We start from the raw sequence: 57,671 nt of genomic DNA, 5'->3' as shown, positions 1-57,671 counted from the left end.
CGGAGGTAAAAATCACATAGGCCAGGGATTCCGGGTCCGCCTGTTCCTCCAGCGGGCTCGGTTCGCCATCGGTGGGAAACTGTGACAGCGGCAGCACCACGGCGAGACTGTGGATATGTTCCGGCAACCGGTCGAGCAGGGCGTCCTCGGCCAGGATGACCCGGGGCGCGCCGTCTTCGATCAGGGTCGCCAGATGCTCGCGCGGGTAGGCCGGGTCCAGGGGCAGATAGGCGCCGCCCGCCTTCAAGGTGGCGAGCACCGCGACGCCCATTTCCGGCGACCGTTTGAGAAAGATTCCCACCGCCACGTCACGGCCGACACCCCGTTGCCGCAGCAGGTTGGCCAGCCGACCGGCGCGCCGTTCCAGTTCACCGTAGGTCAGGGACTCGGCTTTCGATCCGTTGACTTTCTGCAAGGCGACGGCCTCGGGCGTGCGGGCCGCCTGACGGGCGATCAACCGATGCACCAGGGTCTCCTCCGGATCGGCCACCAGCGGACTGGTCGACCAGGCATTCAGTTGCCACTGGGCAGAATCGGGGATCATGTTCAATTGGGCAACCGGCGTAGTCGGGCGGGCCACTGCATCGGCGAGCAATTGCAGATAATGGTCGGCCATATGGGCGACGGTGGCGGTATCGAACAGATCGGTGGCGAAATTGAAGGTGCCGCGCAGTTGATCGCCGGTGCGGAAGAATTCCAGGTTAAGGTCGAACTGTCCTTCCTGTTGCGGCAGGATCAGGGGCGTAAACTGCAAGTCGTCCGGGGCGGCGGATTCCGACTCTGCCCCGATTTCGGTCAGACCGAAGGCGATCTGGAACAGCGGGGCGGCACTGGGGTCGCGGACCGGATTGATCTGTTCGACCAGGGCGGAAAAGGGCAATTCCTGATGATCCAGGGCGGCCAGCAGGGTCTTGCGCACCTGGGCGGCGAACTGGGCAAACGGCAGGTCGTCCGCCACCTCGGCCTTGAGCACCAGGGGATTGGCGAAATAGCCCATGGTGTCCTCGAAGCCCGGATGGAGGCGTCCGGAACTGATGGTGCCCAGGGCGAAGGTCGTTGTGCGGCTGTAGCGCCGCAGCAAAATCTGGAAGGCGGCGAGCAGCAGGACAAAGGGGGTGACTCCCAAATGGGTCGCCGCGTCGCGCAGATCCTCGGCCAGTTCCGGCGACAGAGTCAACGGGATCGAGTCCCCGGCAAAACTCTGCCGTGGCGGGCGCGGACGGGCCACCGGCAGAGTCAGCATGGGCGGCAGGTCGCTCAATTGCCGTCGCCAGTAGGCGAGATCCAGGGTGCCGCGTACTCCGGCCAGTTGGCCTTCCTGGCGGCGCAAGTAATCCATATAGGGTTTGGGCGTCGTCCCGGGGGCGGGCCGACCGTCCCTGGCGGCGGCATAAAAAGTGCGCAGGTCGTCGAACAGCACATTCATCGACCAGCCGTCGCAGATCAGGTGATGCAGGCACAGCAACAATAGATGCCGCTCCCCGTGCCGGAACAAGGTGGCCCGGGCCAGCGGCGAGCCACTCAGGGCGAAAGGTCGATGGGCGTCGTCGATGATCCGTGGCAGCGGATCGGTTGCCGGGTCCAACGCGCTTTCCATTAGGCCCAACGGCGGTCCGTCCGCGTCCAGGATCGCCGGTTCCCAGGCCGGTTCACCGTGGCGATGGGTCAGGGCAAGGCGCAGCACCTGATGGCGTTGCACCAGTTCGGCCAGGGCTTGGCGTAGCACCGCCTTGTCCAGCGGCCCGCGCAGTTCAATGGTCAGGTTGACGTTGTAGGCACTGCTGTCGGGTACCAGATATTGCTGGAACCACAAGGCCCGCTGACCCCGGGTGAGAGGCAGCCAAGGCGGCGTGCCGGGAGTCTGGTCGGGGGGGGCGAGCAGCGCCGGGCGACGCGCGCCGGCCTGCCGCTGGCGCTCCAGATCGTCGCTCAACTCGGACAGACTGCGGTCCTGCATGAAGGTGGTCAGCGGGACATCGAAGCCCAAATGTTCCTCAATGCGATGGGCCAAGGCGGCGGCGGCCAGGGAATCAAGCCCGAAAGCTTGCACCGGGCAATGGATGTCGATGGTCTCCTGGGGCTGACCCAGGGTGGCCGCCAACTGACGTTGCAACAGGCTACGCAAGTCGTCGGGATCACTCGACGGCGGGGTCGCAGCGATGGGGGCCTTATCGGTGGTCGGGATGTCGGCCCAGACTTCGTCCAGGGTGCCGTCCAACAAACTTTCCCGCACCCGATGGCGCATGATCTTGCCGCTGGAGGTCTTCGGCGCGCGGCCCGGTCGGGTCAGGTACAACTGGGCGATGGGCACCTCGAATTCGGCCAGGATGGCGGCGCGGGCGGCGGCGGCCACCTCGGCCAGATCGTGATTGCGGTATTGGCGGGTCAGTTCATGGACCAGCACCAGCCGTTCCTCGCCGTCCAAGTCGAGGGCGAAGGCGGCCCCTCCGGCGGCAGCCAGAACCGGATGGCTGCGTTCGGCCATCAGTTCCACATCCTGGGGATAGATGTTGCGGCCGTGGATAATGATCAGATCCTTGTGCCGTCCGGTGACGAACAGTTCCCGGTCGTCGAGGAAGCCCAGGTCGCCGGTGCGCAGGAACGGTCCGGCCTCGGGCTCTTCGGCCAGCCGGGCCCCGAAGGCGGCCTCGGTTTCCTCGGCGCGATTCCAATATCCCCGCGCCACGTTGGGACCGGTGACCCAGATTTCCCCGACCTGCCGGTCGGGCAGCCGTTGGCGGCCCTGCGGATCGACGATGACAATTTGTTGGTCCTGGATGGTACGGCCGCTGCTGACCAACAGGGTCGCCTGCGGATCGTCCATGGCCACCGGCGTCGCCCGGTGACTTTCCAGATCGGCGATGGCATAGGGCCGGACCACCGGCAATTCGGTCTTGCGTCCGCCGCCGACGATCAACGTGCCTTCGGCCAGGCCGTAATTGGGGTAATGGGTCTCGGCCCGGAATCCCTGTTCGGCAAAGGTGGCGGCGAAACTGCCGAGGGTCCCTGCGCGCACCGGCTCGGCCCCGTTGAAGGCGACCTTCCAGCTGGACAGGTCCAGCCCCTGACGTTCTTCCGGGGTCGTTCGATCGACGCAGAGGTCATAGGCGAAGTTGGGGCCGCCGCTGGTATGGGGGCGGTATTTGGAAATCGCCCGCAGCCAACGGACGGGTTTCTGAATGAAGCGGATCGGCGGCATCAGCACCGACTGGGTGCCCAGGTACAGGGGTTGCAGCAGACAGCCAATCAGCCCCATGTCGTGATACATGGGCAGCCAGGACAGCATGGGCGTGTCCTCGGCATGGCCGGTGGCTTCCTCGATCATGCGCATGTTGGCCATCAGGTTGCCATGGGTGACCATCACCCCCTTGGGCGACGAGGTGGAGCCGGAGGTATATTGCAAAAAGGCCAGATCGCCCGACTTGACCGACGTCGGCAGGGGCGCGGCCGACGGGGCGGCATCCTCGATTTGCAGCCAGTCGGGTTGACACAGCAACGGATTGGCATCCCGTGCCTCGCCGGTCTTTTCCATCACCTCGCGGTTGGTCAGCACGACACTGGGACGGCAATCCTCGATCATCGCCTCGATGCGCGACAGGGCGCGGCTCGACATGGGGGCGGGCGACGGCACGGCCACCGCTCCTGCATAAAGGCAGCCGATGAAGGCGGTGACGAAGTCCAGGCTCGGCGGCACCAGCAGCAGCACCCGGTCGCCGGGGGTATGATGCATCCGCAGCAGCGCTGCGACGGCCCGGGCCTGTTCGTCCAGTTCCCCGTAGCGGAGCCGTGCGCTTTCCGTTTCCCCGTCGGCCAGAAAGGTCAGGGCCAGACGCTCCGGATGCTGTTGGGCGCGCCGTTGCAGCGTATCGACCAGGGTCTGGGTCTCGGAGGCCCGCCGGAGGGTGAAAGTCATACGGAACAGATCCGTTTTGCTGCGCGAACGTCTAGCGTCTTCCGATGTCCTTCGGCAGGGACTTGAAGGGTCGAACCGTTCTCTCGGTTAACAGGGGTATCCCCTTCTACCATAAACGAAAGTGGTTGATTCCCACCGGTCGAGCGTGGATGATGGCGATGCTAGGCGAGAGCTTCTGCATTGGCAAGAAGTTCGTGGGGCGTCATTGCAGGGGAGTCAGGCGTGTTGGCGGGGGTGAGGACGCTCGAAAGGACTCTTCGCCGCCGGGCCGGACCGGGGCGGACCTGTTTTGATTCCCATGCCGCGCCGCTCCCCGCCCATATGACCGTGGCCCCCGGAGAGGTCCATCTGTGGGCCACCGCCTTGGATGCCATGGATAATTCCGATATCAATCTGGAAATTCTCTCCCCTTCCGAGCGGGCGCGCGGTGCCGCTCTCCACCAGCCCCTGCACCGGCGGCGCTACTGGGCGGCCCATTGTTTGTTGCGTCGGGTGCTGGCCGCCTATACGGCACGGCGTCCGGGCGATTTGACCTTTGTCCACGGACCGCAGGGCAAACCCGCCCTGTCCGAGGCATCGGAGTCGGCCTCGATCACCTTCAATCTGAGCCATGGCGGTGATGAATTTTTGATGGCGGTGGCGCGGGATCGCGAAGTGGGGGTGGATGTGGAGCCGTTGGCGGACCTGCCCGAATCCTCCTCGGCCCTGGCCCGCGCCTGGTTCACCGAACGGGAAAACCGCGAACTGGCGGCGCTGCCCGTCAATGTCCGAGACCAAGCCTTCCTCAGTGCCTGGACCCGCAAGGAAGCGGTGGGCAAGGCCCTGGGGCTCGGGCTGGGCTTGTCACCGGAGGCGGTCGAAGTCAGTCTGCGCCCGGACCATCCGGCCCGCCTGCGACGTCTCAACGGAGATCGCGGCGCCGCCGACACCTGGCACCTTTATCATTTGGAACCGAGTCACGGGCACCTGGGTGCCCTGGCCTTAACCGGGCGGGCTCCGCGCATTATTGCGCGTCGTCTGATCCCGCCCCTGGCGTCTGGGGACGCGTCAACCGGAGGAAATATCCCATGAGCAGCGAGCCGTTTTTCAAAGATGTCCGTAAATTTATGGCGGCGGAGGATGTCATTTCCGATGCCGACGGCATTGCCAGCTATACGCAAAACACCAGCGGTCTGGTGCGCAGCGTGCCGGGCATCGTCAAGCCCAAGAGCACCGAACAGGTGCAACAGGTGGTGCAGGCGGCCAACAGCCACAAGATGCCGCTCTACAGCTTCAGCCGGGGCCGCAACTGGGGCATGGGCTCCAAACTGCCGGTCAAGGACGGCTGCGTGTTGGTGGACCTGTCGGGCATGGACAAGATCCACGAGGTCAACGACACCTTCGGCTATGCGGTCATCGAGCCCGGCGTGACCCAGCGCCAGCTCTCCGAACACCTGAAGGCGATGAAGTCGCGGTTTTTCCTCGACGTCACCGGCTCCGGGGCCGAGACCAGCATCCTCGGCAACATGATGGAACGGGGCGTTGCCTACAACACCCTGCGCATTGAGCTGTTGCAGCAGATGCAGGTGGTGCTGGGCACCGGCGAGGTATTGGAGACCGGGTTCGGTCACTATGCCGGAAACAAGGTGCAGAATATTTGCAAGTTCGGCATCGGCCCGGGCCTCGAAAGCCTGTTCGTGCAGTCCAACTTCGGCATCGTCACCCGCATCTCCTTCAAGCTGGTGCCCATCCCCGACTTCCAGGCGACCTTCGTGGTCAGCCTGAAGCGCAAGGAAGACCTGGGCGATCTGGCCGATGCCATGCGCGAGCTGACCCAGCAGGGGCTGATGGAAAGCGTCGTCCATGTGGGCAACGCCCGGCGCAGTCAGGTGACGGTGACGCCGATCATCTACAACTACATGAAACAGCAGGGCATGAACCCGACCCGCGAGGATGCGGAAAAGGTGGTCAACAGCCAGCTTTCCGGCGACTGGAGCGCGCTCGGCTGCGTCATGGGCACCCGTGGCCATGTGTTCCATTGCGTGCGCAAGATCCGCAGCAAGCTGAAACGGTTCGGCAAGTTCCAGGTGATGACCCCGGGCATTCGCGAGTTCGCCAAGGCGGCGCTGAATTTTGTGCCGCTGAAGAATCCGCGCATCTTCCTCAATGCCATGGACCCGCTGCTCAAACTGCCGCACGGCGAGCCCAGCAACGCCGCCCTGCACAGCACCTACTGGACGACGGCCGATTCATCGCCCGATCCGACCGATCCCGACAAGGGACCGGGCGGCATCATGTTCTGTTGCCCCATCGTGCCGATGGAAAGGGACATGGTGAATCTCGCCATGCAGAAGACCGAGCAGATTGGCAAGGAACTGGGCTTCGACATCGCCGTGACCCTGAACAACATGCATGGCATGACCATGGAAGGGGTGGTCAGCATCGACTACGACAAGCGCGATCCGGAACAGGCCAAACGGGCCGTCGCCTGCATGCGCGCCCTCAATCAGGCCTACATGGACATGGGGGCCACGCCCTACCGCATGGATATCGAGAACATGGACCTGATCCTCGATCCCGAGGACAGCTTCTGGAAAACGGCCCGCGCCCTCAAGAGCGTGCTCGATCCCAACGGCATCCTGTCGCCGGGGCGGTTCAGCCTGGATTGATCCAGGCCCCCTTCGACAGGCTCAGGGTGAGGACTAAACACAAACCCTCATGCCGAGGAGCGCGCACCCACCCTCATGCTGAGGAACGCACACCCCCCCTCATGCTGAGCTTGTCGAAGCATGAGGGTGTCGAAGCGTGGTTTAATAAATGCACTGTCACCGTAACTCTGTCACCGTAACTCAAAACCGGTCACGCCCGGTCGTATCGGGATTCGTACGGTGGCATCACCGAAGCATTTTGAGCTGGTCCCGGAAAATCGGACAGTGAGTTAAGGTGTATTCCCCGAGTTACGGAGGAATACGAGATGACGAAGCGACGGACGTTCACGTCGGAATTCAAGGCCAAGGTAGCGCTGGAAGCGCTACGGGGCGACAAGACGATCCAGGAGATTGCGTCGCGGCACAAGGTCCACCCGAACCAGGTCAGCACCTGGAAGCGCCAAGCAGTGGAAGGTTTGGGCGAGGTGTTTTCGAATGGATCGGAGCGTGACAAGCGGGACCATGAGGAAGAGGTCCGCGACCTTCATGCCAAGATCGGCCAACTGACGGTGGAGCGGGATTTTTTGGCCAGAGGGCTCAAGCGATGAGCCGGGAGGAGCGCAAGGCGATGGTGCGCCGCGACGTTCCCGGACCGAGCTTGAGCCGCCAATGCGAGATCCTGTCGATCAGCCGGTCCTCGTTCTATTACCGGACCAAGGGCGAGAGCCCTGAGAATCTGGCTCTGATGCGGCGCATCGACGCGTTGTTCCTGAAGTATCCCTTCTTCGGCAGCCGCCAGATGGCTCGGCAACTGCGGCGCGACGGGATCGTCGTCGGGCGTCACCGGGTGCGCCGCCTGATGCGCAAGATGGGCCTGTCGGCCATCTACCAGGCCCCCAGGACCAGCATTCCGCATCCGGAGCACCGGGTCTATCCGTACCTGCTGAAAGGCTTGGCCATCGAGCGTCCGAACCAGGTCTGGTGCGCCGACATCACCTACATTCCGGTTCAACGGGGCTTCTTGTACCTGGTCGCCATCATGGACTGGGCAAGCCGCCACGTCTTGGCTTGGCGGCTGTCCAACACCATGGATGCCGCCTTCTGCGTCAAAACCCTCAAGGAGGCCATGGCCCGCTACGGCGCCCCGGAGATCTTCAATACCGATCAGGGCAGCCAGTTCACCAGTGTCGCCTTCACAAGCATTCTGAAGGACGCCGGCGTGAGAATCTCCATGGACGGCCGGGGTCGCTGCATGGACAACGTCTTCATCGAGCGCCTGTGGCGTTCCCTGAAGTACGAGGCGGTCTACCTGCAAGAGCTGGCCGACGGCTTCGAGGCGCAGCGTATCATCGGCGACTGGTTCGGCTTCTACAACACCGAGCGCCCCCACTCGGCGCTGGGTGGCCTCACCCCCGCCGAAGCCTACCAAATCGGCGGCGACGGCGGGCCTGTGGATATGATGGATACGCCTCGCGGCTTACCCACATCCCCACAGGCTCAACAGCAACAAGGAAATATGATAAATAGGGAATTGGCGGCATGATCAGAATGCGGAATACACCTTAACCGAGCCGCCAAACTGTCCAACATTGTGGGACCAGCTCATTTGAAGTTACGAAGTGATAAGGATTCAATATGCATTTGGTGTAACCTTCATTTCCGCCGAGTTCATTTATTTCCCGGAGGGTGCCTCTGGAATTGTTGCATGGATGCACGCTCTTAGTTCGTCGGAAGCCTCGCTAAGATCAGCAGCATCCCAAAGAATATGAAGGTGGTGATTAGTGTCGAAATGCGTCCCTCTGCCTTGGCTTGCCCGCCGTTGGAACTCACTTTTTTCACATGTGTAGATGACGGGTTTACCAAGACAGAGGTGGCCTGGGAAATTCAGACAGGGGGTTAATTGGATTTTCTGCCTGAGAGCGGCGATGATGCCGTTGATCGGGAGGAACCATGACGAAGCGTACACGGCGGAACCACACAGCGGCTTTCAAGGCGAAGGTGGCTTTGGCGGCGATCAAGGGAGACAAGACGCTGGCCGAGTTGGCGCAGCAGTTTGATGTGCATCCGAACCAGATCACGACCTGGCGAGGGCAATTGCTGGAGGGGGCATCGGGGGTTTTCGGCGCGAGCCGATCCCAGGCGACGGTGCCGGTTGATCTGAAGGAGTTGCATGCCAAGATCGGCCAATTGACGTTGGAGAATGATTTTTTGGCCGGTGCGCTCGACAAGGCCGGCATGTTGAGCGTAAAGCGATGATCGACCGTGACCATGCCCTGCCGCTGAAACGGCAGGCGGAGGTGCTGCGGCTTAGTCGCGCCAGCCTCTATTACCAGCCCCGACCGGTGTCTGCCGCCGATCTGGCCATCATGCGTCGGATCGACGCATTGCACCTGGACTTTCCGTTCGCAGGCAGCCGGATGCTGCGCGATTTCCTGCGCAACGAGGGCGTTGAGATCGGCCGCGATCATGTCATCACGCTGATGCGGCGCATGGGGATCGAGGCCTTGTACCGGCGACCAAACACGTCAAAACCAGCAGCGGGACACAAGATCTATCCGTACCTGCTGCGCGGCCTACCCATCCTGCGTCCCAATCAGGTATGGGCGATGGACATTACCTACATCCCCATGGCGCGGGGGTTCGTCTATCTCTGTGTGGTGCTCGACTGGTGCAGCCGCCGGGTTCTGTCTTGGCGGGTGTCGATCACCATGACCGTGGATTTCTGTCTGGAAGCGGTCGAAGACGCGCTGGCCAAGTATGGCAAGCCGGAGATCTTCAACACCGACCAAGGCAGCCAGTTCACCAGTGCCCCATTCACCGGCCTGCTGCTGGACAACGGCATCGCCCTCAGCATGGATGGCAAAGGAGCTTGGCGGGATAACGTCTTTGTCGAACGGCTGTGGCGCTCGGTGAAGTACGAGGAGGTCTATCTTCGGGCCTACGACAGCGTTGGCGAGGCGCGGACCTCGCTCGGCCGCTATTTTGACTTCTACAATGGCAAGAGGCCACATTCGAGCCTCGGTCGGGTGCCGCCGGATAGGATCTACTTTGACAACCAGCCCCAGGCGGTGGCAGCATGACGTTCACTGCCGATGCGGGGCCCCACTCCAGTCGGGCTACGCCCTCCCTGCGTGAGGCCCCGCATCGGCGATACAACACGGCAACCGGCAGAGGCTCCACTTATCCAACGCCAAAAACTGTCTGAACAATCCCGGCCAGCTCTCTTCCACTAGCGACACCCTTTTTCAGTGCTTCGAACCGATCCCAGCCTGTAAAGGTTAGCGTCAGGCTGTAACCCCCACCAATGTAACCTTCTCCCTTGGCAAGTTTTGCCTCCAACAGGTACTCGATAACGAATTCAAATGCATCTGGCGTCGGGGAGCCAATTTCTGATCCCAATCTCTCAAACGTGACTTCAATCTCCTCTGCGGGTGCATTGGCGACATAGCCGAGAATCAGCACCATAGTATCGGCTTGTTCACGAGGAGATGGTTTGGGCGGGTCTTTGAAAATCCTTGTCAGGTCTTTGGAGTCAAACACCGGCACACGCCCATTACCTGAATTTCGTCTGATGGCATGGGGTACATAGGGAGCGTTTAGTTTATTCTTTGAACGGAGGCTGCCTGCGAGTTTGTTGTAAGCGGTGTCCCGCTTACATTCAAGCGCACTCTTTCCCCAAAATCAAAGTGAAGACCGGATTACGGTGACAGTGCACTCTTTCGGATTACGGTGACAGGATTACGGTAACAGCGCACTCCTTCCCCAAAATCAAGGTGAAGACTGCATAGCTGTCACCATCCTCTTGGCAGGTCATACGTTCGTTCAAGAAGCAGAAGGGGCCTGCCCCGTCTCGTTGCCCTTCCGCCAGTCGTCGATGGCTTTCATGGCGTAGTCGTAGGCCATGTCGGCGATCTTCGGGCCGTCCTTGTAGGCCATGATGGCGAAGTCGCCGGTCGGCGGCGACAGGTACAGGTCGGCCAGTCCGCTCATGGATTGCTTGTATTGGGCGATGCCGCCGATGGCGGTGGCGCGGGCGACGATGGACATGATGCCGGGCACGTTCATCGTTTGGGAGAAGGGATTGAGCTTGGACCTCAGGACCTGCCATCCCGACAGGCCGCCGTCGTAGGGTTCGTTGGCGGTCATGTCGTTTTGCGGGTCCACGTCGACGGCGATGATTTTGCCACCTTCGTTGTAGCGCAGCATGATGTCTACCGGCAGATTGTTGAGCAGCGCCCCATCCACATGCAGGTCGCCATCTTCGATGAACGGCGGGAACAGGGCGGGCGGCGTGTTGCTGGCCAGCACGGCGCGATAGAGCGGCCCCCGATCGTGCACCCGCACCCTGGCCCGGCTGATGTTGCAGGACACACTGTAATAGCGGTGCCACAGGTCTTCCACCGTATGGTCGCCACAGATGCGGCGGACACCGGACGAAAACTTCTTGCCCGAGAACAAGGAGACCATGGGCACCGTCATCTCGTCCCCGGCCAGGCACAGGTCGACGGTCTCCTTGAGAATCTGGCCCGGGTCGTGCTGCATGGCCACCTGGGAGCCGATCAGCGCCCCCATGGAGGTGCCGCCGACCAGATCAATGGGAATGCCGTGTTGGCGCAGGGCGCGAATCACCCCCACATGGGCAAAGCCGCGCGCCCCACCGCCGCCGAACACCAGGGAGACGGCGCGCCCGGTGAGGAAGCGGGCGAGGCGGGCATAGTCTTCTTCCCGGCCCAGATGGACGTGATGGTGCAGGCCGACTGCGCGCGCCTGTAACCAGGCCAGCGTGCCCTTGGGGACCGAGGTGTCCGGGTCGTGGACCAGCAACAGTGTCTTGCGCACGCCGCGCAAGGGTGTTTCGAGCAGTTTGGCCTCGATTTCACCAATCTCCGGGGAGTCCTTTCCGTGGCCGACAAACAACACATGATCAGCCTGACGCAGGCAGCGCTGGGTCCAGTTGCCAGTGTCTGAATCGGCCAGATAGATGGCGAAGTCCGTCCCGAGTTCCTGTTCGTTGAGCCAGCCGAGGAAGGCCCCATTGCGGGTGTCGTTGAACGGCAACTGAGAGATGCCCGGCTTGCCCAACAGGTTGTCGCAATAGGCGCTGTCCATGACGATGGTCTTGCCATGGGATGACAGGGCCGCGCTTAGATGAGTCGCGATTTCCCGCATCGGCATGCCGCCGCGTATGGGAATCAGGGCAAAGGTACCGGCGGTGTTCTGGGCCTTGCCGCCGCCCGGTGCCTGCCGCATGAAGTGGCCGACGATGATGCCGACGAACAGCTTGTTGATCTCTTCGGGATAGCGCCCCAAAAGTTCGTGCAGGTCTTTTGCCGGCAGCCGGGCCAGGGTGGTGTCGCGCACCGCCAACACATCGGCGGCGCGGGGATTGCCGGTGATCACGCCCATTTCACCGATGCTGGCACCGGCTCCGACTTCGTTGAGAAAAGTCCCGCCCGAGCCTTTTTCCGGAATCCAGATGCGCAGCCGCCCGGTGACGACGATATACAGGGAGTCGCTAGGGTCGCCAGCGGCACAAACCGTTTCGCCGCTGGCCACGTTCACCATTTCGACCCGCTTTTCCAGATCGGTAAGGATGTTTTCCGGGAGATTTCCGAACTTCTCGCTGTGACGCAGAACGACACCCGTGTGCCGACGCATGAGGCGCTCGGACAGCGCCTGAAGCACCGGGGTCATGTCGTCCCCCAGGCTGTCGGTGAGGGTTTCCAGGACCTTGGAGTCGATTTTCAAAATGCGACTGTCGCTGGTGGCGATGGCCGAGGCGAACCGGGTGCTTTCTCCCAACAAGGGAACGACGCCGACCGTCCGGCCTTCCCCCGGGTGTCCGATGACCCGGGTTCCCGTTTCCGTGGCGACCTCCAGCTTCACCCCCCCCGAGAGGATCAGGAACACGGCGTCGGCCGGTTCGCCTGCGCGGAACAGATAGTCGCCCTTGGGGAGGCTGAGTTCCCGGGAAGCATCGGCAATGGCCTTCTGAGTTGCCTTGGAGGCGCTGGAGAAGAATGGGGACTTGCTCAGAAATTCAGATCTATCCATGGAATCACTTGCCTGTCGAAGGGTCGGGCTGCGGGCCGTCACTATGCCAGAAACACCCCACCGAGGCGAGACCGGATGCGGGTTCCGCTTTTTCCGGTTGCGGGCGGCGTGCGGGCCGCCTACATCAAGGGCGAACGGACCGAAAGGAGAGGCCGGGGTGGATGGCCTTTGGTGAATTTTTAACGTCGCTTTGGCGCGCCGACTCTGCTGCCCCGCGCGAGGCCAGGGTTCTGGACGGGGTGCGGGCCTATGCCATCGGCGATATTCATGGACGCTCCGACCTTCTGGCCGCCCTGCATCGGCAGATTGCCGAGGATCTGGCGGCGCATGAACATGATCGCTCAGTGCTGATCTATCTGGGGGATTATGTGGACCGGGGACCGGACAGCCGGGGCGTGTTGGAGATGCTGCGTGCCGCGCCGCCCACCGACGCGGCGGTCTATCTCAAGGGCAATCACGAGGCGATGATGCTGGAATTCGTCGAGCATGACCGGTTCGGGCCGTCCTGGTTCCAATACGGCGGCCGCGAAACCGCCGAAAGCTACGGCGTCGAGCTGATGTCGGAGGCCCCGGTGGATCAACGGTTCAGCCTGCTGTCCAAGGCGTTGCGGGCGGCGGTGCCGGACCCGCACATGGCGTTCTTACGGGCCTTGGTGCCGTCCTATCGGCTGGGGGATTACTTCTTCGCCCATGCGGGGGTGCATCCGCAAGTGTCCCTGGACGATCAGTCGGAGCAGGACCTGTTGTGGATACGCGAGCCGTTTTTGAACTGGCGCGGCGATCTCGGGGCCGTGGTGGTGCATGGACATACCATTGCCACCGAACCTGAGCTGCGGGCCCACAGGATCGGCATTGATACCGGGGCCTATGCCAGCGATCATCTGACCTGCCTGGTGCTCGACGGCGCGGAGCGTCAATTTCTCAGCACCTGACGGCGGGTTACTCAACGGAGACCTTGGTCCGGGAGCGTTTGTTCATTAGGATGACCTGTCTCATAACGAGGATGTTGCTTCGATGACCGACCCTTTCCGCTTTTTCTGCCCGCCCCTGCGTCCGATGCTGTTCGCCGCGGTGGTTGCGGGGCTTCTGTTTCCCGGTACGACAGGGCTGGCGGTGACCAGCGTCGCCCTGGAGCCGTCGGGCAAGTACGAGGACGCGCAAAAAAGCTTCCAGGCGGGGGATCTGCGCACGGCGGTAATTCATCTGAAGAACATCCTGAGCAACGATCCCGACCACCTGTCGGCGCGGCTGTTGCTCGGGCGGATTCATCTGGTGGTGGGCGACGGGGAATCGGCGGAAAAGGAATTGCGCAAGGCATTGGAGATCGGCGCCAAACCCGTCCTGGTCGTCGAGGACCTGGGCGAGGCCTTGCTGTTGCAAGGCAAATACCAGGAACTGCTGGATGACCTGCGGGTGGCGGGTTGGCCACAACAGATCGAAGCGGCGGTGCGGACCTTGCGTGGGCGTGCCTATTTCAGTCTGCGCCAGCTGAACTCTGCGGATCAGGAATTCAAGGCCGCCCTGGAGTTGCAGCCAGAGCGCGGCTCGGCGTCCCTGGGTCTGGCCCGGGTTCTGCAGGCTCGTGGACAATGGGACGAGGCGGAGGCCCTGCTCCGGGAGACGGCGAATCGCTATCCGACCATGGCGCAGGCCTGGTTTCTGCGCGGCGAGCTGTCCCGCGCCCGGGGCGAATTGGAAACGGCCCTGGGCTTTTATAACAAGGCCGTCATCAACCAACCCCGACATCTGGCGGCGCGCACCTATCGGGCGGCGGTGTTGATTGATCTGGGGGCGGCGTCGCAGGCCGAGGACGACCTGTCCTACGTTCGAAAATACGATCCCAACGATCCGCATCTGGCCTATTGGTATGCCCGCTTTCTGGCCGCCACCGGCAGGCCCGACGAAGCCCGGATCGCGGTCAAGGAAGCGGCCGACATCCTGCGCGTTTTGGGGGAAGAAATTCTCGATCGGGACCCGGATACACTGGTCATAGCCGGGTTGATCTTCATTGCCGACGAAGACACCAAACTGGCCCATACCTATCTGGCGCATGCCATCCGCTTTGATCCCTACAACGTGTTCGCCCGCAAGGCGTTGGGCGAGATGTTGAGCCGTGAAAAGCGCTATGCCGAAGCCGTCGAGGTTCTTCGTCCGGCCTCCAAGTTGCGCCCCCATGACGCGGATCTGATCTCGTCCCTGGCCCGTGGCCTGCTGCGTGAGAAAAAGTATACCGAGGCCAACGAACTGCTGCAAAGAGCCATCGTGTTGGCCCCGGACCGGGCCGATCTGCGGGCTCGTCTGGGGTTGAGTCAGATCGGCAGTGGTGACCGGGAGGCCGGGCTCGAAGTGCTGCGCGAAGCGGTCGGTTCACAGGCCGACAGTCTGGGGCCGGGGGTGTTGCTGACGATGGTTCACTTGCGCTCGGGCGAATTCAAGGAGGCCATCGAGGCGGCCAAGGCGGCGCTGGAGCAGACTCCGGACAATCCGGAGCTGTATAACCTGATGGGCGCGGCCCAGATCGGCGATGGGGATCGGGAGGCCGCCCGGCAGAGTTTCACCCGGGCGCTGGAATTGAATCCCGAGCACCGGGTGTCGCGGATCAATCTGGCGCGGATCAATATGCTGCAAGGTAAGCTGGACGAAGCCGAGGCGGACTTTCAGCGACTGGTCAACAAAAACCCCTTTGATGTGAATGCCCTGCTGGCGTTGGCCGAGATTGCCGACAAGCGAAAGAATCCGGAACAGCGGATCAAGTGGCTGGAAAAGGCGGTCGATGTGGCCCCCGGCGTTCTGGGGTCGAAGCTTTACCTCATCCGGGCCTTGCTGGAAAATGGCGAGGCCAACAAGGCGGTGCTGATTGCCCGCGAGGCGCGCACCCGGCATACGGCCGGATTCCAGTTGCTGGAAACCCTGGGGCTGGCGGAACTGGCCGCCGGGAATCCGGAGCGCGCGGCCAATGCGATCAACGGCATGAGCGACTTCGCCCGTGATTCGGCCGCCGCCATGCGGCGGGTGTCTCAGTTGCAGGTGCGTGTGGGCGACCCGGAGGGCGCGTTGCGTACCCTGAGCAGTGCCGTGGTCACCTTTCCCAATCATCACGAGCTGTTGATTGACATCATCAAGCTTGAAAACCAGATGGGGAAGCAGGATCGGGCGCGGAGCCGAATCGAGGAAATGGTCCGGGATCAACCGGAACGGTCCATCGGCTGGGCCTTGCTCGGCGATTCCAGGCTGCGCGAAAACGACACCCAGGGGGCCTTGGAGGCCTACGAGGAAGCCTTCAGCCGGACCCCCAACTCCTCCATGTTGGTGCGCATTTTCCTGGCCGGGGAAAAGCTGGGACAGCGCGAGGCGATGCTGCCGCGGCTCTCGAAATGGTTGGTCGAGAATCCCAAGGATCGGCTGGTGCGCCGCACCCTTGTGCTGGGGTATATCAATGCGAAACGGCTGCGAGACGCGATCCCCGAGGTGCAATTGTTGTTGGCGGATAAGCCCGACAGCGTGGAGGCCCTAAACAATCTGGCTTGGCTGTATCATGAGACCGATGATCCGCGCAGTCTGGAAATCGCCGAAAAAGCCTATGCCCTGGCCCCGCAGAGCGCCTCGGTCATTGATACGCTGGCCTGGATTCTGGTCGAGCGGGGCGACCTGCAGCGCGGGCTGGCACTGTTGCGGGATGCCTATGCCCGCGGCGGGGATATTCCGGCCATCCGCTACCATCTGGCGGCCACTCTGGCCAAGTTGGGGCGTCTGGACGAAGCGCGGCAGGAGTTGCAGGGGGTGATCGCGGACGCCAGGGGAGCCCCGCTGGGGTCGGAAGTGGAAGCCCTGCGCAAGACCCTGTCGCTGCCTTGAGGGACTCCCGGAAAGCCGACTGTCAGCTTTTTTGACATTCGGAAGCTGAGAAATAAGCGTTGGTAAACAAAGGATATTTCGGCTCTGGATTGGGGATTTCTCTTGGATGCGTCCGCCACTTGAAAGGAAGTGTCGAAATGCTTTACAAACCAGTCTCCCGGGCGCCGGGATCATTTCACAGGCGGAGGATCAATCCCTTGTAATGTCAGTATTAATTTGTTATGGCATGGGGATTGCTAGAGTAGTGGCATGTCGGGGCCATCAGGTGTTTTTTTGAGACCCGGGTTTATGAAATTTGTTCGAAAGGGACAGGGCAATGTCTAAATTTGGTACCATCGTGGCGGGTTGTGCGCTCTCCCTGTTGATGGCGGGCGGTGCGCAGGCGTGCCACAGCACCGATTACAGCAGCCCCACCGAGCTCCCGGATTCCGGCGACGGCTCCTTCGCCATTGGCTTCGAGGATGATGCCTATGTGGGCAATCTTCGCCATGGTCAGATCATCGACAACGAATATTCTTTGGCTGGCGGCTACAACGGCCTGCCCGGTCTGTCCGGCGACGTGGGGGTGACAGTCACCACCCATAACTACAATCAGAGCTTCGGCTATGGTGTGATCTTCGACACCACGGTGGACTCCCCGGATCGGGATCGGTGCAATCCCCGCGACCGGGATCTGTGGGCCGGTTTCGATGGGAATTCGTACGACACCAATCCGAACCACGGCTACAATCCGGGTAACGTGCTGATCATCCAGGAAAATAATTATTATTGCGGCGACGGCGTCTGCAACTATCCTGATGACGAGGGTGGTCGCGCGGCGGGCTATTTTGAATTCGAATTCTCCGAACTGGTCGATATCACCAGCATTGATTTCTTCGACATCGAGAATGCCGAAAACAATCAAAACGCCGAGATCTATTTCTGGACCGACTCTGCGGGCACAACCGGCGGCGAGGACACCACCGGCGGCGGTCAGTATGCCATCGACAATCCGGATACGGACGAAGATCATTGGCAGATGGTCAGCACCGGCGACAATGGCTGGAACCGGATGACCTTCAATGTGGAAGGCGTCAAGAAGCTGCGCATCGAAATGGGCGGCTCCGGGGCCATCGACAACATCACCGGTCACCGTCATGTGGACAATACCCCCGGTCAGGTTCCCGAGCCCGGCACCCTGGCCCTGTTCGGCTTCGGTCTGGGTCTGCTGCTGGTCCTGCGCCGCCGCGCCCTGATCTGAAGCCGGATCTTCCGGTTTGAATTGCAACCTGTCGCGACAGGTTCCCAATGCCGCCACCCGTTGGCGGCATTTGCTTTTGGTGCTTTTCGTCGTTGGAGCAATGGGGGACGCAGCGGCAGCGGAACCGCGCGGCCTGCCGGAGAGCGGTGCGGTCTTTTTGCCCGCCGCGCCCACATTCAAGCCGGATACGCGACTGACCCGGCCCCGGTTGCTGGAGGTGGGACCGTCGCGACGCTACAAGACCCCCAGTGACGCAGCGAAAATTGCCCGGGATGGCGATACGGTGGCCATCGACGCCGGGACCTATGTGGGGGATGTGGCGGTCTGGAAAGCCGACAATCTGACCCTGGTGGGGGTCGGCGGCATGGCGCGCCTGGAGGCGGACGGCAAATCGGCCCAGGGCAAGGCCATTTGGGTCATTCGAGGCAACAATACCACCGTCGAGCATATCGGTTTTTTCAAGGCCACGGTGAGGGACCGCAACGGGGCGGGAATCCGTCAGGAAGGGGCCAACCTGACGGTCCGCCACTGTCTGTTTCGGGATAACGAAAACGGTATCCTGGCCGGCGACAATCCAGACAGCGACATCCTGGTCGAGTTCAGCGAGTTCGACCACAACGGCTTCGGCCGGGGCTATACCCACAACATCTATATCAACAAGGTGCGGCGGTTCACCCTGCGCGGCAGTTACAGTCATCGCGCCAGGGTCGGTCATGCGGTCAAAAGCCGGGCCTTGACCACTGTGATCGCCTACAACCGTCTGGCCGATGGGGCCGACGGCAATTCCAGCTATCTGCTCGACCTGCCCAACGGCGGCACGGCGCTGGTGATGGGCAATGAATTTCAGCAGGGGCCAAAGGCGGTGAACCAGACCGCCGTGAGCTTTGCCGCCGAACGCCGCCCCAACCCGGAACAGAATCTGATGATGGTCAATAATACCCTGGTGAATCAGCGGACCAGGGGCGTCTTTATCCAGAATCACGGCACCCAGGCGGCCTATCTGGCCAATAATCTGTTTCTCGGGTCGGGAAAAATTCTGATCGGTCCCGGCGAGAGCCGCAATAACCTTCAACTGGCCGGGCCGGGCGACGGGGTCGGCTTGGACGATCCGACATTTTTCACGCCTGCCGAGGGACGCAACGGGGGAGTCTTGTTGGGGCAGCGGGCAGGGTGGTCGCTGGACCCGATAGAGGAATATGCGCATCCCCTTCATATTCAGACGCGACCCCGGCGGGGGCGTCTGGATGTGGGAGCCCATGAAATAGAATGAATTTTTCCCGTGGAAGGGGCTGCGAACCCTGGGAGAAGCAGAATCACCATGCTAGGATGACCCACCCTTAGCTTGGTCAGAGAGAGTCCATGTTGAATTCCCAGGAACGGATTGCCGCCGTTCTACCCCCGGATACGCCGCCGTTATTGGCGGTGGTTGTGGATACGGAGGAGGAGTTCGATTGGACCCGGCCCTTTGACCGCGAAAATACCGGGGTCACGGCCATGCGTCACCAGGAACGGGCGATCCGGATTTTTGAGAAATACGGGTTGCGACCGACTTTCGTGGTCGATTATCCGGTGGCCAGCCAACCCGAAGGGGCGGCCCCCCTCAAGGAATTTTATCAGTCCGGCCTGTGTGAGATCGGGGCTCATCTGCAACCCTGGGTCAATCCGCCCCATGATGAAAAAGTCAATGAATTCACCTCATTTCCAGGCAATCTGGCACCGCACTTGGAGCGCGAAAAGCTGAGGCATCTGACCGAGGCCCTCGACCGGGCCTTCGGCTTCAAGCCGGTTGTTTACAAGGCGGGGCGTTACGGGGTCGGCCCCGCGACGCCGGGCATTCTGGCCGAGTTGGGCTATCAGATTGATGCCAGCGTCGTCCCGTTGACCAACTTCAAGCCCAAGGGCGGACCTGATTTTTCGGCCTGTCCGATCAATCCCTACTGGTTCGGACCGCAGGGCGCGCTGTTCGAGGTGCCGTTGACCGTGGGCTATGCAGGGCTGCTCGGGGAGCGCGGGCACAATCTGTATCAACGGGCCGCGACACCGCTGGGCATGGGCTTCCGACTGCCCGGAATTCTGGCCCGGAGCGGTCTGGTCGAACGGATTCGTCTGTCGCCGGAGGGCTATCCGGCGGCGGCGCTCTGCCGATTGCTGCGCGCCATGCTGGCCCAGGGGCATCGGGTGTTCAGTTTTACCTATCATAGCCCATCGTTGGAGCCGGGGCACACGCCATACGTGCGGACAGCCGCCGACCTGACGGTTTTTCTCGATCGCTTCCGGCAGGTATTCGAACTGTTTTTCGGCGAAATGGGGGGGCGGCCCGCAACCTTGACGGAAATCCGCGCCCTGGCCGCCAGCCCGCGCCAGGGGCCAGACGGTAAAGTGTAAAATCGCCTCGAATAGGGGGCTGCAAACTGTCGGGATTCTTGTCACTATGGCCTGCGGCTGGCCTGAGACGGTGGTAATTTATCCATGTTTTATAAATGGTTGATAAAAGTGGTGTGATTTTTGCTTGGTTGTGTGCTAGAGATACTTTGATCTGAATTTTAGTGAGCGGCCCAGATATGAAAACCAAAGATACATCACAGACGCCGAATCCCGAAATTGGGACCGAACTGACGGATGCGGAGGGTCTTCCTCGGATGGACGCTGGTTCGAAACTGAACCTGCGCCGCCGCTTTCTGACCGGGGGCGGGGCCTTGATCTCCGCGCCGGTGGTGATGAGTCTGGCCAGCCGGTCGGCGTTTGCCGAGGTTTGTACCCCGTCGGCCTATGCCTCGACCCTGGCCGATGTGACTCGGTCGGGCACGCGGAATGAGAGCTGCTCCGGGCTGTCGCCGGGCGGCTGGAAGAATCCGCAGTGCAAGGCCAGAAACGCGGCCACCCAGACCTGGGGCAAATGGTCCTTCTCGGCCACCTTTGGGGGCGTGTGGAAGGGCGGGAATGGTTCCTGGAATGCCGACAAAACCTTCTGTGAAGTTCTGCCGCTGCAAGGCTACGATGACCGCTATCAGTTCGGCGCGCATATTGTCGCGGCCTATCTGAATGCCAGCGGTCTGGAAGCCGGTGTGGAATACGTGATGACCCAGGCCCAGGTGGCCGACATGGGACGGCAGATCGTGCTCAACGGACGCTACGTCAATCCGTCGGCGGGCATCAATTGGGACCCGCAGACCGTGGTTTCCTTCATTCAGATGACCTTCCATTGATCTTTTCAATCGGGGCGGCGGGTTGACGGTCGCCCCGTTCCTTTGCCTGTGGGATGCCGACGATGCCAGGCCCGGACACGCCGTCACAAGTTGCCGTGCGGCTGATGGGCCGGTTATCCTGGAAACGCTGGGAGGATGAAGTGGTCGTCTATGACGACGCCTCCGGCCATACCCATCTTCTCGAAGCCAATGCCGCCGAAGCGCTGACCTGTCTCGAACAGATGGGGGGTCTGTGTCGGCGCGCCGATTTTGCCCGTCAACTGGCGGAAAGACTGGCCGTCCAGGACGACGAGCAGGAAGACTTCGAGGGCTGGCTGGAGGCCGTGCTGGCCCGCTTCCGGCGCATGGATCTGCTGGTGCTGGAGCTCAATCCATGAGGCTGTCCGATCTTTCCCATGCGGAGCTGGTGCGCCGGATGGCAGGCGACGGTCTGCCCCTACGGACCGGGCCATTCATCATGCGCCTGCGCTCCTCCCTGTCGTTGATCCACGACGGGGTGGCGACCCTCTATGCGGATTATCCGGTGGAGGACGACGACGGATTTGCCGATTTCCATATCACCGTGCAACCCGTGCCGGGCATCCGCCACTGGATTCGGCCCCAGGTGGCCTTTTCCTTCGACGGCTGGTCGCCCTTCAATACCCTGCCTCAGGCGCAGGCCCTGCCATTGCTGGAATGGGGGCTGAACTGGTGCGCCAACCTGCAAGGCAATCATTTCCTGATTCTGCATGCCGCCGCCATTGAGCGCAACGGCCGGGTGGCCATCCTGCCCGCCCCGCCCGGCTCGGGAAAGAGCACCCTCTGTGCCGCCCTGGTGCATCGGGGCTGGCGGCTGTTTTCCGATGAACTGGCGTTGATTTCGCTACAGGATGGGTCCCTGAGCCCCCTGGTGCGGCCGGTCAGCCTGAAAAACAAGTCCATCGACATCATCCGCGCCTTCGCCCCGCAAAGCGTATTTTCCGATCCGGTCCACGACACCGGCAAGGGCACGGTGGCCTTGATGAAAGCGCCCACCGACAGCGTGATGCGCAAGCAGGATCGGGCCATGCCAGCCTGGGTGATCTTTCCGCGCTACGAAGCGGGGGCCACGGCCCAACTGAGCCCGCGCTCCAAAGGACAGACCTGCATCGAGGTGGGGACCAACGCGATCAATTACAGTACCTTGGGTCAGCAAGGCTTTACGGCGTTAACCCAACTCATCGACCGTGCCGATTGCTACGATTTCGTCTATGGTGACCTGGACGACGCCGAACGCACTTTCGCCGCCCTGGCATCATGACCTTGGGGATCAGATGACGACTGCGGACAATCCGCTTTTCGCGCTCATGCGCCAGCCCGAACGGGCCGCCGACCTGTCCCTGGCGGCGTGGGACCCGGTGATCCGTCTGGCCCGCCGCGCCGATGTGCTGGCCCGGCTTTGTGCGCTGATCGAGGCGGCGGGTGTGCTCGACCGGGTGCCGGAACGGCCGCGATTGCATCTGACCAATGACCGGGTGATGGCGGAAAAACAGGCCCGCGACGTGCGTTTCGAATTGCGCAAGATCATGGAGGCCCTGGACGACGAGCAGATTCCGCCGATTCTGCTGAAGGGAGCGGCCTATGTGGCGGCCGGGTTGCCGGCGGCGCGGGGCCGGAAATTCACCGATATCGACTTTCTGGTCCGCAAGGAACTGCTGGGTACGACGGAATCCGCCCTGTTCAAGGCCGGGTGGGTGCATGGCAAGCTGCACCCCTATGACGAGAAATATTACCGCACCTGGATGCACCAGATTCCGCCGGTGACCCATCTTCGACGCAAATCCATGCTCGATGTGCATCACACCATTCTGCCGGAAACGGCACGGGTCGATATTGTCGCCCGCAAGCTGCGCGATCAGGCGGTGCCGGTTGCCGATTGGCCGGGGGTATGGATGCTGGCTCCCAAGGACATGCTGCTGCACAGCGCCGTGCACCTGTTTTCCGAGGGCGACTTCGAACGGGCGGTGCGCGATCTGTCCGACATGGATCTGCTGCTGCGCCACTTTGGGACGGAGCCGGGATTCTGGGAGGGATTGGTGCCACGGGCCGAGGAACTGGACCTGCGCCGACCCCTTTACTACGCCTTGACCCACCTGATTCGGCTGCTGCATACACCGGTGCCCGAGGCGGTGCTTGAACAGGCCCAGGCGGGGCGACCGGGGCCGGTGTTGCGTCCGCTGATGGCGGTGCTGTTCGATCAGGCCCTGCGGCCGCCCCACGAGTTGTGTCGCGGCCCCTGGACTGGCCTCGCCCTGAGCGCTCTTTACGTGCGGGCTCATCATCTCAGGATGCCGCCGCATTTGCTGATTCCACATTTGCTGCGCAAGACCCTGCGCTGGGTCTTCCCACCCTCGGAGGAGCCGGGCGGCATACTTTGAGGTCGAACGGACGGGCGACATCTGGCATTGTGACGCTGATAAGCAATGGCGGGAGAGCAGGGCGTGCACCTTCAAGAGACCCTTGGCGCGGTCTACGGTGGTTTGGGCACCGTTGGATATCTTCTCAGTGCCATTGCCTTTCTGGGACTCATGGTGCTGGTCGGGGTCAGCCGCGCCGAGTGGCGGCGCAAGGGACTGCTGGCTCTGGCCTGTGGAGTCACCGCCGGTTGGGCGGCCATGGTCGCCTACGGGCTGTTCAACAGTTCCTCGTCGTTATTGCCCTTCACCACCGAGATTCTGCGCGACCTGGGGTGGCTGTTCTTTCTCGGCCAGTTGCTGCGGGTCCACAAGCATGGAGATCGGGGACATCGGTTCACGCTGATGGTGTTTTTCATCGCCGGGGTGGCCGCAGTGGTGCCCATATTCCTGTATCATGCCATGGTGCTGACGGAGATGTTTCCGGCGCTGCAACAGCATTATGCCCTGGTTTCCCGGGTGGCCCACGTGGCGCTGCCGGTGTTGGGGCTGCTGCTGGTGGAAAATCTCTATCGCAACGCCGACGAGGAGGGGCGCTGGGCGGTCAAGCATCTGTGCTTCGGTCTGGCCACCTTGTTCGGCTACGATTTCTTTCTATACGCCGATGCGACCCTGTTCCAGCGCCTCGACAGCAATCTGTACCTGGCGCGCGGGTTTGTAGATGCGTTCGCGGTGCCGCTGATTGGTATTTCGGTGGGGCGGATCAAGGACTGGAAGGTGGAAATTCACCTGTCCCGGCGGGTGGTCTTTCATTCGGCGGCGCTGGTCGGCTCCGGTCTTTATTTGCTGCTGATGGCGGGCGTCGGCTATCTGGTGCGCTATGTGGAACAGAGCTGGGGGCCGATGCTCCAGATCGTGTTTCTCATCGGAGCGCTGCTGATCACCCTGCTGCTGTTTTCCTCCGGTGCTGTCCGGGCTCGGGTGCGGGTCTGGATCAGCAAGCATTTTTTCCAATATACCCACGACTACCGGGAAGTCTGGCTGCGCTTTACCCATACGGTGTCGGACGATACGGAGGGCAGCAATCTGCATGGGCGGATCATCCGCGCTGTGGCCGATATCGTCGATTGCACGGCCAGCGGCATCTGGGTGTATCGGGAAAACGACAATGCCTTCCTGCCCACGGCCCGTTGGCACATGAAGGGGCCGCTGGCCGGAGAGGAATTCCCCGGGCTGTCCGCCGATGCGCCGATGATCGACTATTTGCGGGAAACCAAGTGGGTGGTGGACCTCTCAGACTATCGCGCCGATCCGGGCAGTTATGACGGTCTGGAGCCCCCCGACTGGCTGTTGCAGCATCCGCGCGCCCAGATTGTCCTGCCGCTGTTCCATCGCGAGGCGCTGTGGGCCTTCCTGGTTCTTGGGGTGCCGCGGGCCGAACTGAAGCTGGACTGGGAAACCTTGGATCTGTTGAAGACCGTGGGACGGCAGGCGGCGGGATATCTGGCCGAGGAGCATGCGATCAGCGCCCTGTCCGACGCCCGGCGGCTGGAGGCTTTCAACCGGCGTTCGGCGTTCATCGTTCACGATATCAAGAATCTGGTCAGCCAGATGTCGCTGATGCTACAGAATGCCGAAAAACACGGGCATGATCCGGAATTCCAGAAGGACATGCAGATGACCGTGCGCAATTCGGTGGTCCGTATGAAGGAATTGCTGGCCCAGTTCAAGGCGGGCAACGCGGCGGAAGAGGCCGACGAGGGAACAACGGCGGTGAGGGAGTTGGCCGCCCCGGAGGCCGACCGACTGCCGCTCAACGATGTGCTGAACCGGGTCGCCTGCCATTGGCGGAAGCAGAAGCCGGACCTTCATCTGGATCTGGATTTATCGGTGGATCGTTTGATCCCGGTGGAAAAAATGACGGCGGCGCTGAATCATTTGCTGCAAAATGCCCTGGAGGCGGCGGGAGAGACAGGGCATGTGTCCTTGAGTTCGCGCCGGACGGGCGGGCAGGTGGTGGTCGAGGTGGCCGACGATGGACCGGGCATGGACCCGGCATTCGTGCGAGAAAAATTATTTCGACCCCTGGAGACGGCGAAGGATGCAGGGTATGGTTTGGGGGCCTTTCAGACTCGTCAGATGGTGACCGAGATGGGCGGACGTTTGGAAGTGGTGACGGCACCGGGCCACGGCACAAAAATGCAGATGATCCTCCCCGCCTCCTGACCGGGGTGAGAGGAAGGACACGGAGACTTGGGAGATGGCATGGTCGCGAAATACAAGGCGATGATCGTCGAAGACGACGATGGGCTGCGCAGCCAGATGCGCTGGGCCCTGGCCGATGACGAGGATTTTGAAGTTCTGGTGGCCGGCAACCGCAAGGACGCCATGACCACCCTGCGCAAAGAGGAACCTTCCATCGTGGTGCTGGATCTGGGGCTGCCGCCGGACCCCAACGGGGCCAGCGAGGGTTTGGCGACGCTGGAGGAAATCCTCACCTTCCGCCCGTTGACCAAGGTCATCATCGCCAGCGGCAACGAGGACCGCAACAACGCCCTCAAGGCGGTGAGTCTGGGGGCCTACGATTTCTACCCCAAGCCGGTGGATATTGACGAATTGCGCATGATCATGCGGCGTGCCCAGTATCTGTATGACCTGGAACGGGAAAACCAACGCTTTGCCAACGAACGCAAGGACACGCCCCTGGGCGGGGTGATCGCCGGGAGTCCCGAGATGCTCGAAGCCTGTCAGATGGTCGAGCGTCTGGCACCGTCCGATGTATCTGTGCTGATCATGGGCGAGAGCGGGACTGGCAAGGACCTGATGGCCCGCGCCCTGCACGAGTTGAGCCCGCGCCGCAAAGGCCCCTATATCGCCATCAACTGTGCCGCCATTCCCGAGCACCTGTTGGAAAGCGAGCTGTTCGGCTACGAGAAGGGGGCCTTCACGGGGGCGCACAAACAGACCATCGGCAAGGTGGAGGCGGCCAACAAGGGCACCCTGTTTCTCGATGAAATCGGGGATATGCCCCTGAACCTGCAATCCAAGATGCTGCGTTTCCTGCAAAACCGGGTGATCGACCGCATCGGGGGACGCACCGAGATCAAGGTCGACGTGCGGGTTGTTTCAGCAACCAACCAGCCCATGCGGGAAATGATCGCCGATGGGCGATTCCGCGAGGACCTCTATTACCGATTGGACGAGGTCAACGTCACCATCCCGGCCCTGCGCGACCGCAGCGGCGACAAGGAGGTGCTGGCCAAATTCTTCCTCGACAAGTTCGCCAAGGAGTTGGACCGTCCGGTCAAGGGGTTCACCAGCGGCGCGCTGGCGGCCATCAGTTCCTACGACTGGCCGGGCAACGTGCGCGAGTTGGAAAACCGGGTCAAGCGGGCGGTGGTGCTGGCCGATGCCAAATTGATCACCGAGCAGGATCTGAACCTGGAAGTGAGCGAGTCCACCACCGGCTTCCCGACCCTCAAGGACGTTCGGGAAAAGGCCGAATACAATCTGGTCATGCAGGCCCTGGAACTGAACGACAACAATGTCTCTGCGGCGGCCAAGCTGCTCGGCGTGAGCCGTCCCACCCTGTATGGCCTGATGAAGACCCTGAACATTAAAACGTAACGTTATTTCCGCCTTTTACCGGCCCCCAACTTTCGGTACCCTGCCGACCAATCAAGGGGCGCTCGATGCGAGGGGCGCTCGACGAAACGGGTACCACACAAGAGGAAGCGCGACCCATGAAGGTTCTTATTACCGGCAGCGCCGGGTTCATCGGCAGTTTTGTGGCCATGCGGCTGCTCGAACGTGGCGATCATGTGGTCGGCATCGACAATCTGAACGACTATTACGACGTGAACCTCAAGAAGGCCCGGGAGGCGCAGTTTGCCGATCACCCCCATTTCACGTCCTCGCGCATCAGCATCGAGGACCGGGAAGCCATGGCCGCCCTTTTCGCGGCGGAAAAGCCGGACCGGGTGATCAATCTGGCGGCCCAGGCCGGGGTGCGCTACAGCATCGAGAATCCGTCGGCCTATGTGGATACCAACATCGTTGGTTTCGCCAACATCCTCGAAGGCTGTCGCGCCGCCAAGGTCGAACATCTGGTTTATGCCTCGTCCAGCTCGGTCTATGGCACCAACACGCGGATGCCGTTTTCGGTGCATGACCGGGTCGATCATCCGATCAGCCTCTATGCGGCGAGCAAGAAGGCCAACGAGGTGATGGCCCATACCTACAGCCACCTGTTCGGCATTCCGTCCACCGGCCTGCGGTTCTTTACGGTTTACGGCCCCTGGGGCCGGCCGGACATGGCGCTGTTCAATTTCGCCCAGGCGATCATCGAGGGTCGTCCGATCAACGTGTTCAACCACGGCCAGATGCAGCGCGATTTCACCTATGTGGACGATATCGTGGACGGGGTGATTCGCGTGCTCGACACCGTGCCGACGGCAGACCCGGCGGCTGGCGGCGACGAGCCGGACCCGTCGCGCAGCGTCACCGCGCCCTTCCGCATTTACAATATCGGCAACAACAAGCCGGTCGAATTGATGAAATATATCGAACTGCTGGAACAGAACCTGGGCCGGGTGGCGGAGAAAAACATGTTGCCCATGCAGCCCGGTGACGTGGCTGCGACCTGGGCCGATGTGGACGATCTGGTGGCCGATGTGGGTTATCGCCCCGATACCTCGGTGGAAGAGGGCGTGGCCCGCTTCGTCGCCTGGTTCAAAGACTATTATGGGGTCAAATAAGTGGGCCATAATCGGCGCATTTCCGTCATCGGCCTGGGCTATGTGGGGCTGCCGGTGGCGGTGGCCTTCGGGCGCTCCGCCGGGCCAGTGGTGGCTTTCGATATCAATCCGCACCGGGTGGCGGAATTGCGCGGCGGTTCCGATTCTACCGGCGAAGTGGAAGCCGAGGACCTGCGCGCCGCCGATCTGTTGCTAACCGACAATCCGGTTGATCTACGGCAGGCCGACTTCCATATCGTCGCCGTGCCGACACCGATCACCGCCGACAAGCGGCCGGATTTGTCGCCGGTGCTCGCCGCCTCGCGGACCATCGGCCAACAGCTCAAGCCGGGTGATGTGGTGGTCTATGAATCCACGGTCTATCCAGGGGTGACCGAGGACGTTTGCGTGCCCATGCTGGAAGCGGAATCAGGCCTGCGTTGTGGGGTCGATTTCACCGTCGGCTATTCCCCCGAGCGCATCAATCCGGGCGACAAGGAGCATCGCTTCGAGACCATCATCAAAGTGGTTTCCGGCCAGGATGCGGCGACCCTGGAAATTGTCGCGGCGGTCTATGGCAGCGTGGTCAAGGCGGGGGTGCATCGCACCGGCAGCATCAAGGCAGCGGAAGCGGCCAAGGTGATCGAGAATACCCAGCGCGATCTCAATATCGCCCTGATGAATGAACTGGCGTTGATCTTTAACCGGCTCGGCATTGATACCCAGGACGTGCTGGCGGCGGCGGGCACCAAATGGAATTTCCTGCCCTTCACCCCCGGCCTGGTGGGCGGGCATTGCATCGGCATCGACCCTTATTACCTGACCTATCGCGCCGAGGCATCGGGCTATATCCCGCAGGTCATCCTGGCCGGGCGGCGGATCAATGACGGCATGGGAGCCTGGATCGCCGATACGACCATCAAGCGCCTGCTGCGGGCTGGGGTCGGATCGGGCGCGGTGGTCACCGTGCTCGGCATGACCTTCAAGCAGGACGTGCCCGATATCCGCAATACCCGGGTGCTGGATATCGTCAAGGACCTCCAGGACGTGGGCTATATGGTGCAGTTGCTCGATCCTCTGGCCGATCCCGAGGAAGTGCGCGAGGAATACGGGCTGACCTTGGCCTCGGAGGCGGATCTGCTGCCTGCCGATGCGGTGATTCTCGCCGTGCCCCATGCCAGCTATGTGGCGCGGGGTTGGGAACTGCTCACCGCGACCCTCAAGAACGGGCGGGGGCTGGTGGTCGATGTGCGGGCCGTTCTGGATCGCAACACACGCCCCGATGGGGTCGATCTCTGGCGCGTATGAGGAAGAGGGCGGGAAGGCGATGACGGATCAGGTGACGGACCTTCTTTTTCTGAGCCAGCGGATTCCCTACCCCCCCGACAAGGGCGATAAGATTCGCTCGTTCAATATCCTGCGCCATCTGGTGGAATGTGGCCGCTATCGGGTGCATCTGGGCTGCTTCATCGACGCCGAGGAGGATTGGGCGCATGTGCCGGTGCTCCGGGAGCTCTGCGCCGACAGCCATTTCGTCCGTCTGGGGTCGAAGCGGGATAAGATTGCCGAATTGCTCCAGGGATTGCTGCGTGGCGAGGCCCTGACCCTGCCCTACTATCGCGATGCGGATATGGCGGGCTGGGTGAACCGTGTGATGGATGAGGTCAAGCCGGCCAACGTGTTCGTCTATTCCTCGGCCATGGCCCAATATGTGCTCGACGCTCCGGCGCGTGGCGCCCGTCTGGTGATGGATTTCGTCGATGTGGATTCCGACAAGTGGCGGCAATATGCCGATACGGTCTCCTGGCCCATGAGCTGGGTCTATCGGCGCGAAAGCCGGACTCTGTTGAGCTTTGACGCCCGGGTAGCCGAGGCCGCCTCGGCCAGTGTCTTTGTTTCGACCCCGGAAGCCGAGTTGTTTCAACAACTGGTTCCCCAGGCGGCGGGAAAGACGTTGGGAATCGCCAATGGCATTGATGCGGCCTATTTTTCACCGGAACATGCCTATCCGGACCCCTATGACGGGATCGGTCCCGCCCTGTGCTTTACCGGGGCCATGGATTACTGGCCCAATGTGGATGCGGTGGGTTGGTTCGCGCAGGAGATTTTCCCGAAAATCCGCAAACGTCATTCCGAGGCGCTGTTCGCCATCGTCGGCGGCAGCCCGACGCCGGAAGTGCGCAAGCTCGGTGAACGGCCCGGTGTCATGGTCACTGGGCGGGTGCCCGACGTGAGGCCCTATATCGCCCATGCGGCGGTGGCCGTGGCCCCCATGCGCATTGCCCGGGGTATCCAGAACAAGGTCCTGGAAGCCATGGCCATGGGCCGCCCGACGGTCACCACGGCCCAGGGGCTGGAAGGAATCGATGCCGGACCCGGACAGCATCTGCTGTTGGCCAATAGCACCCAGGCCATTGCCGAGGCGGTATTGGGGGCCATCCATTCCACCGAGGCTCAGGCCATGGGTGCCGCCGCCCGGGCGCGGGTCATCGAACGCTATAGCTGGTCGGCCAAGCTGGCCCAGTTCGATCAGTTGTTTCAGTAATAGGCCAGTTGATACCAGAGTCGACCCAGCCATTCGTGCAGGGCATAGTCGCTTTGTTGCAGCGCCTTGCCCCGGGGCAGATAATCCGAGGGCTCCGACCAGGACAAAGCTAACATCCCCACCGCCACCGGCGTCACTTCCAGACCCTGCGCTTCGAAGGCCTCGCGGGCCCGCGGCAGGTGCCAGCCGTGACTGACTAAATAGATCCGCGTGATTCCTGCCGCCTGTAACAGGGGCGCGCTGTAGAGCGCGTTTTCAAAGGTGGTGGTCGAGCGGTCCTCTTGCCAACGGGCCGATAAACCGAATCCTTCATTCAGGGCGCGATTCATCAAGGATGCCCGGGACAAGGTGAAGTTTTTAGCCACCCCTCCGGTCACTAGAATCGGCAGATCCTGTTGGCGGGCCAGGACGGCGCCCTGATACAGCCGTTCCAGGGTCAGGCCGCCGATTTCCTCCCGCGGATGCTCGGGCGTGCTTTCATAGACCCCGGCGCTGAGGATGACCACCGCCTGCGGGGTCGCGCCGGAAGGGGCGGGCGCATCCTTTTGCAGGGCGACCAACAGGGGCAACGCCACCACGTTCAGCGATAAAAGATAGAGCAAAAGTCCGCAAACAAAGGATAGTCCGAGATATCGTCTCCGCCACCTCTTGTGGCCCAGAGCCAGCACCAGACCGAGCAGCAGCAGGGTGACCAGCAATCCTGGGGGCATCAGAAGATGGATCAGGAATGTCATCGGCGCACCGCCGGGCGACCGCTCAACCGACCTGACGGCCGATGAACGGGCCGATGAGGTTGGCGACCGGCAGCGGCAGTTTCTGCCATACGGAAATCATCAGCTTGTATTTCGGATTGTTGGGGTTGACGTCGGGCATCGGCTGATCGCCTTTCATGAGGAAATCCAGCACCAGGGGCTGCGGTTCGAATCCCCAATTCTTTTTGAAGGAATAGGGGCCGGTGCCGACTTTGCTGCGTCCGAAATCAAATACTGTGAATCCTTTTTCCACGGCCCGACGCATGACCCGGAAATACATCAGGTCGGCGGCCCCCAGCTTGCGGGCTTCGAAGTCCGCGCCGGTATAATAGGGCATCACCCGATCGCGGAAATAGAAGTTAAGCACGCTCGACAAGGGCTTGCCGTTCAGCCGCACGGTTACGATATCGGCGCAATCGGCGAACTCTTGCATCAGGTTGGCGATATATTTCTTGCCGAAAACCGGCGTGCCCAGGTTGCGCATGCTGGCCGAATAGAGGCTATAGAAATCATTGATCGAGTCATCGACGGTATCGGTCAATTCGGATTTCAGGGCCTTGCGCACCACCGCCCGCTGCTTGCGCGGGATCTGGGTCAGGCAGGCGTCCTCCTCGGCTTCCATGGGGCGGTCGAAGGTGGCGTACAGGCCCTCCTTGCGTTGCCAGCCGGGACGTTCCACCTGCGGATTGCGATATTCGATATAGTCGGCGCTCACGCTGTTCAGCAGCGCCACGGCGGCTTCGTCGAGGACTTTGCGCGCCTCTTCATCAATCACCGCAGGCGAACCATCGACACAAAAAGCATTGGAAACCAGTCGGTTGCCGAACAGCGGGCTTTTTACATTCACCAGAGGCAACACGCCGCCAATCTCGCCGTCCTCCTTTTCCGCATAGAGGAAATGCCCCCGCTGACGGAAGCTGTCCTCGATCACCCGCTTCCAGCCCGCCTTGTGAAAAAAGGTGGCTTCCGGACAGCTTTCGACGAAGGCGTCCCAGCGCCCGGCGTTGGCGGCGTCCAGTTCCAATACCCGATACATGAGTCCCCCTAGTCTGGCTGGCCCTGGTTTCTGGAAGGAGATTCCGCACCCATGAAGACCCGGTCCATGCGATCCCATTTGAAGTCGGCCAGCAATCGCCGCAGCCGATGTTCCATCCGATGCAGGTTGAGATAGTGACGAAACCTGGATTTGGCCGACAAGCCGTCCATGCGCGGCTGGTCGGGGTCCAATTCCCAGGGATGATAATAAAAAATGCACGGCTGCCGGTCGTCGCGATTGACCCGCCGCATGGCCTGCCGGGACACCGCATAGGGCAATAACCGGAAATAGCCGCCGCCGGAGCAGGGCAGGTTGCGGCTACCCAGACGCAGGGTAGTTAGCGGAATTTCACGGATCTTGGCCGCCGTCGGCTGGAAAGCAAAGCGCGGTGCCTCGGGCATGCCATAGAGGTCATGGGCAATGGGATAAATGGAGGAACTGTAGGCGTAGCCCTCCTCGGCCAGCACATCGAACGCCCAGAGATTATGACGACCGATAGAGAAGGTCGCCGCCCGATAACCGGTCACCCGGGTGCCGCCGACATCCTCCAGCAAAGCCTTGGTGCGGCGGATATCGTCGCGGAACTGCTCGGGAGACTGGTCGGTCACCAGGAAATGCGCCCAGCCGTGGCTGGCCAGTTCGTGTCCCTCGTCGACGATGCGGCGCACCAACTGCGGAAACCGTTCGGCCACCCATCCGAGGGTGAAAAACGTCGCCTTGGTTCCGGTTTCGGCATACAAGTCCAGGGCGCGCACCGTATTGTCCACCACCCGGCTCGGAAAGCCGTCCCAATCTTCCCGCGACACCCGTTTGGCAAAGGCCTGGACCTGGAAATAGTCCTCCACGTCAATGGTCATGGCATTGACGAGAGGGCGTTTGTCGTCCGTGCCCGGTGCCGTGCTCATGTGCCCTTGCGCCTCTTTCCCACTTCATCGTCCAGGGTTCGCAGGTAATCGGAGAAGGTCCTCAGGGCGCGGCGCAGGGCCTTGTCGTGCAAGTCGAGCAGATCCTCGATGGCCTCCACGCGCAGCCGCAATTCCTTCATGGCATGGACTTGTTCACGCAGTGCCTCGGAATCAAGGGACGCGACGTTGGAAACCGTGGCGACGGGCTCGGGCTGTGGTTCCGGGTCCGGTTCGAAGCCGCTGTCGCGTTCCAGTTCCAGGTCCTCGGCCACCTGCTGGACGTCCTCGCCGGTGATCTTGTGCAATTCTTCCAGGCAGCCGAACAGCAACAGTCGCGAACACAGCACGTTGATGCGGCGCGGCACGCCGCCGGTGCGCTCGTAAATGGCCTCGAAAGCGTCTTCGGTAATTTCGGGGTCGTTGTTCCAATCCACCGCATGCAGGCGATGCTGCACATAGGCCTTGGTTTCCTCGGCGTCCACCGGTCCCAGGTGGTAGGAGGCGATGACCCGTTGGCGAAGCTGCTCCAGATCCGGGCTGGCGATGGTGCGGCGGAATTGCGGCTGGCCGACCAGGATGCTCTGCAAGGGGACCTCGTTGCCCACTTGCAGATTGGACAGCATGCGCAATTCTTCCAGCGCGTCGAAGGTCAGGTTCTGGGCCTCATCGACCACCAAAATGGTGCGCTTTCCCTCGCTCAGATTATCGGCCAGGAACCGCTGGATGCGCTCCAGAAGAGCCGGTTTGGTCAGCCCTTCGTGGGGGATGCCGAACACCGAGGCCGTCATGTAAAGGGTGTCGTCGGCGTTGAAGCGGGTGGTGACGATGGTCCCGGTCTTGTAGCGCTCGCTGTCCATGTGGGACATCAGGTGGGCCAACAGGGTGGTTTTCCCGGCCCCCACGTCGCCGGTGATGACGATGAAACCCTCGCCCTGGGTGAGACCGTAGGACAGATAGGCCTTGGCGCGGTTATGAACCGTACTGCCGAAGAAAAAGCGCGGGTCGGGGGTGAGCTGGAACGGTGGTCCCTTGAGCCCGAAGAATTCGACATACATGGGAAATCAGAACTCCTTGCGCAGGCTGACAGAGACCGTGTTTTCCTTGGTCGCGGCAGAACCCTGGGTATTCTGATACAGGCGGGCGTATTGGGCCGAGGCGCTGAGGGTATCGTTCAGATCGTAGCTCAACTTGGCCTGACCGTTGATGGTCTTGCTGGTGCCGCTGCTGCTCGACGAACTGCGGGAGAAATTGCCGTTGAGATTGAGCGACATCTGACGGTTGATCTGCCGGGTCCAGGAGCCGGTCAGGCTGAGACTGCTGTCCGACCCGCCGGAGACGCCACTGAAGGTGCGCTTGGTGATGTTCACCCCGGCATTGAAGGTGCTGCGCCCACGGATGCCGGTGAGCCCGAGATTGAGCGTCTGCGATTTGAACGAGGATTCCACCAGATCCGTTTGCAGGTCGTTGGGATCGACCGACAGGCCCGTGGTGGCGTCGATGATATTGCCGTCGGCATCGGTGGTCAGATTGTTCAGGCTATTGGAAAGGGCAATCTGCTGGGTCGAGAAATCGGCCGTGTAGGCCCCTTTGAGGGTGGTCTGGGGGGACAGCCGATATTGCACGTCGCCGGAAAAGCTCTTGTTGTTGTAGCGCTTGCCGTACTCAATGCCGATGTCGGTCTTGGGGCCGGGGGTCAGGCGCAGGCCCGTGGACCAGAACAGCCCGTTATTGGCCTTGTCGGTGCTGCCCTTGTCCTTGAACTTCTCGAAACCGGTGGTGGCGAGCAGGCTCACGTAGGGCGACAGCCGGTAGGTGGCATTGGCTTCGGTCACATCGCGGCGTGAGGCGAATTGGCCCTGATTCATGGAGACCAGCGTCGTGGCATCGACCTTCCAGGTCAGAACGCTGAAACGACGGCCGCTTTCCAGGCTGGAAAGAATCTCATGGGTCAGGGTATTGCCCAATCCGCCGTCCCCGGTTCCGGTGTCGGTGCCGGTGGCCATGAAACGTGTGCCGTTGAGCCGATAGGTCAGGACCGAATCGGCCCAGCCGTCGTTGCCATGCTTGAACGTCGGGGCCACGGAATAATTGAGGATGCGCGTGCGGTTGGTCGATGTGGTGCGGTCGGTGGCCGTGGTGGTGCCGGACTGCGACACATATTGCTCGCTGAGCGAAGCCCGACCATCCAGCGAGACATAATCGGGCACGATATCGATGTTGCCCAGGCCCAGCAATTCATGACGGAAGCCGTTGAGTTCCCGGTTGCGGGCATAGGTGTCGCGGGAGATGTCGTATCCCACCGTGGCGGCGGACCGGCCACCGGTGCCCTTGAGGCTGATCCCGGCATCAGTGGTGTTGACGAAATCGGTGGCCCGGTTGGTGTTGGAGGAATTGGCGTTGTCGGTAAAGGATTCCTCGGTCGAAACGGTGGTCACGATATCCCAGCGGGCTTCCCCGGGGGCGGGGAGCGTGAGCAGCAGAACGGCGCCGAAGCCGCCCAGCAGCGGCGCGGCAATCCGGGGTGTCGGCATCCGGCTCAGGCCCGGGAAAAGCCTCTCCCGCCTGCCGATTCTCCCTATATCAGACGCCCTTGTCATCCCATCGCCTCAAGACTTCCGCATGCCCTGTTCGTAAAGACGCCCGGTCGCAAAACGCGCCGGACGCCCACGCACTCCTTACCGTGAGGCTCAGAACCAAGCCTGCGGAACGATGATCACGTCGCCGGGAAGCATCTCCACGTTGGCGCTCATGTCGCCTTCCTTCATCAGGTCGTCGAGACGGACCCGGAAACTCTCCTTTTCGTCTCCCTTCTGGCGCACCAGAACGGCCCGATTTCCGGAAGCGAATTCAGTCAAGCCGCCGACCTCGATCAGCACGTCGAGAACCGTCATGCGTTCACGGAAGGGAATGGCTTGCGGCTTGGCGGCCTCGCCGACCACGCGGACCTGCTGATTGAACGGTCCGACGAACCCGGTCACAATGACCGTAACGATGGGGTTCTGTACATATTCGGACAGGACCTTTTCAATGTCCCTGGCCAGTTCGGTGGAGGTCTTGCCCGCCGCCTGGAGATCCTCGATCAACGGCACCGAGATCAGACCATCGGGGCGGACCGGAATGGTGGTCGAAAGCTCCGGATTGCGCCAGACGAAGATCTGCAACATATCGGTCGCGCCGATACGATACATGGGCTGTTCGCCGACTTTTTGCGAAACATCGGGGGCATCATCATAGGGCGAGCAGGAGACCAAGATCAGGCCCACCAGGGCGACCGCTATGTGACGAAGGGCTTTTGTTCCAATGAAATAGCTGCGCACGACATCTGGTCCGGACAGTTGTGAAAACCAGACCGCAGTATTATATAGACGACGGTGGGGCGCAATAGCTACATGTGTCAACCGGGCCATACGTGCCATATTGGTCACAGACTGTTGCCATCGTGCAAAGAATCCGGTGAACTGCGTGAAGATCAACGGCCTTCAGGAAACGTTCGCCATGGGACCGAAAACGATGTTAGATTGCGCGCGCAGTGGCTTCCGGCCAGGATTGGATAAGGTCGGCGTTGGCCGGGTTCCCGAAGTGTAAAGCGATATAATGGATCAAATTCTTTCCTACATTCCTGCAATTTGGCGGCGGCGGTGGCATGTTGTATGGGTCGCCTGGCTGGTCTGCCTCATCGGCTGGCCGATTGTGGCCTTCATTCCCGACAAGTATGAATCGAAGGCGCGAATCGTCGTCGATACGGACAGCATGTTGCGGCCGTTGCTGCAGGGGTTGACCGTCGAGACCAACAATCTGCAACAGATTGAAATCATGCACCGGACGCTTCTCAGCCGCCCGAATCTGGAGAAGGTCATCCGCATGACCGATCTGGATATTGCGGCGAAGAACGACACCGATACGGAAGAGCTGATTCAGGGGTTGCAGGAACACGTCAAGGTCACGGCGCAGCGCACCAATCTGTTTCTGATCACCTACACGGACCCGATCCCGGAAGTCGCCTACAAGGTCGTGCAGGCGTTGATCAGTATTTTCGTCGAGGGCAATCTGGGCAACAGCCGCAAGGAATTGGACTCGGCGCGGCAGTTCATTGACGAACAGGTGCGGATCTACGAAGAGCAGATGACCACCGCCGAACAACGGCTGGCCCGTTTCAAGCAGGCCAATATTGACCTGTTGCCGGGCAGTTCCAACTACTACGATTACTTGAGCTCGGCGCGCGACGAATTGACCAGGCTGCAAGCCGAACTCGCCGATAGCGAAACACGGGTGGGCGAGATCAAGCGTCAATTGGCCGGCGTTCCCGAATATGTGGAATATGATGACAACATCACCGGCGGTGGCCCGCCTTCGGGAACGGCGGCGCGCTTGCTGGACATGCAGCACCGCCTGGATGACTTGTTGCTCAAGTATACCAAAAACCATCCCGACGTGCAGGCCGCCCAGCGCCTGATCGACGATCTGAAAAAGGAACTGGAAGCCGAGCGCGTGGCGGCGGCGACGGGCGGACCGGGGTCCGGCCCGGCCATCGCCAGACGCCCCAACGAGGTCTTCCAGAGCATCAAGATGCAACTGGTCTCGGCTCAGACCGATGTGGCCAGTCTCGAAGCCAAAGTGAAGCGGCAGAAGGAAAAGAAGACCGAGCTTGAGCAAAAGGCCAACATGGTGCCGGAGGTGGAGAGCGAACTGGACCGCCTGACCCGGGATTATGAACTGAGCCGCAAGAACTATGAGGAGTTGCTGTCCCGCAAGGAAGCCGCCATCATGTCTGAAAGTCAGGAAACCAAGGCCGAAAAGGTGCAGTTCCGCATCGTCGAGCCGCCGACCCTGCCGGTCATTCCGACGGGATTGAAGCGCTCCTTGGTGTTGACCGTGGTGCTGGTGGTTGGTTTTGGAGCCGGTTTGGGGCTGGTCGGCCTGTTTGTCAGTCTGCAAACCACCTTCCCCAGCACCCTACGATTGGCCCAGGTGACCGGTCGTCCGGTCCTGGGCATGGTGTCCATGAGCCAGCCCAAGGGAGTCAAATCCCACCGGAATCTGCATCTCATTGCGTTCGTCTCCGCCATCTGGCTGTTGGGAGCGATTTATGTGGGGCTGATGGTTGTTGAGCGGAACGTGGGCTTGGTGAATGCCATCCCCAAGGATTTCAAGGAACAGCTTTTGAACAAGCTTCCCGGGCCGGTAAGCAATATCCTGAAGTGACAGCCAGTCCCGTTCCCGAAGGGGCGGGCCATTGAGTGAATTAACCGAGAGAGCGTCGAGCACATGGAGCGGAAAAAAGGACCTTCTCTGATCGAGCGCGCCGCCGAACGCTTGGCGGGCGGCGCACTGGATTTTTCGTCCAAGCCCAAAAAATCGGTGCGCGACGAGGAGACGCAGAGCAAGCAGGCTCAGCCCAAGCCCAGGGCCGAGGCAGCGGCACCGCCCGCCCCGGCGGCGCCCTCGGCCCCCCTGCCGCCGGTCGAGCCGCAGGATGATTCCCGCCCGTCGATCAAGCAGATCACCATTGATCTCGACGGGCTGGCCGAAAAGGGCATGATCACCTCGCGCGGCGAGCGGTCCCGGATGACCGAAGAATTCAGGATGATCAAGCGGCCGTTGCTGTTGCGGGCCTTCGCCACCGGGGATGAGGCGATCAAGGATGGCAACCTGCTCATGGTGACCAGTGCCATCCCCGGCGAGGGCAAGACCTATACCTCGGTCAATCTGGCCATGAGCATCGCCAAGGAACGGGATGTCTACGTCTTGCTGGTCGATGCGGATCTCAGCCGCCCCAACGTGATGGCGACCATCGGTCTGAAGACCGACAAGGGATTGGTCGATTTGCTCGACAATGATGAACTGGACGTGGCCGATGTGCTGTTGCGGACCAATATTCCCAACCTCTCGATTATCCCGGCCGGTCGTCCCCATGCCATGGGCACGGAGCTTCTGGCCAGTGAGCGGGCCGGACAAGTGATCAATGAGATTGCCATGCGCTATCGCAACCGGGTCATCATCTTCGACACCGCCCCGGTGCTGGCGAGCAGCGAGGGCGGGGCCTTGCTCAAACATGTGGGACAAATCGTTCTGGTGGTCGAATTCGAACGCACCAAGGACGTGGAAGTGCTTGGTGCATTGGATATGCTGGATTCCTGCGAGCACATCAACCTGGTGCTCAACAAGGCCCGCACCCGGTTGGCGGGGGGGCATGGCGGTCCCGGTTACTACGGCAACTACTACGCGGGCGACGACTGACTCTCGCTGGAGAGTCCAAAAGGAGCACGATCAAGGTGGGGAAGATGGCCGACGCCGGCGGAACGGTGAACTCAGGGGCGCGTCAGTCTGCCTATGGAGTGGCGCTCCTGGGGGTGCTGGCCCTGACCGCGCTGTTTTTTGAAACGGCACGCGCCACCGTCCATGTCTGGGCCACCTCGTCTTCCTTCAACCACGGGTTCGCCATCCTGCCGGTGGTCGCCTATCTGATCTGGGAACGGCGCAGCGAATTGGCCCGCACCCTGCCGGTGGTCACGCCCTGGGCCTTGATTCTGGTCGTCGGGAGTGCGGCGGTTTGGTTATTGGGGCAGGTGACCGGCACCTTGCTGGTACAACAGGTCGGCTTTCTGGGGCTGGTTGAATCCTTCGTGTTGTTGTTGCTGGGGCCTCAGGTGGTTTGGCGCATGGCCTTTCCACTGTTTTTCGCCTGGTTCGCCATCCCGTTCGGGGAATTCATGGTGCCACCGATGCAGGACATCACCGCCAAAATTCTGGTCTGGGGCCTGGAAATCACGGGCATTCCGGTCTATGCGGACGGCGTTCTGATCAGTATTCCCAGTGGCGATTTCGAAGTGGCCGAAGCCTGTTCCGGCCTGCGCTTCTTCACCGCTTCGGCGGCTTTGGGTGTGTTAGGGGCGAACATGCTCTTTCGCTCCCCCCTGCGGCGGTTGGGGTTCATCTTGTTGGCGCTCACTTTCCCGATTGTCGCCAATGGCATCCGGGCTTACGGGATCGTCATGCTGGCCCATCTCACCGACCGGGAATTCGCGCTGGGCGTCGATCATCTGATTTATGGCTGGGTGTTCTTTTCCCTGATCACGGTGATTCTCATCGCTATCGGCTGGCAGTTCCGCGAAGAGATGCCCCTTATCTCCGTCGAGCGGGGCTCGGCGCTGTTCGGTCCACGGCCATCCTCAACGACCCTGGTGCTGGTGCTGGGGCTGCTGGCGCTCGCTCTGGCGGCGGTGGCTCCGGCTTTTGCGTCCTATGCCATGGCCCGGACGGCCAAGGCGGCACCGCTTTTCGAACCGCCCCGTCTGCCGTCTCCCTGGCGGTTGGTGGAGGCAGAACCGCCCGGCTGGCATCTGGCGTTTTCTAACCCCGATGGCGAAGCACGTTGGCAGTTTTCAGACGGTGAGCATATGGTCGATGTCTATATCGCCTATTATGCGCGTCAGCGGGAGAATGCCGAGGCGGTGAGCCATGACAATCGGATGCTGGACAAGACCTGGCGGCGCGCCGGTGTCGGTCGCGCCCAGGTGCAAGTTGGCGACCGGTCGATGGCCTTCCAGCAAATGACCCTGCGTTCGGTGCATGGGCATCGGGTGGCCTGGAAGACGTTTTGGGTTGACCAGTCCTTTACCGACAAGCCCTGGTGGGCCAAGCTGTTACAGGCCCGGGCGACGCTCCTGGGCGGGACCCCCGCAGCGGCGGTTGTGGTGGTGTCGGCGCCCTATTGGGAAACGCCCGGTGCGGCGACCAAGACTCTCGAACGGTTCCTGGTAGACAGCGCGGGACTGGAGCCCGCGTTGCGCTCGGCGGCCGGATTGCCCTAAGCGCCAGCGACGAAGGAAAGCAAGACCATGTGCGGCATTGTAGGTATCTATCACGACAACGGCGGGCGTCCGATCGACGAGGCCTTGTTGTCCTACATGAACGATACCCAACTGCATCGGGGGCCGGATGCGGGGGGATTGTTCGTCGCGCCGGGAATCGGTCTGGGCCATCGCCGGTTGTCGATCCTTGATCTCTCCGGGGGACACCAGCCTTTGTACAACGAGGACGACTCGGTGGTCGTGGTCTATAACGGCGAGATCTATAATTTCCAGGAACTGTTCGACGAATTGAAGGGCCTGGGGCACAAGTTCCGCACCCATTGCGATACCGAAGCCATCGTCCATGCCTGGGAAGAATGGGGCGAGGATTGCGTGCAACGGTTTCGCGGCATGTTCGTGTTCGCCATTTGGGACAGCAACAGGGAAACCCTGTTTCTGGCCCGTGACCGATTGGGGATCAAGCCCTTGTATTTCGCCCCCCTGGCCGACGGCACTCTGGTTTTCGGCTCGGAACTGAAATCCATCATGCCCTATCCGGGGATGTCGCGGGATCTGGATCTGGAAGCGGTGGAGGAATACTTCTCCTATGGCTACGTGCCTGACCCGCGCAGCATCTTCAAGGGCATTCAAAAACTGGAGGCGGGCCATACCCTGACCTATCGTCGCGGTATGCCGACCCCGCGTCCGCGTCAGTACTGGGATGTCCGGTTTGATGCTGATGTGCCGAGCGATCCGCGAGAGGTGGAGGAACAGTTGATCCTGCGCCTGCGCGAGGCAGTCAAAATCCGCATGATTGCTGAAGTGCCGTTGGGGGCGTTTTTGTCCGGCGGCGTGGATTCCAGCGCCGTGGTGGCGATGATGGCCGAATCCTCGAACAAGCCGGTGGACACCTGCTGCATGTCGTTCGCCCAGAAGGACTATGACGAATCGGCCTATGCGGCGATGGTGGCCGAACGTTACAAAACCAACCACCGGGTGGCGCAGGTAGATCCGGATTCCTTTGATTTGATTGATCAGCTGGCCACCTTTTATGACGAGCCGTTCGCCGATAGTTCGGCCATGCCAACCTATCGGGTCTGTCAGTTGGCACGGGAAAAGGTGACCGTCGCCCTATCCGGGGACGGCGGTGACGAAGTCTATGCCGGCTATCGGCGCTACCCGTTCCATAACTACGAGGAAATGGTGCGCGGACGGATGCCGCAGGCCCTGCGCAAGCCGTTGTTCGGGTTCCTGGGGGCGGTCTATCCGAAGCTCGACTGGGCACCCCAGATGTTGAGGGCCAAATCCACCTTTCAGTCCATCGCCCGGGATGCCGACGAGGGGTTCTTCCACAGCGTCTCGGTGATGCCCGATCATTTGCGCCGGAAGTTGTTTAGCCCGTCCATGATCCGCGATTTGCAGGGCTATCACGCGGTGGAGGTGCTGCGCCGCCACATGAAGGCCGCGCCGACCGATCATCCCCTGTCGCAGGTCCAATATGCCGACATGAAAACCTGGCTGCCGGGCGACATTCTGCCCAAGGTGGATCGCACCAGCATGGCCGTGTCGCTGGAGGTGCGGGTGCCGGTTTTGGACCATAAGTTCGTCGAATGGTCCTGCGGTCTGCCGCCGGATCTCAAGCTGCGCGGTCGCGAAGGAAAATACATCTTCAAGAAAGCGCTTGAGCCGCATCTGCCCAATGACATTCTGTACCGCAAGAAAATGGGCTTTTCCGTACCCCTGGCCGCCTGGTTCCGGGGACCGTTGCGCGATCGGGTGCGCGATGTGGTGACGGGAGAGCTGTTGGGCGATTGTGGTTTGTTCGATCAAAAATACCTCAAAACCCTGGTCGATCAGCATCAAGCCGGGAGCCGGGATCACAGCGCACCGCTGTGGACCCTGGTGATGTTCGAATCCTTCCTGCGCAAAACCCGCGAGGCGGGGCGGGAGGCGGCGTGAGGCGACCGATGGTTCGGAGGAGACATGGCGACCATTGATCATATCAGGGAGCTGCTGCGCGAGGTGCTGCACCTGGGCGAGCGGGCCGACCACCTGACCGCCGACACGCCCTTGTTGGGGGCGTTGCCGGAACTGGATTCCATGGCCGTGGCGACGCTGATCACCGGCCTGGAGGAGCGTTTCGATCTGGCCTTCGACGATGCGGATCTGAGCGCCGAGATGTTCACCACCGTTGGCACGTTGAGCCGGTTTCTGGAGTCGAAGCTTGGCCGGTGACCTGCTGCCCCAGTTCATTGACGGCCCACAGGGGCCGCTGTTTGTGTTGCGCCATGGACCACCGCCCGAAAAAGCCCGGGGGGCGGTTCTGTTCCTGCCGCCGTTCGCCGAGGAACATAACCGGTCGCGGCGCATGGCCCACCTGATGGGGCAGGCGCTGGCGGCGCGCAACGTGGCGACATTTCTGCTTGATCCCCATGGGACGGGGGACAGTGCGGGGGAATTCCAACAGGCGCGCTGGGCCATCTGGAAAGCCGATGCGCAGGCGGCCATGGCTTGGCTGCGCGCCACGGGCTATGAAAAACTGTCCCTGCTTGGCCTGCGGCTGGGGGCCTGCCTGGCTCTGGACGCCATGGATTCGGCGCTCGAACGGTTGGTGCTCTGGCAACCGGTGCCCAAGGGATCGACCTTTCTCACCCAGTTTCTGCGCATTCGCGTCTCCGCCGGTTTCAACAAGGCGATGGCGTCGGCGGGCGGCGTTCAGGCTCTGCGCGATCGGTTGACGGCCGGGGAGAGTCTGGAAGTGGCGGGCTATGTGCTGTCGCCGGAACTGGCGGCGGACTTGGAAGGGTTGAACCTGGAGGCGCTGGGAGATCAAACGGCCTGCCCGATCCATTGGTTTCAGGTCGGCGGCGATCAAATGTCCCCCGCTGTCGATGCGGTTCTCGATGTCTGGCAGGCCCGAGGAGGGCGCGTCACCGCTCATGTGGTCCCCGGCCCCGCTTTCTGGTCCATCGAGGAAACCACCATCGCGCCGTCCCTGATCACGGCCACGGCGGGACTGTGGGATGTACCGTCATGAGTTGTCATGTCAACGAACAGCCTTTGGTGATTCCCTGCGCGGGGGCACAGATGATCGGCCTTTTGCATCGCCCGGAGGTGTCCCGGGATCTGGGCGTGGTGGTGGTGGTGGGTGGTCCACAGATCCGCGCCGGCACCCATCGCCAATATGTCCTGCTGGCCCGCGAATTGGCGGCTTCGGGCACGCCGGTGCTGCGTTTCGATGTGCGGGGTCAGGGGGACAGCACGGGAGATTTCGGCGGCTTCGAACAAATTCAGCCCGACATTGGGGCTGCCGTGGCGGCGCTGCGAGAGCGGGTGCCGGAGGTGCGCCGGGTGGCGCTGCTGGGCTTGTGCGACGGGGCCACGGCCAGTGCCTTTTATGCCCTGACCGACGACCGCATCACGGATCTGGTGCTGATCAATCCCTGGGTGCGCAGCGAGGCAACCTTGGCCCAGGCCCATGTCCGGCATTATTACGTGAGGCGTTTTTTATCGCGGGCCTTCTGGCGCAAGTTGTTGTTCGGCGGCGTCAATGTGTGGGGCGCGCTGGGCGAGTTCCGGCGCAAGCTGCACACGGCCCGCAAGGGCAGCGAGGTCGTTGCACAGGAAGAAGGAACAGGCGCTTCTCTCGCCGACCGCATGACGGCGGCGTTGCGGAAATTCGACGGACGGGTGCTGCTGATTCTCAGTGGGGCCGATGTGACGGCGCAGGAATTCGAAACGGCGGTGCTGCGCGGCAATAGCTTGGCTCGCCATCCACGGATGACCGTTCTGCATGTGGCGGGGGCCAACCACACCTACTCCCTGCAGGTCTGGCGGCGGCAGGTACATGACGGAATCGCCGACTGGCTGAGTTCAGCGGCGCAGTAGTTTCTTCAGGCGCGGGGCCAGCACATGGCGCAAGGTGCCGAACAGGCCCTTGGGGCGGCGCGGATTGAAAGCCGCCAGTCCCCACAGCTCCCGTCGCTGGAACAGCCATTCTTCCTTGTAGGGCTCGGCCCCGATGCCGAAATCCACCTCGCGGACGTGATCCTGGTCGATCACATGGCGCAGCAGGTGGAGCAGGGAGAGCCGTCCGAGGGCCTGTTTCTTGTAGGCTTCGTCGTAGGCGGTCTTGTACATGCTGGCCCGCCCCCCACGAACGAAGGACAATTGCTCGGCCACCGGCTGTCCATTCCAGTAGATCAGCCCAAGCCGCAGGGACCCCTCGCAGGCGGCGGCGCGCATCAGTTCCGGAAGGAACGTCTCGGAAGCCTCGGGCTGTTTCCAACTGGCGGCATAGACCCGCTGATAATCGGCGATGGCCTGCTCCAGTCCGTCCGGTGTCGTCTGCATATGGTGGGCATAGACACCCGAGCGTTCCGCCTTGCGCTCCATGCGCAGCAGGGTCTGCCGGATGGAGGAGCCGCGCCGGGCCAGATAGGCGGCGCTGTCGTCGTCGAGAATGGTCTCATAGATATTGGCATATTGGAAAAAAGGCTGCACGGCCCAGCCGTGGCGTCGCAGCGCCAGTGACAGCCAATCGAAAGTTGGCGAGTCCCGATCCAACGCCCGGAATTCCAGGCTGTCCCATCCGCCATCGCGGGAACAGAGATGATCGACCAGAAAATCCACCGCCGCCTGCGGGTCCGGTTGATCCGGGTCCAACAACAAATCCCACAGCACCGTATAGACGTTGGTCAGTGAAGACAGTTGACGCGGGGCCAACCTGCCGCAGGGGCGCCGTTCCAATGATGGGAAGATCAGCCGCGCCCGAGGACGAAGCCCGGTCTCCTCGACGACATAAAGTCGAACCCGGTCGGTGCTTTCAAGGGTATGGGCGGCCAGACAACGGTACCAGGTGAGGGAGCTGAAAAAACCATTCGCGCCGCAGGCCTCGAACAGCCGCCCGACGTGGGCGGGCAGGCTGTCCAGGGACTCGCATATGGTCAGCTTCAGCCCCATAAAGCCGTCAGGGTTTCAGGTCGAACGGATTGCAGGGCACCCCGCTTTTGTATTCGATGGGGCCGAGATCGGGAATCTGCGAGTCCCGGGCATGGCCGCAAATATCGGTCGACGGAGGGTCCAGGGGCTCGCCGAGGGAAACCACGGGCCCGGCATCGACCAAACGGAAGTCCAGGGCCTTCGGATCGGCATACACCTCACGCATGGACGGACCACCGATCAAACCGAAGAAAAGTCCGGCGTCGAGTTTGAGATTGTTGCGTTCGACAAGGGTGCCGCCGTCCCGTTCCTTGATTCGGCCATCGACAATATTATTGACGATCAAGGCGCTGGATTCGGCGAACCGGGAATCGATCCCGGCGGTATTCAGAAGCAGATTGTTGCGGATCAGCGTGTCGCGCCCCTTGTTGAGGTAGATGCCCACATCGGAACAGTTCATGACGATGTTGTCGCGCAGGTGCCCCTGGCTGTGTTCGCCCGCCGTGCAGGTGCCATCCCGGCACAGGGACTTGGGGTTGGTGCCGCCGCCGCCGATGGAGAGCCCGACCTGGGAAGGGGCGGCGGGCAGGTACATGGCGCAGATGATGAGATTCTTCTCGAATACCGTGCCCGTTGCATCCCCCTTGGCGAACGCCCCGTAGCTGACCCCGTTGCCCCGCAGCTTGACGAAGTCGGCGATCAGGTTGCCACGCACGATCCAATCCTTGGCGGCGACGATGTCGATGGGAGTCACCGGATTCTTGGTTTCGCGGGCCGTTGAATTGATCAGGGTGTTGCCCTCGATGATGCCGTTGTCGGGGAAGTATCGGACCTTGTCGATGGGCGCGCCGTTGACCTTGAGCTGGGCGTTGAAGTCCATGATGATGTTGTTGCGAATGCCGACGGAAGCCGCGTTGGCCGTGATGTGAAAGGCATGTTCGCATTTGGCGTGATTCGGGCAGGCCCCCCGGATGACCAGATTTTCGAAGTTCCAGAAGGGCTGGGTGACGTTGAAACCGGACACCATGTCGAAACGCAGGATGACTTCGCCCAGCCGTTCCGCCTTGACCGTGATCGGGGCGCTGTAGCGTCCGGCGGCCGTAAGGGCAATCTTGGTGCCCTTGAGGAGATAGGTTCCCGGATCAATGACGATGGTCTGTCCGGCCTGGGCATTTTTAAGGGCTTCTTTCAGTGCCTCAGACGAGGCGACATGGATCCAGCTTGAAGGCGAACCTTCCTTGGACACGTAGGGGTGAATGCTCAGACGATCCGGCGTTGCACCAATGCCGTGCCAGTTGGCCAGGGCCGGGAATTGTTGTCCGGCAAAGGCCTCTTTTGGGTCGCTGATGAGCCCGCTGCCGAACAGCAGGCTCTCGGCCAGTCCGGCCGCCGCTTCGGATTTCGGTTGCAGCCACTGGATCATCCCGCGCGCCAGGGGCAGGACCCCGCCTTGCTGCGAGATCATGCGAAGGGCAAACACCCCGCCGCCGATCAGGGCAAAAAGGCCCAGTGCCAACAGGGAAAAGCGGAGAAACTTGGCCAAAGTTTTCATTGCGAGATCGACGTCCTTTGCTGGTGCCACGACGGGGCAAATCGAGATTCGATTGCATTGTATGCTATCCCGACGCTGGGAAAAGTACACATGACGAATTTTTTAGCGACAAGGGATCAGGCTGGAGAGAGCCCTTGCCGCTCCAGGGGGGGTCGGATAGATTTAGGCCAAGTCTGTCCAGGGTCGCGCCGCGAGGCGGTTTTCAAGAGGCAATAAGGAGGGGAAGGGGCGATGCGCGATCTGTTTGTTGCCGCCCTGCTGTTCGCCTCGATTCCGCTGATCTTCTACCGACCGTTCGTCGGGATTCTCATGTGGTCGCTGATTTCCTACATGAATCCCCACCGCCTGACCTATGGATTCGCGCACGATTTTCCGTTCGCCATGGTCGTCGGTCTTTGCACCCTGATCGCCTGGGGCACCTCGAAGGAATCGAAATCCCTGCCCAAGCATCCGTTGGCCTACTTGCTGGTCTTTTTTACCTTCTGGGTCACCCTGACGACGGTGACCGGATTTCCCCAAACGTCAGAGGCGTCCTGGGGAAAATGGGATCGGACCATCAAGATTTTTCTGATGACCTACGTGGCAATGACCATGCTGGTCACCCGTGAACGCTTTCATGCGTTTGTCTGGGTCATTGTCATGGCGCTCGGCTTTTACGGGGTCAAGGGCGGCATCTTCACCGTCGTGGCGGGCGGCGGCGGTCGGGTGCTCGGTCCGCCCTCGTCGCTGATTACCGACAACAATCACCTTGCCGTGGCGCTGATTATGATCTTGCCACTGATTCGCTACCTGCAACTACATACTCTGAACAAGTGGGTCCGCATGTGCCTGATGGGCATGATGGGTGTGACGGCGCTTTCCGTTGTCGGTTCCTTTTCCCGCGGGGCGCTGGTGGCTGGCTCCGCGATGACGTTCTATATGTTTTTAAAATCCAGGCAGAAAGCGGCCATTTTCGCGGCTGCGGTAGTGGTCATCTTGATCGGGGCCTCGATCATGCCACAGGCCTGGTTCGATCGCATGAACACCATCCAGACCTACGACGAGGATCAGTCGGCGTCGGGCCGATTCGATGCCTGGACCTACGGCTATCTGGTCGCCAACCGGCATCTCTTTGGCGGCGGGTTCCTGGCCAACCAGAATGTGGAATATTTCATGCAGTTGGTGCCGGAAGCGCCACGCGCCCGGGCCTTCCATAGCATCTACTTCGAGGTCCTGGGCGAACATGGGTGGATCGGTCTGCTGACCTTCCTGACCATTGGGGCGGTCTCCCTCATGTCCTTGAACATCCTGCGAAACACCGCGAGAGGGCATCCAAATCTGTTATGGATCTATGATCTGGCAACCATGTGTCAGGTGAGTCTGGTCGGCTATGCGGTGGGCGGCACCTTCCTGAATCTCGCCTTTTTCGATCTGCCCTACAGTATTTTCGCCATTGTGATTGCCTTGCAGGTCCATTGCACGAAGGCGATCAAGGAGGAGGAAGAGCGCCTCGGCATCGTCCATGTCCGCGGCCCAGCCATGATGATCAGCCGCTGAATCCGGCGGGTTACGCGATCCCGGCGCGCAGGAAATCGTGAATATGGACCAGCCCGACCGGGCGGCCCGCCTCGGCCACGAACAGGTTGGTGATGCTGCGGGCATTCATGATCTGCAAGGCCTCGCTGGCCAGCATGTCGGGGGCGATGGTGATGGGATGGGCGGTCATCAGATCACCCGCCGTGCGGGTCGGCAGGTCGGGGGACATGTGGCGACGCAGGTCGCCGTCTGTGATGATCCCGAGCAGGTATCCGGTCGCGTCCACCACGCCGACGCAGCCCAGGCTTTTCTGGGTCATGATCAGCAGCGCCTCGCTCATCGGGACCTGCAGGCCGACGAGAGGGATTTCCTCGCCGATGTGCATCAGATCGGAAACCTTCTTCAGGCGGTCGCCGAGGCGTCCGCCGGGATGCAGAATCTTGAAATCGGAAGCGGTGAAACCGATTCGTTCCAGCAGGGCCACGGCAATGGCATCGCCGAGGGCCAACGATGCGGTGGTCGAGGTGGTCGGGGCCAGTCCCATGGGGCAGGCCTCCGGCACCGGGGGCAGGACCAAGGTGACATTGGCGGCCTTGGCCAACAGACTGTCCGCCTCGCGGGTGATGGCCACCAGCGGAATGGCGAAGCGCCGCGAATAATCAATGAGATCGGCCAGTTCAGCGGTTTCCCCGGAATTGGAAAGGGCCAGAATGGCGTCCTCGGTGGTGATCATGCCCATGTCGCCATGGCTGGCCTCGGCCGGATGGACGTAATAGGCGGGCATTCCGGTGGAGGCCAGGGTCGCGGCGATTTTGCGCGCCACATGGCCGCTCTTGCCCATGCCGGTGACAATCACCCGTCCGTTGGGGCAGGACAGCAGATCGAGCGCCGAGGCAAAGGATTGATCCAGGTTTTCCGCCATTTGCCGCAGGGCCTCGGCTTCGACGGTGAGAACCCGCCGTCCGGAGGCGAGGTCCTTCTCGATGGTCGGCGGCAGGGGAGGGACGGGGGCGGGAGAATTGGCTGTCATGAATCTTGTCACTTGCGAACTATGAACGACAACCCAGCACATAGGGGAGAACCCCTTCCCATGGCAAGACAATTGCTGAAATGCGGCGGGATCTTTATACATTCGACTGCCTGGATTGGAATCTGCCCTTAGCCGACCGCATTGACTGTGGTCAAACGGGAGCGGCTGCCCTAGAAATGAAGGCCATACCGTCGTGGCCGCCCAAAAAACGGAAAGACCTATGATGTCCTCTCGATTTCCCAACGAACTCACCCAATTGATGCTGTCGCCCGTCGAAGCCGATCTTCTGAAGGTGGAAAGCAACCCGTTTCCGTCCTGGGACCTGACGCCGCGTCAGATCTGTGATTTGGAAATGCTGCTCAACGGGGGCTTTTCGCCGTTGCAGGGGTTCATGGGCAAGGCCGATTACGATGGCGTCGTGCACGCCATGCGTCTGGCCGACGGGACCCTCTGGCCGCTGCCGGTGGTCCTCGACGTGACCGAGAAATTCGTCAATGGCCTGGGCGAGAAGCCCTCGGTGGTGTTGCGCGATCCGGAAGGCGTGCCGCTGGCGGTGCTGGATGTCTCCGAATACTGGACCCCGGATCGTCGGTTGGAAGCGGAACAAGTCTATGGCACCACCGACGAGTCCCATCCCGGCGTCAAAATGCTGCTGAACCGGACTCATCCAGTGTATCTGGCCGGTCGATTGCGCGGTCTGGCGCTGCCGGCCCATTACGATTTTCAGCATTTGCGCGATTTGCCCTCGGAAACCCGGGCCCGCTTCAAGAAACTGGGCTGGCGTCGGGTGGTCGGCTATCACACTGTGCGCCCGTTGCACAAGGCGCAGGTGGAAGTGGCCTTCCGCTCGGCCAAGAGCGTCGAGGCGCATCTGTTGCTGCATCCTGCGGTGGGCGGCTCGGAGAGCGACGATGCCGAACATTTCTCGCGGGTGCGCTGCTACGAACACGCCTATAAGCATTTTCCCGAACAGACGACGGCCTTGGGTCTGGTCCCCCTGGTCAGCCGCTGGGCCGGGCCGCGCGAAGCGGTATTGCAGGCCATCGTGCGCCGGAACTATGGCTGCACCCATTTCGTGGTTGGTCTGGAGCAGGGCAGTCCCGAACAGGACGCCACGGCGACGCCGTTCTACGGCCCCCAGGAGGCGCAGAATCTGGCCAAAAGCGTCGAATCCGAAATCGGGATCGAGATCGTCGCCGCGCCCAAGTACGTCTATGTTCAGGAACGGGCGGCCTTCATCGCCCTTGATGAAGTGCGCGAACGGGACAGCCTGATGGGGCTTTCGGATCAGGAGTTCCTGCGCCGGGTGCTGCATGACCGGGAGGTGCCGGAATGGTACTCCTTTCCGGAAGTGGTGGACGAACTGCGGCGCAGCATTCGACCCTTGTATCAGCGCGGATTCACGGTGTTCTTCACCGGCCTGTCCGGGTCCGGTAAATCGACCATCGCCAAGGCCCTGGTGCAGAAGTTCCTGGAGCAGGGAGGGCGCCGGGTGACTCTGTTGGACGGCGATATCGTGCGCAAGAATTTGTCCAGCGAACTGACCTTTTCCAAGGAGCACCGGGATCTCAACATCCTGCGCATCGGCTTTGTCGCCTCGGAAATCACCAAGAACGGCGGCATTGCCATCTGTGCTCCCATCGCCCCCTACACGGAAACCCGACGCCGGGTGCGCGAGGCGGTGGAAAGCGCCGGCGGCGGCTTCATCGAGGTCCATGTGGCGACGCCGATCGACGTCTGCGAGGAGCGCGACCGCAAGGGGCTTTACGCCCTGGCCCGAGCAGGCAAGATCAAGGGATTCACCGGGATCGACGATCCCTACGAGGTGCCCGAAAACGCCGAACTGACCATCGACACCTCCAGTTGTTCCCCCGACGAGGCGGCCCAAGACATCATCCTGAAGATCGAAGGCATGGGCTACATCAGTGTTCGCTGAGCGCCGTTGACCACCGCTTAAAAGGATTCCCGGAATGCGACTGCCGGATTTTCTCATCATCGGAGCCCAAAAGGCGGGGTCGAGTTGGCTGATCCAGAGGATGGCGCAGCATCCGGAAATCTTCATTGAAGACAAGGAGTTGATGTTCTTCAACGTGGACCAGTACTTCGCCCGGGGAACGGAGTGGTATGCCAGTCACTTCGCTAAGGCCGGAGAGAGGCAGGTGGTCGGGGAGAAAACGCCGGATTACTTCATCCACCGCAAGCGCAACGGCCAGACCGTGCCGACCATGGACCGCATCAAGGACCTGCTCCCCGAGGCCCGAATTCTCATTGTATTGAGAAATCCGGTCACCCGGGCCTTTTCGGCGCTGCGTCACCATTTATGGTTCCGCCGCTTCTCGCCCCATGAAAAACCGTGCGATCTCATGTTCAGCGAGGCGGGAGAGGAGTGGAACATCCTGTCCTATGGCTTCTATGCCCAACACCTGGCCCATTGCCGGTCGCTGTTCGCCGAAGATCAGATCAAGATCTGGATTTTCGAGGAAGACATCGTGAAAAACCCGCAACAAGTGCTGCGCGAGGCCTTTGCCCACGTGGGCGTGGACCCCAAATGGCAACCCGATCACAAGATCGGCAAGGCCCGCAACAGGGGGGTTTCCTCCCATCTGGCCCTGCGCGGTCACTATCATCTGCCTCTATTGGGGGATATCTGGCAGGTCGTCGACATGTTCGCCGCCCACAAATATGCCCTGGACGCCGAATGCCAGGCGCGACTACAGGATTTGTATCGTGACGACATTCTGCGCCTGGAGGAGATGCTGGGCCGCGACCTTTCCGTATGGCGGGATTGATTCGGCTGCCGCGACAAGGGGGGTTTCTCCGGTCGGCGGATATGGACTAGTATGCGCCGCGACCCTTTGGCTGGTGCAGACTTGAAGAAATTGGGACGAACATGGCGCGACGACCGAACTTTTTTATCGTGGGGGCTCCGAAGAGCGGGACAACGGCCATGGACCGCTATCTGTCCCAGCACCCCGACATTTTCATGGGGGTCAAGGAATCACACTTTTTCTCGCCCGAAGTAGTGCGGGACAAGGCCTTTGTCTGTCCGAAGGAGCGCTTCGATTCCTTTTTCGCTGAGGTGACCGACCAGACCATCATCGGCGAAGGTTCGGTTCACTACCTGGTGTCCCGCGAGGCGGCGAAAAATATCCATGCGTTCAATCCCGACTCCAAGATCCTGATTCACGTCCGCAATCCGGTGGATTTCCTGTATTCCCACCATTCCCAGCAGGTGTTTGAGGGATATGAGGATATCAAGGACTTCGAGGCGGCTTATGATGCCGTGGAAGATCGCCGCAAGGGCTTGCGGATCAATGACAAATGCCGATTCGAGATGATTCTCGACTATCCGGAAATGGCCAATTTCGCCGACCAGATCCAGCGCTATTTCGATGTGTTCGGGCGCGATCAGGTCATGGTCACCCTGTTCGATGATTTCAAGCGGGATACGGCGGCAGTCTATCGCGACACACTGCTATTCCTGGGCGTCGATCCAGACTTCAGGCCAGAGTTTCCGGTGGTGAATCCCAACAAGAAGGTCCGCAGTCGGGCGTTGATGAATTTTATCCGCAACACGCCCGATTGGGTGACCTTTTGCAGCAATCTGTTGCTGCCACTTTCGGCGCGCACCGAGATCAAGGCCTGGATCAAACGTAAGAATACAAAATTCGAGGAGCGCGACCCCATGGACCCGGTCTTTCGGGCGCGCCTGGTCCGGGAGATGGCGCCACGGATCGAAGAACTGAGCAAGCTGCTGAATCGGGACCTTTCCCATTGGACATCGTAGGGTCTGTCTCGGAAGGGATGAATTATGTCTTCACTGCTGCTGATCGTCGTTTTGCTGGTGGTCGCCGTCGTAGTGCACTGGTTCATCAAGAATGACGGCGTCGAAAATGTCTCGGATCAGACCGGGCTCCTGAAAATGAAGCCACCGCCGGGCGTGGTGGAGGAAAAGGTGATGCGCGCCACCCAGCAGCCCAAGAAAAAGCCCAAGGCGGCTCCCGCAGTGAGGTCCAGACGCAGATGATCGGCAGCCTGAAATCCCGACGACCCCGGTGGCGGGGAGTCCTGTTGGCGCTCGGTCTGGCCGTCGCGGTGCTGGGCGCTGGGACGGGGCGTGCGGCAACCCTCAAGGGGCCGGTCTACAATGAGGAAACCAAATCCTATTTCGCCCTGATGGAGGCGGAAAACGACCAGAAATTCTGGGATACGCTGGATATCGAGGCGGCGGGTCAGACTTATAAGGAAGTCAACGGACGTCTGGCGATCATCCCATCCCGGTCGGTGCACGACTTCCTGGTCCAAGAATTCGGTCTGCGCCATCCGACCTGGATCGGTCTGCGCTACTGGTGCCAGTTCAAATCCCTGCAATGGGTGGACGGAAGCAAGGTCGAAACAACGGATTTTCAAATCTGGCAGGCCCCCTGGTATCGGGATCGGGAGGCCAAGTGCGACGACAACCCGCGCAGCAAGCGGATGTTCATGCCGGTGTACTATGAGCCCCGGAACTACCGTGAAAAGGGCAGTTTCCTTATTGGTTCCAAGACCGACGACGTCCACTGGCGGGCGACCGGGCATGAAACCCAATTCCGTCACTATCTCATCGAATATCCGACCGGCGCGCCCTGAGATGCTCAGTCGGCTTTCGGACCTGATCTTCGAGTCCGCGGCGACGGACCCTGCGGCGCTGGCGCTGAAGGCGGGCGAGGCCACTCTGGATTACAACGAGCTGGCCGAGGCGGTTCGTCAATCGGCCCGAGGGTTGCTTGAACAGGGGCTGGGTCGCGGCGAGCGGGTCGCGGTTTATCTGGAGAAGCGTCTGGAAACGGTGGTTGCGCTGTTTGCCATCGCCGACGCCGGAGGGGCTTTCGTGCCGGTCAATCCGGTGCTCAAGGCGGCCCAGGTGGCGCATATCCTGCAAGATTGCAGCGTGTCCCTGCTGATCACCTCGGCCGTCCGATTGCAAAGCCTGCAAGGGATTTTGCCTCAATGTCCGGGCCTGCGGGGCATTGTGCTGGTCGATGACACGGCCGGGACGGGGGCAATTCGGTGGTCGGATTTACAGGCCAGTGGGGCCGCCTCGACCCGCCAACCGCATCGGCTCACCGACATGGACATGGCGGCCATTCTCTACACCTCGGGCTCCACCGGTCGTCCCAAGGGGGTGGTGCTGTCGCACCGCAATCTGTTGGCCGGGGCGTTCAGTGTTGCCAGTTATCTGGACAATCGGCCCGAGGATCGCATTTTGTCGGTGCTGCCCTTGAGCTTCGATGCCGGTCTCAGCCAGTTGACCACCGCCTTCGCCGTCGGGGCGCGGGCGGTGCTGTTGAACTATCTGCTGCCGCGCGACGTGGTGACAGCGGTGGAGCGCGAGGCCATCACTGGCCTCACCGGCATTCCACCGTTATGGATTCCGCTGTCGCAGATGAGCTGGCCGACGGCGGCGCGGGACTCCCTGCGCTACTTCGCCAATACCGGCGGCGCGTTGCCGCAGGCCGCCCTGCAACGGCTGCGGGCCCAACTGCCGCACAGCGAGCCGCACCTGATGTATGGTTTGACCGAGGCCTTTCGATCCACCACCCTGCCGCCCTCGGAGGTGGACAGGCGTCCGGAGTCCATGGGCAAGGCGGTGCCCAATGCGGAGGTCCTGGTCGTGCGGCCCGATGGGACGGTCTGCGATGTGGACGAGCCGGGTGAACTGGTGCATCGCGGGGCGTTCGTGGCGCTGGGCTATTGGAATGACCCGGAACGGACGGCCCAGCGCTTCCGACCGGCCCCGGGCCGCGACCCCGCCCTGCCGCTGCCCGAGACCGCCGTCTGGTCGGGCGACTGGGTACGCCGGGACGCGGAGGGGTTTCTGTATTTCGTCGGTCGAAAGGATGAAATGATCAAGACCTCCGGCTATCGGGTCAGTCCGACGGAGCTGGAAGAGGTCCTCTATGCCAGCGGCACCATCGCCGAGGCGGTGGCGCTCGGTCTGCCCCATCCGATGTTGGGGCAGGGCATTTTGGTGCTGGCGACGCCACCAGACGGGGGGGTGGCGGACCCGGAGGCGGTCCTGGCCGTCTGCCGTGCCGACTTGCCCGGATTCATGGTCCCGCATAAAGTGATCTTTGTGGAGGCCTTGCCCCGCAACGCCAACGGCAAGTTCGACCGTCAGGGGCTGGCCGAGGCGCACCGTGATCTCTTCCAATCCCAGGCGCAGGGGACCGAGGCATGAGCAGCGACGAGACCTTCCGCAACTTTTCCGTGGTCGCGGGCGAACTGGCGGTGGGCGGCGTGCCGCTGGGACGACTGGCGGCGCGGGCCGGGGGGACCCCCTTTTATGCCTATGATCGTCATTTGATCAGCCAGCGGGTCGCCGATCTGCGGGCAGTGATGCCCCAGACCCTGAACCTTTCCTATGCTCTCAAGGCCAATCCGATGCCGGCCCTGGTGCAGCATATGTCACGGCTGGTCGATGGCTTCGATCTGGCCTCGGCGGGGGAATTGGCCTGCGCCTTGGATACCTCGATGCCGGTGGAGCGGATCAGCTTCGCCGGGCCGGGCAAGACCGACGACGAACTGCGCCGGGCCATCGCCGCCGGGGTGACGCTGAATCTCGAATCCGCGGGCGAAATGGATCGCGCTGCGGACCTGGGCCAGGCCCTGGGACTGCGGCCCCGGGTGGCGGTGCGGGTCAATCCAGACTTTGAACTCAAGGGCTCGGGTATGCAGATGGGCGGCGGGGCCAAGCCGTTCGGAGTGGACGCGGAGCAGGTCCCGGACCTGCTACGGCAGTTGGGGCAACGGGACCTGAGCTTTCAGGGGTTTCACATTTTCACCGGCTCCCAGAATCTGCGCACCGAAGTGCTGTGCGAGGCCCAGCGCCAAACCCTCGACCTGGCGCTGGCCTTGGCGGATCAGGCTCCGGGCCCGATGCGCAGCCTGAATATGGGCGGCGGCTTCGGCATTCCCTATTTTCCCGGTGAGGTGCCGTTGGATCTGCCCCGCTTGGGCGACAACCTTTCCTTGCTGGCTCAAAAGCTGGCCGCCACCCAGCCCCAGACTCGAATGATTCTCGAACTGGGACGGTTTCTGGTTGGCGAGGCCGGGGTTTATGTCTGCCGGGTGTTGGATCGCAAGGTGTCACGGGGCCGGACATATTTGGTGACCGACGGCGGTCTGCATCACCATTTGGCCGCCTCGGGCAATTTCGGACAGGTCTTGCGGCGCAATTATCCGGTGGTGCTCGGCAATCGGATCGGCCAATCGGGGACGGAAGCCGTGTCGGTGGTCGGATGCCTATGCACGCCGCTCGATCTGTTGGCCGACAACGTGGAACTGCCGCAGGCGGAGATCGGCGATCTGGTGGTGATTTTCCAGTCTGGAGCCTATGGCGCGACGGCCAGTCCCGGTGCATTCCTCGGGCATGACCGGGTCGCCGAAATGCTGCTGTGACAAGGGGTTAGCTTCCGGTGTCAGGATTCTTGTCACCTGGAACTTTTCTGGATTGCCCATCTAACTATTTGAAATTTAGGCATATTTTGTGTTGGCGGTGGTTCGATCTCGGTTGCGGCGACTGAATGGCCAAAGTGGCGGGAAAAAGTGTCAGGATCTTTT

At 61.6% G+C, this 57,671-nt stretch carries 45 protein-coding genes (1 of these 45 only partly in view); 33 read left to right on the top strand and 12 right to left on the bottom strand.

The features are described from left to right. On the bottom strand, positions 1–3,913 hold the 5' portion of the coding sequence (locus ACYQ1P_RS15855; RefSeq protein ID WP_460021314.1) for an amino acid adenylation domain-containing protein. 2,021 nt of this gene lie to the left of the window's left edge; 3,913 of the gene's 5,934 nt are visible here — the first part of the coding sequence; its start codon is at positions 3,911–3,913; the stop codon falls past the left edge of the window. A gap of 234 nt (positions 3,914–4,147) precedes the next feature. Between ACYQ1P_RS15855 and ACYQ1P_RS15850 the strand changes: the two genes are divergently transcribed. The 4 genes from ACYQ1P_RS15850 to ACYQ1P_RS15835 all read left to right on the top strand — a co-directional run bounded on the left by ACYQ1P_RS15850 (position 4,148) and on the right by ACYQ1P_RS15835 (position 9,620). After that, a complete protein-coding gene (locus ACYQ1P_RS15850; protein WP_460021313.1) occupies positions 4,148–4,984 on the top strand; it encodes a 4'-phosphopantetheinyl transferase family protein in 837 nt (278 codons plus the stop codon). After that, complete coding sequence (locus ACYQ1P_RS15845; RefSeq protein WP_460021312.1) at positions 4,981–6,561, top strand: FAD-binding oxidoreductase; 1,581 nt, start codon at positions 4,981–4,983, stop codon at positions 6,559–6,561. Before ACYQ1P_RS15850 ends, ACYQ1P_RS15845 begins: the two co-directional genes overlap by 4 nt. A gap of 305 nt (positions 6,562–6,866) precedes the next feature. Continuing rightward, positions 6,867–8,083, top strand: a protein-coding gene (locus tag ACYQ1P_RS15840; RefSeq protein WP_460019886.1) for an IS3 family transposase whose coding sequence is annotated in 2 segments (ribosomal slippage) — positions 6,867–7,140 and positions 7,140–8,083 — 1,218 coding nt in all. Because the reading frame shifts where the segments join, the coding sequence is not laid out codon by codon here. Positions 8,084–8,490: 407 nt separating this feature from the next. Next, positions 8,491–9,620 (top strand): IS3 family transposase gene (locus ACYQ1P_RS15835; protein WP_460018929.1). Its coding sequence is split into 2 segments (ribosomal slippage): positions 8,491–8,752 and positions 8,752–9,620, totalling 1,131 coding nucleotides; the frame shifts between segments, so codons are not numbered across the junction. A gap of 100 nt (positions 9,621–9,720) precedes the next feature. On the opposite strand, the gene ACYQ1P_RS15830 is transcribed toward ACYQ1P_RS15835, so the two are convergent. Together ACYQ1P_RS15830 and ACYQ1P_RS15825 are read right to left on the bottom strand one after the other, a co-directional pair. Continuing rightward, positions 9,721–10,080 carry a hypothetical protein gene (locus ACYQ1P_RS15830; RefSeq protein ID WP_460021311.1) on the bottom strand — a complete coding sequence of 120 codons (360 nt, stop codon included), beginning with the start codon at positions 10,078–10,080 and terminating at the stop codon, positions 9,721–9,723. Between the two features lie 282 nt (positions 10,081–10,362). After that, a complete protein-coding gene (locus ACYQ1P_RS15825; protein WP_460021310.1) occupies positions 10,363–12,594 on the bottom strand; it encodes a cyclic nucleotide-binding domain-containing protein in 2,232 nt (743 codons plus the stop codon). A 161-nt stretch (positions 12,595–12,755) separates the two neighbouring features. Here ACYQ1P_RS15825 and ACYQ1P_RS15820 point away from each other — a divergent pair, with 161 nt between their 5' ends. The 14 genes from ACYQ1P_RS15820 to ACYQ1P_RS15755 all read left to right on the top strand — a co-directional run bounded on the left by ACYQ1P_RS15820 (position 12,756) and on the right by ACYQ1P_RS15755 (position 30,548). Next, positions 12,756–13,526 carry a metallophosphoesterase family protein gene (locus ACYQ1P_RS15820; RefSeq protein ID WP_460021309.1) on the top strand — a complete coding sequence of 257 codons (771 nt, stop codon included), beginning with the start codon at positions 12,756–12,758 and terminating at the stop codon, positions 13,524–13,526. Between the two features lie 82 nt (positions 13,527–13,608). Then, positions 13,609–16,449, top strand: coding sequence for an XrtA/PEP-CTERM system TPR-repeat protein PrsT (gene prsT, locus ACYQ1P_RS15815; protein ID WP_460021308.1), 2,841 nt, complete (start codon positions 13,609–13,611; stop codon positions 16,447–16,449). 316 nt (positions 16,450–16,765) lie between these two features. Beyond that, complete coding sequence (locus ACYQ1P_RS15810) at positions 16,766–17,689, top strand: PEP-CTERM sorting domain-containing protein (RefSeq protein ID WP_460021307.1); 924 nt, start codon at positions 16,766–16,768, stop codon at positions 17,687–17,689. A 16-nt stretch (positions 17,690–17,705) separates the two neighbouring features. After that, a complete protein-coding gene (locus ACYQ1P_RS15805) occupies positions 17,706–18,959 on the top strand; it encodes a right-handed parallel beta-helix repeat-containing protein (RefSeq protein ID WP_460021306.1) in 1,254 nt (417 codons plus the stop codon). Between the two features lie 89 nt (positions 18,960–19,048). Then, positions 19,049–20,074 carry a polysaccharide deacetylase family protein gene (locus ACYQ1P_RS15800; RefSeq protein ID WP_460021305.1) on the top strand — a complete coding sequence of 342 codons (1,026 nt, stop codon included), beginning with the start codon at positions 19,049–19,051 and terminating at the stop codon, positions 20,072–20,074. 254 nt (positions 20,075–20,328) lie between these two features. After that, complete coding sequence (locus tag ACYQ1P_RS15795) at positions 20,329–20,895, top strand: hypothetical protein (RefSeq protein ID WP_460021304.1); 567 nt, start codon at positions 20,329–20,331, stop codon at positions 20,893–20,895. Between the two features lie 62 nt (positions 20,896–20,957). Continuing rightward, positions 20,958–21,272, top strand: coding sequence for an HPr-rel-A system PqqD family peptide chaperone (locus ACYQ1P_RS15790; protein ID WP_460021303.1), 315 nt, complete (start codon positions 20,958–20,960; stop codon positions 21,270–21,272). After that, positions 21,269–22,174, top strand: a complete 906-nt coding sequence (locus ACYQ1P_RS15785) for an HprK-related kinase A (RefSeq protein WP_460021302.1) — start codon at positions 21,269–21,271, stop codon at positions 22,172–22,174. Before ACYQ1P_RS15790 ends, ACYQ1P_RS15785 begins: the two co-directional genes overlap by 4 nt. Positions 22,175–22,187: 13 nt before the next feature. Beyond that, entirely contained in the window at positions 22,188–23,291 is a 1,104-nt protein-coding gene (locus ACYQ1P_RS15780; RefSeq protein WP_460021301.1) for a nucleotidyltransferase domain-containing protein, read from the top strand. A 63-nt stretch (positions 23,292–23,354) separates the two neighbouring features. Continuing rightward, positions 23,355–25,493 (top strand): XrtA/PEP-CTERM system histidine kinase PrsK, encoded by a 2,139-nt coding sequence (gene prsK, locus ACYQ1P_RS15775; protein ID WP_460021300.1) that lies wholly within the window; start codon positions 23,355–23,357, stop codon positions 25,491–25,493. Between the two features lie 39 nt (positions 25,494–25,532). Then, positions 25,533–26,894, top strand: coding sequence for a PEP-CTERM-box response regulator transcription factor (prsR, locus tag ACYQ1P_RS15770; RefSeq protein WP_460021299.1), 1,362 nt, complete (start codon positions 25,533–25,535; stop codon positions 26,892–26,894). A 116-nt stretch (positions 26,895–27,010) separates the two neighbouring features. After that, entirely contained in the window at positions 27,011–28,024 is a 1,014-nt protein-coding gene (locus tag ACYQ1P_RS15765; protein WP_460021298.1) for an NAD-dependent epimerase, read from the top strand. Continuing rightward, a complete protein-coding gene (locus tag ACYQ1P_RS15760) occupies positions 28,025–29,311 on the top strand; it encodes a nucleotide sugar dehydrogenase (protein WP_460021297.1) in 1,287 nt (428 codons plus the stop codon). It abuts the gene before it with no gap. A 31-nt stretch (positions 29,312–29,342) separates the two neighbouring features. Next, a complete protein-coding gene (locus ACYQ1P_RS15755) occupies positions 29,343–30,548 on the top strand; it encodes a TIGR03087 family PEP-CTERM/XrtA system glycosyltransferase (protein WP_460021296.1) in 1,206 nt (401 codons plus the stop codon). On the opposite strand, the gene ACYQ1P_RS15750 is transcribed toward ACYQ1P_RS15755, so the two are convergent. The 6 genes from ACYQ1P_RS15750 to ACYQ1P_RS15725 all read right to left on the bottom strand — a co-directional run bounded on the left by ACYQ1P_RS15750 (position 30,542) and on the right by ACYQ1P_RS15725 (position 36,558). Beyond that, complete coding sequence (locus ACYQ1P_RS15750) at positions 30,542–31,282, bottom strand: YdcF family protein (RefSeq protein WP_460021295.1); 741 nt, start codon at positions 31,280–31,282, stop codon at positions 30,542–30,544. The genes ACYQ1P_RS15755 and ACYQ1P_RS15750 overlap by 7 nt on opposite strands. A gap of 22 nt (positions 31,283–31,304) precedes the next feature. After that, complete coding sequence (locus ACYQ1P_RS15745; protein WP_460021294.1) at positions 31,305–32,336, bottom strand: FemAB family XrtA/PEP-CTERM system-associated protein; 1,032 nt, start codon at positions 32,334–32,336, stop codon at positions 31,305–31,307. Between the two features lie 8 nt (positions 32,337–32,344). Then, the gene (locus ACYQ1P_RS15740; RefSeq protein ID WP_460021293.1) at positions 32,345–33,241 is read right to left on the bottom strand and encodes an XrtA system polysaccharide deacetylase; all 897 of its coding nucleotides are present in this window, start codon (positions 33,239–33,241) and stop codon (positions 32,345–32,347) included. Further along, the gene (locus ACYQ1P_RS15735; RefSeq protein WP_460021292.1) at positions 33,238–34,296 is read right to left on the bottom strand and encodes an XrtA/PEP-CTERM system-associated ATPase; all 1,059 of its coding nucleotides are present in this window, start codon (positions 34,294–34,296) and stop codon (positions 33,238–33,240) included. The genes ACYQ1P_RS15740 and ACYQ1P_RS15735 overlap by 4 nt, the downstream gene beginning before the upstream one ends. A gap of 6 nt (positions 34,297–34,302) precedes the next feature. Continuing rightward, on the bottom strand, positions 34,303–35,772 hold the full coding sequence (locus ACYQ1P_RS15730; protein WP_460021291.1) for a TIGR03016 family PEP-CTERM system-associated outer membrane protein: 1,470 nt from the start codon (positions 35,770–35,772) through the stop codon (positions 34,303–34,305). 156 nt (positions 35,773–35,928) lie between these two features. After that, positions 35,929–36,558 carry an XrtA/PEP-CTERM system exopolysaccharide export protein gene (locus ACYQ1P_RS15725; protein ID WP_460021290.1) on the bottom strand — a complete coding sequence of 210 codons (630 nt, stop codon included), beginning with the start codon at positions 36,556–36,558 and terminating at the stop codon, positions 35,929–35,931. A gap of 277 nt (positions 36,559–36,835) precedes the next feature. Between ACYQ1P_RS15725 and ACYQ1P_RS15720 the strand changes: the two genes are divergently transcribed. The 7 genes from ACYQ1P_RS15720 to ACYQ1P_RS15690 all read left to right on the top strand — a co-directional run bounded on the left by ACYQ1P_RS15720 (position 36,836) and on the right by ACYQ1P_RS15690 (position 44,919). Further along, the gene (locus ACYQ1P_RS15720; RefSeq protein WP_460021289.1) at positions 36,836–38,443 is read left to right on the top strand and encodes an XrtA system polysaccharide chain length determinant; all 1,608 of its coding nucleotides are present in this window, start codon (positions 36,836–36,838) and stop codon (positions 38,441–38,443) included. A gap of 63 nt (positions 38,444–38,506) precedes the next feature. After that, positions 38,507–39,478, top strand: coding sequence for an XrtA-associated tyrosine autokinase (locus ACYQ1P_RS15715; protein WP_460021288.1), 972 nt, complete (start codon positions 38,507–38,509; stop codon positions 39,476–39,478). 44 nt (positions 39,479–39,522) lie between these two features. Then, positions 39,523–41,052, top strand: coding sequence for an exosortase A (gene xrtA, locus ACYQ1P_RS15710; RefSeq protein ID WP_460021287.1), 1,530 nt, complete (start codon positions 39,523–39,525; stop codon positions 41,050–41,052). A 27-nt stretch (positions 41,053–41,079) separates the two neighbouring features. Beyond that, positions 41,080–42,990: an XrtA/PEP-CTERM system amidotransferase gene (locus tag ACYQ1P_RS15705; protein WP_460021286.1), complete on the top strand. Its 1,911-nt coding sequence runs from the start codon at positions 41,080–41,082 to the stop codon at positions 42,988–42,990. A 24-nt stretch (positions 42,991–43,014) separates the two neighbouring features. Further along, on the top strand, positions 43,015–43,266 hold the full coding sequence (locus ACYQ1P_RS15700) for an acyl carrier protein (protein ID WP_460021285.1): 252 nt from the start codon (positions 43,015–43,017) through the stop codon (positions 43,264–43,266). Next, complete coding sequence (locus ACYQ1P_RS15695) at positions 43,256–44,068, top strand: hydrolase 2, exosortase A system-associated (protein WP_460021284.1); 813 nt, start codon at positions 43,256–43,258, stop codon at positions 44,066–44,068. The genes ACYQ1P_RS15700 and ACYQ1P_RS15695 overlap by 11 nt, the downstream gene beginning before the upstream one ends. Further along, a complete protein-coding gene (locus tag ACYQ1P_RS15690) occupies positions 44,065–44,919 on the top strand; it encodes a hydrolase 1, exosortase A system-associated (protein WP_460021283.1) in 855 nt (284 codons plus the stop codon). Before ACYQ1P_RS15695 ends, ACYQ1P_RS15690 begins: the two co-directional genes overlap by 4 nt. On the opposite strand, the gene ACYQ1P_RS15685 is transcribed toward ACYQ1P_RS15690, so the two are convergent. Then, positions 44,905–45,993, bottom strand: a complete 1,089-nt coding sequence (locus ACYQ1P_RS15685) for a GNAT family N-acetyltransferase (RefSeq protein ID WP_460021282.1) — start codon at positions 45,991–45,993, stop codon at positions 44,905–44,907. The genes ACYQ1P_RS15690 and ACYQ1P_RS15685 overlap by 15 nt on opposite strands. A 7-nt stretch (positions 45,994–46,000) precedes the next feature. Then, entirely contained in the window at positions 46,001–47,524 is a 1,524-nt protein-coding gene (locus ACYQ1P_RS15680) for a right-handed parallel beta-helix repeat-containing protein (protein WP_460021281.1), read from the bottom strand. Between the two features lie 231 nt (positions 47,525–47,755). Between ACYQ1P_RS15680 and ACYQ1P_RS15675 the strand changes: the two genes are divergently transcribed. After that, the gene (locus ACYQ1P_RS15675; RefSeq protein WP_460021280.1) at positions 47,756–49,060 is read left to right on the top strand and encodes a putative O-glycosylation ligase, exosortase A system-associated; all 1,305 of its coding nucleotides are present in this window, start codon (positions 47,756–47,758) and stop codon (positions 49,058–49,060) included. 10 nt (positions 49,061–49,070) lie between these two features. On the opposite strand, the gene ACYQ1P_RS15670 is transcribed toward ACYQ1P_RS15675, so the two are convergent. Further along, complete coding sequence (locus tag ACYQ1P_RS15670) at positions 49,071–50,069, bottom strand: KpsF/GutQ family sugar-phosphate isomerase (RefSeq protein WP_460021279.1); 999 nt, start codon at positions 50,067–50,069, stop codon at positions 49,071–49,073. A 223-nt stretch (positions 50,070–50,292) separates the two neighbouring features. On the opposite strand from ACYQ1P_RS15670, the gene ACYQ1P_RS15665 reads away from it, so the two are divergent. From ACYQ1P_RS15665 to ACYQ1P_RS15635, 7 genes are all read left to right on the top strand, one after another. Next, positions 50,293–52,005, top strand: coding sequence for a bifunctional sulfate adenylyltransferase/adenylylsulfate kinase (locus ACYQ1P_RS15665; RefSeq protein WP_460021278.1), 1,713 nt, complete (start codon positions 50,293–50,295; stop codon positions 52,003–52,005). A 34-nt stretch (positions 52,006–52,039) separates the two neighbouring features. After that, positions 52,040–52,858: a sulfotransferase family protein gene (locus ACYQ1P_RS15660; protein ID WP_460021277.1), complete on the top strand. Its 819-nt coding sequence runs from the start codon at positions 52,040–52,042 to the stop codon at positions 52,856–52,858. Between the two features lie 101 nt (positions 52,859–52,959). Then, positions 52,960–53,856, top strand: a complete 897-nt coding sequence (locus tag ACYQ1P_RS15655) for a sulfotransferase family protein (protein WP_460021276.1) — start codon at positions 52,960–52,962, stop codon at positions 53,854–53,856. Positions 53,857–53,880: 24 nt separating this feature from the next. Beyond that, positions 53,881–54,096 carry a hypothetical protein gene (locus ACYQ1P_RS15650; RefSeq protein ID WP_460021275.1) on the top strand — a complete coding sequence of 72 codons (216 nt, stop codon included), beginning with the start codon at positions 53,881–53,883 and terminating at the stop codon, positions 54,094–54,096. Continuing rightward, positions 54,093–54,698 carry a C-type lectin domain-containing protein gene (locus ACYQ1P_RS15645; RefSeq protein ID WP_460021274.1) on the top strand — a complete coding sequence of 202 codons (606 nt, stop codon included), beginning with the start codon at positions 54,093–54,095 and terminating at the stop codon, positions 54,696–54,698. The genes ACYQ1P_RS15650 and ACYQ1P_RS15645 overlap by 4 nt, the downstream gene beginning before the upstream one ends. Continuing rightward, positions 54,646–56,289 carry an acyl-CoA ligase (AMP-forming), exosortase A system-associated gene (locus tag ACYQ1P_RS15640; RefSeq protein WP_460021273.1) on the top strand — a complete coding sequence of 548 codons (1,644 nt, stop codon included), beginning with the start codon at positions 54,646–54,648 and terminating at the stop codon, positions 56,287–56,289. The genes ACYQ1P_RS15645 and ACYQ1P_RS15640 overlap by 53 nt, the downstream gene beginning before the upstream one ends. After that, complete coding sequence (locus ACYQ1P_RS15635) at positions 56,286–57,509, top strand: pyridoxal-dependent decarboxylase, exosortase A system-associated (RefSeq protein WP_460021272.1); 1,224 nt, start codon at positions 56,286–56,288, stop codon at positions 57,507–57,509. The genes ACYQ1P_RS15640 and ACYQ1P_RS15635 overlap by 4 nt, the downstream gene beginning before the upstream one ends. The last annotated feature ends 162 nt before the right edge of the window (positions 57,510–57,671 follow it).

Source organism: Magnetospira thiophila (genome assembly GCF_054657015.1).
The sequence above is the reverse complement of the archived record's forward strand: the minus strand, read 5'-3'. Positions and strand labels throughout refer to the sequence as shown.

Excerpts from the sequence above, each read along its gene's own strand:
- ACYQ1P_RS15845 (WP_460021312.1), top strand. The coding sequence starts at position 4,981 with ATGAGCAGCGAGCCGTTTTTCAAAGATGTCCGTAAATTTATGGCGGCG.
- ACYQ1P_RS15825 (WP_460021310.1), bottom strand. The coding sequence starts at position 12,594 with ATGGATAGATCTGAATTTCTGAGCAAGTCCCCATTCTTCTCCAGCGCC.
- ACYQ1P_RS15820 (WP_460021309.1), top strand. The coding sequence starts at position 12,756 with ATGGCCTTTGGTGAATTTTTAACGTCGCTTTGGCGCGCCGACTCTGCT.
- prsT (WP_460021308.1), top strand. The coding sequence starts at position 13,609 with ATGACCGACCCTTTCCGCTTTTTCTGCCCGCCCCTGCGTCCGATGCTG.
- ACYQ1P_RS15810 (WP_460021307.1), top strand. The coding sequence starts at position 16,766 with ATGTCTAAATTTGGTACCATCGTGGCGGGTTGTGCGCTCTCCCTGTTG.
- ACYQ1P_RS15800 (WP_460021305.1), top strand. The coding sequence starts at position 19,049 with ATGTTGAATTCCCAGGAACGGATTGCCGCCGTTCTACCCCCGGATACG.
- ACYQ1P_RS15795 (WP_460021304.1), top strand. The coding sequence starts at position 20,329 with ATGGACGCTGGTTCGAAACTGAACCTGCGCCGCCGCTTTCTGACCGGG.
- ACYQ1P_RS15790 (WP_460021303.1), top strand. The coding sequence starts at position 20,958 with ATGCCAGGCCCGGACACGCCGTCACAAGTTGCCGTGCGGCTGATGGGC.
- ACYQ1P_RS15785 (WP_460021302.1), top strand. The coding sequence starts at position 21,269 with ATGAGGCTGTCCGATCTTTCCCATGCGGAGCTGGTGCGCCGGATGGCA.
- ACYQ1P_RS15780 (WP_460021301.1), top strand. The coding sequence starts at position 22,188 with ATGACGACTGCGGACAATCCGCTTTTCGCGCTCATGCGCCAGCCCGAA.
- prsR (WP_460021299.1), top strand. The coding sequence starts at position 25,533 with ATGGTCGCGAAATACAAGGCGATGATCGTCGAAGACGACGATGGGCTG.
- ACYQ1P_RS15765 (WP_460021298.1), top strand. The coding sequence starts at position 27,011 with ATGAAGGTTCTTATTACCGGCAGCGCCGGGTTCATCGGCAGTTTTGTG.
- ACYQ1P_RS15750 (WP_460021295.1), bottom strand. The coding sequence starts at position 31,282 with ATGACATTCCTGATCCATCTTCTGATGCCCCCAGGATTGCTGGTCACC.
- ACYQ1P_RS15745 (WP_460021294.1), bottom strand. The coding sequence starts at position 32,336 with ATGTATCGGGTATTGGAACTGGACGCCGCCAACGCCGGGCGCTGGGAC.
- ACYQ1P_RS15740 (WP_460021293.1), bottom strand. The coding sequence starts at position 33,241 with ATGAGCACGGCACCGGGCACGGACGACAAACGCCCTCTCGTCAATGCC.
- ACYQ1P_RS15735 (WP_460021292.1), bottom strand. The coding sequence starts at position 34,296 with ATGTATGTCGAATTCTTCGGGCTCAAGGGACCACCGTTCCAGCTCACC.
- ACYQ1P_RS15730 (WP_460021291.1), bottom strand. The coding sequence starts at position 35,772 with ATGCCGACACCCCGGATTGCCGCGCCGCTGCTGGGCGGCTTCGGCGCC.
- ACYQ1P_RS15720 (WP_460021289.1), top strand. The coding sequence starts at position 36,836 with ATGGATCAAATTCTTTCCTACATTCCTGCAATTTGGCGGCGGCGGTGG.
- ACYQ1P_RS15715 (WP_460021288.1), top strand. The coding sequence starts at position 38,507 with ATGGAGCGGAAAAAAGGACCTTCTCTGATCGAGCGCGCCGCCGAACGC.
- xrtA (WP_460021287.1), top strand. The coding sequence starts at position 39,523 with ATGGCCGACGCCGGCGGAACGGTGAACTCAGGGGCGCGTCAGTCTGCC.
- ACYQ1P_RS15705 (WP_460021286.1), top strand. The coding sequence starts at position 41,080 with ATGTGCGGCATTGTAGGTATCTATCACGACAACGGCGGGCGTCCGATC.
- ACYQ1P_RS15700 (WP_460021285.1), top strand. The coding sequence starts at position 43,015 with ATGGCGACCATTGATCATATCAGGGAGCTGCTGCGCGAGGTGCTGCAC.
- ACYQ1P_RS15690 (WP_460021283.1), top strand. The coding sequence starts at position 44,065 with ATGAGTTGTCATGTCAACGAACAGCCTTTGGTGATTCCCTGCGCGGGG.
- ACYQ1P_RS15685 (WP_460021282.1), bottom strand. The coding sequence starts at position 45,993 with ATGGGGCTGAAGCTGACCATATGCGAGTCCCTGGACAGCCTGCCCGCC.
- ACYQ1P_RS15680 (WP_460021281.1), bottom strand. The coding sequence starts at position 47,524 with ATGAAAACTTTGGCCAAGTTTCTCCGCTTTTCCCTGTTGGCACTGGGC.
- ACYQ1P_RS15675 (WP_460021280.1), top strand. The coding sequence starts at position 47,756 with ATGCGCGATCTGTTTGTTGCCGCCCTGCTGTTCGCCTCGATTCCGCTG.
- ACYQ1P_RS15670 (WP_460021279.1), bottom strand. The coding sequence starts at position 50,069 with ATGACAGCCAATTCTCCCGCCCCCGTCCCTCCCCTGCCGCCGACCATC.
- ACYQ1P_RS15665 (WP_460021278.1), top strand. The coding sequence starts at position 50,293 with ATGTCCTCTCGATTTCCCAACGAACTCACCCAATTGATGCTGTCGCCC.
- ACYQ1P_RS15660 (WP_460021277.1), top strand. The coding sequence starts at position 52,040 with ATGCGACTGCCGGATTTTCTCATCATCGGAGCCCAAAAGGCGGGGTCG.
- ACYQ1P_RS15655 (WP_460021276.1), top strand. The coding sequence starts at position 52,960 with ATGGCGCGACGACCGAACTTTTTTATCGTGGGGGCTCCGAAGAGCGGG.
- ACYQ1P_RS15650 (WP_460021275.1), top strand. The coding sequence starts at position 53,881 with ATGTCTTCACTGCTGCTGATCGTCGTTTTGCTGGTGGTCGCCGTCGTA.
- ACYQ1P_RS15645 (WP_460021274.1), top strand. The coding sequence starts at position 54,093 with ATGATCGGCAGCCTGAAATCCCGACGACCCCGGTGGCGGGGAGTCCTG.
- ACYQ1P_RS15640 (WP_460021273.1), top strand. The coding sequence starts at position 54,646 with ATGAAACCCAATTCCGTCACTATCTCATCGAATATCCGACCGGCGCGC.
- ACYQ1P_RS15635 (WP_460021272.1), top strand. The coding sequence starts at position 56,286 with ATGAGCAGCGACGAGACCTTCCGCAACTTTTCCGTGGTCGCGGGCGAA.